Origin of the sequence: Frigoribacterium sp. 9N (assembly GCF_902506305.1) — a bacterium.
GTDB lineage: Bacteria > Actinomycetota > Actinomycetes > Actinomycetales > Microbacteriaceae > Frigoribacterium.
Genome location: NZ_LR733392.1, coordinates 322684 through 365533 on the forward strand (window position 1 = coordinate 322684; position 42850 = coordinate 365533).

The 42850-nt window shown below is 72.8% G+C and carries 41 protein-coding genes, 1 tRNA gene and 1 pseudogene; 26 read left to right on the forward strand and 17 right to left on the reverse strand.

Going from position 1 to position 42850, the window contains the following annotated elements; genetic code table 11:
- The first annotated feature begins 341 nt into the window (after window positions 1–341).
- Together ARTHRO9V_RS04555 and ARTHRO9V_RS04560 are read left to right on the forward strand one after the other, a co-directional pair.
- The gene (locus ARTHRO9V_RS04555; protein ID WP_159825844.1) at window positions 342–1091 is read left to right on the forward strand and encodes a 1-acyl-sn-glycerol-3-phosphate acyltransferase; all 750 of its coding nucleotides are present in this window, start codon (window positions 342–344) and stop codon (window positions 1089–1091) included.
- 6 nt (window positions 1092–1097) lie between these two features.
- Window positions 1098–2006 carry an NAD(P)-dependent oxidoreductase gene (locus tag ARTHRO9V_RS04560; protein ID WP_255477648.1) on the forward strand — a complete coding sequence of 303 codons (909 nt, stop codon included), beginning with the start codon at window positions 1098–1100 and terminating at the stop codon, window positions 2004–2006.
- A gap of 33 nt (window positions 2007–2039) precedes the next feature.
- Here ARTHRO9V_RS04560 and ARTHRO9V_RS04565 read toward each other — a convergent pair whose 3' ends face one another.
- Window positions 2040–2630 carry a TetR/AcrR family transcriptional regulator gene (locus ARTHRO9V_RS04565; RefSeq protein WP_159825848.1) on the reverse strand — a complete coding sequence of 197 codons (591 nt, stop codon included), beginning with the start codon at window positions 2628–2630 and terminating at the stop codon, window positions 2040–2042.
- 22 nt (window positions 2631–2652) lie between these two features.
- Between ARTHRO9V_RS04565 and ARTHRO9V_RS15735 the strand changes: the two are divergent.
- The 5 genes and pseudogenes from ARTHRO9V_RS15735 to ARTHRO9V_RS04585 all read left to right on the forward strand — a co-directional run.
- A pseudogene (locus ARTHRO9V_RS15735) lies at window positions 2653–3657 on the forward strand (MFS transporter); the annotation flags it as partial.
- Between the two features lie 234 nt (window positions 3658–3891).
- On the forward strand, window positions 3892–4977 hold the full coding sequence (locus tag ARTHRO9V_RS15740; protein WP_255477658.1) for an alkene reductase: 1086 nt from the start codon (window positions 3892–3894) through the stop codon (window positions 4975–4977).
- Window positions 4978–5179: 202 nt separating this feature from the next.
- Entirely contained in the window at window positions 5180–5614 is a 435-nt protein-coding gene (locus ARTHRO9V_RS04575) for a DNA methylase (RefSeq protein WP_159825852.1), read from the forward strand.
- 187 nt (window positions 5615–5801) lie between these two features.
- Window positions 5802–6428 carry a CDP-alcohol phosphatidyltransferase family protein gene (locus ARTHRO9V_RS04580; RefSeq protein WP_159825854.1) on the forward strand — a complete coding sequence of 209 codons (627 nt, stop codon included), beginning with the start codon at window positions 5802–5804 and terminating at the stop codon, window positions 6426–6428.
- Window positions 6429–6497: 69 nt separating this feature from the next.
- Window positions 6498–7460 (forward strand): SDR family NAD(P)-dependent oxidoreductase, encoded by a 963-nt coding sequence (locus tag ARTHRO9V_RS04585; RefSeq protein WP_123572107.1) that lies wholly within the window; start codon window positions 6498–6500, stop codon window positions 7458–7460.
- Window positions 7461–7539: 79 nt separating this feature from the next.
- On the opposite strand, the gene ARTHRO9V_RS04590 is transcribed toward ARTHRO9V_RS04585, so the two are convergent.
- From ARTHRO9V_RS04590 to ARTHRO9V_RS04605, 4 genes are all read right to left on the reverse strand, one after another.
- Window positions 7540–10254: a phosphoenolpyruvate carboxylase gene (locus ARTHRO9V_RS04590; RefSeq protein WP_159825856.1), complete on the reverse strand. Its 2715-nt coding sequence runs from the start codon at window positions 10252–10254 to the stop codon at window positions 7540–7542.
- 120 nt (window positions 10255–10374) lie between these two features.
- The gene (locus tag ARTHRO9V_RS04595; RefSeq protein ID WP_159825858.1) at window positions 10375–11115 is read right to left on the reverse strand and encodes an aminoglycoside 3'-phosphotransferase; all 741 of its coding nucleotides are present in this window, start codon (window positions 11113–11115) and stop codon (window positions 10375–10377) included.
- A gap of 105 nt (window positions 11116–11220) precedes the next feature.
- On the reverse strand, window positions 11221–11490 hold the full coding sequence (locus ARTHRO9V_RS04600; protein WP_043595797.1) for a GlsB/YeaQ/YmgE family stress response membrane protein: 270 nt from the start codon (window positions 11488–11490) through the stop codon (window positions 11221–11223).
- A gap of 147 nt (window positions 11491–11637) precedes the next feature.
- A complete protein-coding gene (locus ARTHRO9V_RS04605; RefSeq protein ID WP_056049364.1) occupies window positions 11638–11850 on the reverse strand; it encodes a hypothetical protein in 213 nt (70 codons plus the stop codon).
- Between the two features lie 196 nt (window positions 11851–12046).
- Between ARTHRO9V_RS04605 and ARTHRO9V_RS04610 the strand changes: the two genes are divergently transcribed.
- From ARTHRO9V_RS04610 to ARTHRO9V_RS04620, 3 genes are read left to right on the forward strand one after another with little or no spacing between them, the layout of a single operon-like run.
- Window positions 12047–13801, forward strand: a complete 1755-nt coding sequence (locus ARTHRO9V_RS04610) for a circularly permuted type 2 ATP-grasp protein (protein ID WP_159825860.1) — start codon at window positions 12047–12049, stop codon at window positions 13799–13801.
- Window positions 13795–14721 carry an alpha-E domain-containing protein gene (locus tag ARTHRO9V_RS04615; RefSeq protein ID WP_056049358.1) on the forward strand — a complete coding sequence of 309 codons (927 nt, stop codon included), beginning with the start codon at window positions 13795–13797 and terminating at the stop codon, window positions 14719–14721. The genes ARTHRO9V_RS04610 and ARTHRO9V_RS04615 overlap by 7 nt, the downstream gene beginning before the upstream one ends.
- The gene (locus tag ARTHRO9V_RS04620) at window positions 14718–15563 is read left to right on the forward strand and encodes a transglutaminase family protein (protein WP_056049355.1); all 846 of its coding nucleotides are present in this window, start codon (window positions 14718–14720) and stop codon (window positions 15561–15563) included. The genes ARTHRO9V_RS04615 and ARTHRO9V_RS04620 overlap by 4 nt, the downstream gene beginning before the upstream one ends.
- 16 nt (window positions 15564–15579) lie before the next feature.
- Here ARTHRO9V_RS04620 and ARTHRO9V_RS04625 read toward each other — a convergent pair whose 3' ends face one another.
- Both ARTHRO9V_RS04625 and ARTHRO9V_RS04630 read right to left on the reverse strand, forming a co-directional pair.
- Window positions 15580–16452: an endo alpha-1,4 polygalactosaminidase gene (locus ARTHRO9V_RS04625; RefSeq protein ID WP_159825862.1), complete on the reverse strand. Its 873-nt coding sequence runs from the start codon at window positions 16450–16452 to the stop codon at window positions 15580–15582.
- A gap of 38 nt (window positions 16453–16490) precedes the next feature.
- Window positions 16491–17546 (reverse strand): hypothetical protein, encoded by a 1056-nt coding sequence (locus ARTHRO9V_RS04630; protein WP_159825863.1) that lies wholly within the window; start codon window positions 17544–17546, stop codon window positions 16491–16493.
- 174 nt (window positions 17547–17720) lie between these two features.
- Between ARTHRO9V_RS04630 and ARTHRO9V_RS04635 the strand changes: the two genes are divergently transcribed.
- Window positions 17721–18572 (forward strand): cation-transporting ATPase, encoded by an 852-nt coding sequence (locus ARTHRO9V_RS04635; protein WP_123572114.1) that lies wholly within the window; start codon window positions 17721–17723, stop codon window positions 18570–18572.
- Between the two features lie 129 nt (window positions 18573–18701).
- Complete coding sequence (locus ARTHRO9V_RS04640; RefSeq protein ID WP_159825864.1) at window positions 18702–19736, forward strand: YdcF family protein; 1035 nt, start codon at window positions 18702–18704, stop codon at window positions 19734–19736.
- Window positions 19737–19759: 23 nt separating this feature from the next.
- On the opposite strand, the gene ARTHRO9V_RS04645 is transcribed toward ARTHRO9V_RS04640, so the two are convergent.
- Both ARTHRO9V_RS04645 and ARTHRO9V_RS04650 read right to left on the reverse strand, forming a co-directional pair.
- Window positions 19760–21142: an MFS transporter gene (locus tag ARTHRO9V_RS04645; RefSeq protein WP_159825865.1), complete on the reverse strand. Its 1383-nt coding sequence runs from the start codon at window positions 21140–21142 to the stop codon at window positions 19760–19762.
- Window positions 21139–21600 (reverse strand): MarR family winged helix-turn-helix transcriptional regulator, encoded by a 462-nt coding sequence (locus ARTHRO9V_RS04650; RefSeq protein WP_055978010.1) that lies wholly within the window; start codon window positions 21598–21600, stop codon window positions 21139–21141. Before ARTHRO9V_RS04650 ends, ARTHRO9V_RS04645 begins: the two co-directional genes overlap by 4 nt.
- Before the next feature lie 101 nt (window positions 21601–21701).
- On the opposite strand from ARTHRO9V_RS04650, the gene ARTHRO9V_RS04655 reads away from it, so the two are divergent.
- A complete protein-coding gene (locus ARTHRO9V_RS04655) occupies window positions 21702–22928 on the forward strand; it encodes a multidrug effflux MFS transporter (protein WP_159825866.1) in 1227 nt (408 codons plus the stop codon).
- Window positions 22929–23075: 147 nt separating this feature from the next.
- The gene (locus ARTHRO9V_RS04660) at window positions 23076–23495 is read left to right on the forward strand and encodes a VOC family protein (RefSeq protein ID WP_123571964.1); all 420 of its coding nucleotides are present in this window, start codon (window positions 23076–23078) and stop codon (window positions 23493–23495) included.
- 121 nt (window positions 23496–23616) lie between these two features.
- Here ARTHRO9V_RS04660 and ARTHRO9V_RS04665 read toward each other — a convergent pair whose 3' ends face one another.
- Complete coding sequence (locus ARTHRO9V_RS04665) at window positions 23617–24321, reverse strand: HAD family hydrolase (protein WP_159825867.1); 705 nt, start codon at window positions 24319–24321, stop codon at window positions 23617–23619.
- A 171-nt stretch (window positions 24322–24492) separates the two neighbouring features.
- On the opposite strand from ARTHRO9V_RS04665, the gene ARTHRO9V_RS04670 reads away from it, so the two are divergent.
- The 6 genes from ARTHRO9V_RS04670 to ARTHRO9V_RS04695 all read left to right on the forward strand — a co-directional run bounded on the left by ARTHRO9V_RS04670 (window position 24493) and on the right by ARTHRO9V_RS04695 (window position 30571).
- Window positions 24493–25245, forward strand: coding sequence for an SDR family NAD(P)-dependent oxidoreductase (locus tag ARTHRO9V_RS04670; protein ID WP_056047333.1), 753 nt, complete (start codon window positions 24493–24495; stop codon window positions 25243–25245).
- A 133-nt stretch (window positions 25246–25378) separates the two neighbouring features.
- Entirely contained in the window at window positions 25379–26056 is a 678-nt protein-coding gene (locus ARTHRO9V_RS04675) for a response regulator transcription factor (RefSeq protein ID WP_056047329.1), read from the forward strand.
- Window positions 26049–27656, forward strand: coding sequence for a HAMP domain-containing sensor histidine kinase (locus ARTHRO9V_RS15745; RefSeq protein ID WP_236556911.1), 1608 nt, complete (start codon window positions 26049–26051; stop codon window positions 27654–27656). The genes ARTHRO9V_RS04675 and ARTHRO9V_RS15745 overlap by 8 nt, the downstream gene beginning before the upstream one ends.
- Before the next feature lie 230 nt (window positions 27657–27886).
- A complete protein-coding gene (locus tag ARTHRO9V_RS04685; RefSeq protein ID WP_159825868.1) occupies window positions 27887–28564 on the forward strand; it encodes a PepSY domain-containing protein in 678 nt (225 codons plus the stop codon).
- Between the two features lie 72 nt (window positions 28565–28636).
- Window positions 28637–29512 (forward strand): alpha/beta fold hydrolase, encoded by an 876-nt coding sequence (locus tag ARTHRO9V_RS04690; protein WP_056047320.1) that lies wholly within the window; start codon window positions 28637–28639, stop codon window positions 29510–29512.
- A gap of 9 nt (window positions 29513–29521) precedes the next feature.
- The gene (locus ARTHRO9V_RS04695; protein ID WP_056047318.1) at window positions 29522–30571 is read left to right on the forward strand and encodes a biotin/lipoate A/B protein ligase family protein; all 1050 of its coding nucleotides are present in this window, start codon (window positions 29522–29524) and stop codon (window positions 30569–30571) included.
- Between the two features lie 93 nt (window positions 30572–30664).
- Here the strand turns inward: ARTHRO9V_RS04695 and ARTHRO9V_RS04700 are convergent, their stop codons facing one another.
- Window positions 30665–30949, reverse strand: coding sequence for a GNAT family N-acetyltransferase (locus ARTHRO9V_RS04700; protein ID WP_123571960.1), 285 nt, complete (start codon window positions 30947–30949; stop codon window positions 30665–30667).
- A gap of 71 nt (window positions 30950–31020) precedes the next feature.
- Here ARTHRO9V_RS04700 and ARTHRO9V_RS04705 point away from each other — a divergent pair, with 71 nt between their 5' ends.
- Window positions 31021–31881 (forward strand): site-specific DNA-methyltransferase, encoded by an 861-nt coding sequence (locus tag ARTHRO9V_RS04705; protein WP_159825869.1) that lies wholly within the window; start codon window positions 31021–31023, stop codon window positions 31879–31881.
- Window positions 31882–31995: 114 nt separating this feature from the next.
- Here ARTHRO9V_RS04705 and ARTHRO9V_RS04710 read toward each other — a convergent pair whose 3' ends face one another.
- The 3 genes from ARTHRO9V_RS04710 to ARTHRO9V_RS04720 form a co-directional block, all read right to left on the reverse strand.
- Complete coding sequence (locus ARTHRO9V_RS04710) at window positions 31996–32169, reverse strand: hypothetical protein (protein WP_156155460.1); 174 nt, start codon at window positions 32167–32169, stop codon at window positions 31996–31998.
- Between the two features lie 150 nt (window positions 32170–32319).
- Window positions 32320–32928 (reverse strand): MarR family winged helix-turn-helix transcriptional regulator, encoded by a 609-nt coding sequence (locus ARTHRO9V_RS04715; protein ID WP_159825870.1) that lies wholly within the window; start codon window positions 32926–32928, stop codon window positions 32320–32322.
- Window positions 32929–33327: 399 nt separating this feature from the next.
- Window positions 33328–35157 carry an MDR family MFS transporter gene (locus ARTHRO9V_RS04720; RefSeq protein ID WP_236556912.1) on the reverse strand — a complete coding sequence of 610 codons (1830 nt, stop codon included), beginning with the start codon at window positions 35155–35157 and terminating at the stop codon, window positions 33328–33330.
- A gap of 137 nt (window positions 35158–35294) precedes the next feature.
- Here ARTHRO9V_RS04720 and ARTHRO9V_RS04725 point away from each other — a divergent pair, with 137 nt between their 5' ends.
- Window positions 35295–36104 (forward strand): M15 family metallopeptidase, encoded by an 810-nt coding sequence (locus ARTHRO9V_RS04725; protein WP_159825871.1) that lies wholly within the window; start codon window positions 35295–35297, stop codon window positions 36102–36104.
- A 121-nt stretch (window positions 36105–36225) separates the two neighbouring features.
- Here ARTHRO9V_RS04725 and pgm read toward each other — a convergent pair whose 3' ends face one another.
- The gene (pgm, locus tag ARTHRO9V_RS04730) at window positions 36226–37845 is read right to left on the reverse strand and encodes a phosphoglucomutase (alpha-D-glucose-1,6-bisphosphate-dependent) (RefSeq protein ID WP_159825872.1); all 1620 of its coding nucleotides are present in this window, start codon (window positions 37843–37845) and stop codon (window positions 36226–36228) included.
- Window positions 37846–37914: 69 nt separating this feature from the next.
- On the opposite strand from pgm, the gene pheA reads away from it, so the two are divergent.
- Complete coding sequence (gene pheA / locus ARTHRO9V_RS04735) at window positions 37915–38868, forward strand: prephenate dehydratase (protein WP_159825873.1); 954 nt, start codon at window positions 37915–37917, stop codon at window positions 38866–38868.
- Window positions 38869–38919: 51 nt separating this feature from the next.
- Here pheA and ARTHRO9V_RS04740 read toward each other — a convergent pair whose 3' ends face one another.
- A complete protein-coding gene (locus tag ARTHRO9V_RS04740; RefSeq protein WP_159825874.1) occupies window positions 38920–39945 on the reverse strand; it encodes a diacylglycerol kinase family protein in 1026 nt (341 codons plus the stop codon).
- Window positions 39946–40042: 97 nt separating this feature from the next.
- Between ARTHRO9V_RS04740 and serS the strand changes: the two genes are divergently transcribed.
- The 3 genes from serS to ARTHRO9V_RS04755 all read left to right on the forward strand — a co-directional run bounded on the left by serS (window position 40043) and on the right by ARTHRO9V_RS04755 (window position 42365).
- Window positions 40043–41308: a serine--tRNA ligase gene (serS, locus tag ARTHRO9V_RS04745; RefSeq protein ID WP_159825875.1), complete on the forward strand. Its 1266-nt coding sequence runs from the start codon at window positions 40043–40045 to the stop codon at window positions 41306–41308.
- Window positions 41305–42159 (forward strand): HAD family hydrolase, encoded by an 855-nt coding sequence (locus tag ARTHRO9V_RS04750; protein ID WP_236556913.1) that lies wholly within the window; start codon window positions 41305–41307, stop codon window positions 42157–42159. The genes serS and ARTHRO9V_RS04750 overlap by 4 nt, the downstream gene beginning before the upstream one ends.
- Before the next feature lie 118 nt (window positions 42160–42277).
- Window positions 42278–42365: transfer RNA gene (locus ARTHRO9V_RS04755), tRNA-Ser, on the forward strand.
- A gap of 40 nt (window positions 42366–42405) precedes the next feature.
- On the opposite strand, the gene ARTHRO9V_RS04760 is transcribed toward ARTHRO9V_RS04755, so the two are convergent.
- Window positions 42406–42705: a hypothetical protein gene (locus ARTHRO9V_RS04760; protein WP_056047292.1), complete on the reverse strand. Its 300-nt coding sequence runs from the start codon at window positions 42703–42705 to the stop codon at window positions 42406–42408.
- Between the last annotated feature and the right edge of the window lie 145 nt (window positions 42706–42850).

Here is a 42850-nt window from a genome sequence, read left to right on the forward strand (position 1 = left end):
GCGCTCGGGGGACTCGGGGCGCCTCGGGCCGTCCGGGGTCGTCCCCGGCTGTCGGAGCCGGAGCGCGGGGGGCCGTCCGCCCGGCCGGACCACCGCCACGGGGACGGGCGGTGCGTCGCGGCGCTCGCCCCGGGTCTCGGGTCGATCCCCCGACGAGGACTCGTCGGAGGGCCGTGAACCGGACGAGCGTCCCGTTTCGGTCGGTCTCCGACGATAGGCCGCGGCTCCGGCGGCGGCAATCCTCCCTGAGGGGGACACCCGTTGTTCCCCGAATCGGGTGGTGCGGGTGGGTGCCGAGGGCCCCCGGGTGAGGCGCACAGGCGAGCCATGCGCCTCGGGGAATGTGGCGTCGGGCACAGTGGAGCGTGCTCACAACCCTCAGCCGTTCGGTCCTGTCACCCCTGGTGCGCGCGGTCTGGCGCCCCCGGGTGATCGGGCGCCGCAACGTCCCGCGGCGCGGCGCCGTCATCCTGGCCAGCAACCATCTCTCGTTCATGGACAGCGTCGTGATCACCCTCATGGCACCCCGTCAGGTCTCGTTCCTCGCGAAGAACGCCTACTTCACCGGCTCGGGTCTCAAAGGTCGGGCGTCGCGGGCCTTCTTCACCGGCATCGGTGCGATCGGCGTCGAGCGAGGGGCCGGGTCCGCCGCGCAGCACGCCCTCGACCTGGGCCTCGGCAAGCTGACGGACGGTGACGCGTTCGCGATCTACCCCGAAGGGACGCGCTCCCTCGACGGGCGGCTCTACCGCGGCCGGACGGGCGTCGCCTGGCTCGCGCTCACGAGCGGGGCCCCGGTCGTGCCGGTCGCCCTGACGGGGACGCAGGAACTGCAGCCGGTGGGCACGCGCTTCCCGCGCCTCCGGAAGGTCACCGTCGAGTTCGGCGAGCCCCTCGACCTCTCGCACCACGGGGAGGCGAAGTCGGGTCGGGCTCGTCGGCACGCCACCGACGAGGTGATGGCGGCCGTCCAGCGCCTCAGCGGCCAGGTCGAGGCGGGCGTCTACAACGATCCGCCCGCTCCCTCGGTCGTCGCCCGGGTGCGTCGCGCGATGCGGCCCGACCCCGTCGGGCCCGATCCGCTCGACTGAGCCGCGCTGCTCGCGCGTCCCGGGCGTAGCGTCGGGGCCATGAAGGTCGCAGTGCTCGGGACGGGCATCATGGGTCAGGGCGTGGCGGGGACACTGCTGCGCGAGGGGTTCGACGTCACGGTCTGGAACCGCACGAGGTCGAAGGCCGAGCCGCTCGCCGCCGACGGTGCCGCGGTCGCCGACACGGCGCGGCAGGCGGTCGAGGGCGCCGACGTGGTCGTCACCGTGCTGTTCGACGGCGACGCCGTGCTCGAGGTCCTCGACGAGGCCGCCGACGCGAGCGGTGCCGACACCGTGTGGGTGCAGGCCAGCACCATCGGCGAGGCCGACACGGCCCGCGTCGTCCGGACGGCCGACGGGCACGGACTCCGGCTCGTCGAGGCGATGATGCTCGGCACGAAGAAGCCGGCCGCGACGGGGAAGCTCGTCATGCTGGCCGCCGGCGACGACGCCCTGCTCGACGCCGTGCGTCCGGTCCTCGACGCCATGGGCTCCAAGACGATCGTCGCGGGCGACACGGTCGGGCAGGGCACGGCGCTGAAGCTCGCCGCCAACGCGTGGATCGCCACGATCACCGCCGCCACGGCCCAGTCGCTCGCGCTGACGGAGGCCCTGGGCCTCGACCCGCAGCTCTTCCTCGACGCCATCGACGGGGGCCAGTCGGACACCCCGTACGCGCACCTCAAGGGCGCGACGATGATCGCCGGCGACTACCCGGCCCAGTTCGCGCTCGACGGCATCCGCAAGGACCTCGACCTCATGCAGGAGGCCGCCCAGGGCACGGGCTTCGACACCGGTCTGCTCGAGGCGCTGTCCGGCGTCTACGCGACGGCGGCCGACCGGGGGCACGGCGGCGACGACATCGCCGCGGTCCGCACCGGCTTCGACCGGGACGGTTCCGCCGAGACCCGCTAGGACCGCCGAGACCCTCGTGCGCGCAGGAGGGTCTCAGCGGCCGGGGCTCGTGGGGCCGGTGGCGCCGGCGGCGGCGATCAGTGACGCCGCGACGGCCCGGCCCGTCGTCGTGTCGCGGTCGGGCTCGCGGAGTCGCATGGCGAGGTCGCCGGTGACCACCAGCAGCAGGCGTTCGGCGAGGCCCTCGGCCTCGGGGCCGACGAGCGGGCGTGCCAGGTCGGTGAGTCGCGTGCGCAGCGTCTCGGTGTCCAGCCGCACGGCCTCGGCGACGTCGGCGGGAGGATCGACGTACTCGGCCGCCGAGGCGAGGAACGCACACCAGCGCGCCCCCGTCGGGCGGGACCGGAAGTCGTCCAACGCGTCGAAGATCGCGAGGAGGCGCGGGCCGGCCTCGTCGCACCGGGCGACGGCGGCGTCCCAGGTGGCGAGCCAGTCGTGGTGGCGACGGGTCAGCGCTGCGGCGACCAGCGCCTCCTTGCTGCGGTAGCCGCGGTACATCGTCGCGGCCGACACGCCGGCGCGGGCGAGGACGGCGTCGACGGGCGTCGCGGCGATGCCGTTCGTGAAGAACAGGTCGTCGGCGGCGTCGAGGATCTTCTTCTCGCTGGCCGGGCGCAGGGGCATGCGGACAGCTTAGGCTGTGAAAATGAAACGCACGTTTTCGATTGGCTCCGGGCTCGTCGCGGCCGGCACGGCCCTGATCGCCGTGACCTACGGCCTGGTCCGCCTCGCCTACGGGCTGTACCTGCCCGAGACGCAGGCCGACCTCGGGTTCGACGCCGGCATCGCCGGGCTGATCTCGTCGGGCGGATCGCTCGCCTACGTCGCCGGCGCGGTGGCGGGGTTCGCGGCTTCCGCCCGGCACCCACGAGGCCTCGTCGTCACGGCGGGTGCGGCGGCCTCGATCGGTGCCGCGGGCATGGCCCTCGCGCCCGACGTGGTGCCGTTCGCGCTCGCGGCCGTGCTCAGCTCGGCCGGGGCCGGCCTCGCGTCGCCGGCCCTGGTGCGCCTCCTGCAGCGCGGTCTCGAGCGCGGACGGCAGGCGCGCGGCCAGACGGTCGTCAACGCCGGGACGGGCCCGGGCCTCGTGGCGGCGGGACTCCTGGCGTCCGCCGTGCTGCCCGACTGGCGACTCGCGTGGTGGGCGGCCGTCGGGGGAGCGATCGTCGCGGCCGGGGCCGTCCTCGTGCTCGACCACCGCGGCTCCGTGGCTCGACCGAGCGACGCGACGGGTGCCACGACCTCGGTCGGGCGCGACCTCCTGCCCCCGCGGTCGTGGTTCGTCGACCACCGGTGGGTGCTGGTCGCGGCGCTGCTCGCCGGTGCCGCCTCGGCCGGGGTCTGGAACTTCGGGCGCACGTTGCTGGTCGACGCCGGGGTGGCGGCCGAGCTGTCGGTCGGGGCCTGGGTCTGCCTCGGCGTGGGCGGCACCGCCGTCATCGCCACCGCCCGACCGCTGGCGCGCCTGGCCCCCGGGGCGGTCTGGGCGCTCACGCTGGTCGCGATGGCGGCGGGCACGGCCGGGCTGGCGACCCTGCCGGGCGTCGTGCCGGTGGCGTTCGTGGCCTGCGCGGCCTTCGGCTGGGCCTACACGGCGGCGACGGGTGCGCTGATCGCCTGGACGGCCGAGATCGACGCCGAGCGGGCCGCGAGCGGGACGGCCCTGCTCTTCGTGCTGTTGGTGCTGGGCCAGGCCGTGGGGGCCGTCGTCCTGGGCGCGCTCGTCGGGACCGGCGGCTACGGCGTGGCCCTCGCCGTGGCAGCCCTCGGCGCCCTCCTCGCGGCGCTCCCGGGCCTCGTGGGCCGGGGAATGCATCGTGCAACGGGGGCGTTGTCTCACGAGCGCCCCCGCCCGAGGGCGCGTCACCGTTCGGAAGGACCACCCTTGGACCTCTTCTCTCCCGCCACCTTCGGCCAGCTCGAGCTGCGCAACCGCCTCGTCATGGCGCCCCTCACCCGTCTCCGCTCCGGCGACGACGGCGTTCCGGGCGACGTCGTGGTGGAGCACTACCGTCAGCGCGCCTCCTTCGGTCTGATCACGACCGAGGGCACCTGGCCCTCGCAGGAGTCCAAGGCCTACGACGGTCAGCCCGGCATCGTCACCGACGAGCAGGTCGCCGGCTGGAAGCGCGTCGCCGAGGCCGTCCACGCCGAGGGCGGCCAGATCGTCATGCAGGTCATGCACGGTGGTCGCGTCTCGCACACCGACATCACGCGCACCGACCGCATCGTCGCCCCCAGCGCGATCGCCATCGACGGCCAGGTGCACACCGCCACCGGCAAGGTCGACTTCCCCGTGCCGCACGCCCTCACGACCGACGAGGTCCACCAGGTCACGGCCGACATCGTCGCCGCGTCGAAGCGCGCCGTGCTCGAGGCCGGGCTCGACGGCGTCGAGATCCACAGCGCCAACGGCTACCTGCTGCACGAGTTCCTCTCGCCCGTCTCGAACGTCCGCACCGACGAGTACGGCGGAACCCCCGAGAACCGCGCCCGCCTCGCGATCGAGACCGCGACCGCCGTGGCCGAGGCGATCGGTGCCGGCCGCGTCGGCATCCGCCTGTCGCCCATGCACAACATCCAGGACGTCGTCGAGACCGACGTCGCCGACGTGACGGCCGTCTACCGTGCGCTCGTCGAGGGCCTCGCGCCGCTCGGCCTCGCCTACCTCAGCGTGCTGCAGGCCGACCTGCGCGGCGAGCTCGTCCAGGACCTCCGCACGCGCTTCGGCGGCGCCTTCATCGCCAACAGCGGCTTCGGTCAGATCACCACGCGCGACGAGGCCATCGCCGAGGTCGCCGACGGCCAGGCCGACGCCGTGGCCGTGGGCCGTTTCGCCATCGCCAACCCCGACCTGGTCGAGCGGTGGCAGGGTGACCACGAGGTCAACGAGCCGAACCCCGCCACGTTCTACGCCGAGGGTGCCGAGGGCTACACGGACTACCCGACGCTGGAGCACGCCGCGCGCTAGTCCGGCGCCTGCACCGCGGACCCCGTCCCGGGCGACCCACCACGTCCTCCCGTGGTCGGTCGCCCGGGGCGGGGTCCGTCGTCGTTCGGCCGGTCCGCGCGGCCGACCCGTGCGGCCGGTCCGTGCGGCCGCCGGCGCACGGCGAGCCGAGGAGGCGCGGGTCGCGTCACCCGCGCCGCGCACCCGGCGTAGACAGGACGGCATGACCGACGTGAAGCACCCGTCCGACCTCGGGATCGACGTGAGCGAGGGCTCGCCGCAGGAGCTGTACCGCTGGCTGCTCGCGAGCGTGTTGTTCGGCCGGCCCGTGCAGCAGAGCGTGGCCGCCGAGACCTACCAGGTGCTCGTCGACCACGGGCTGACGAGCCCCGCACGCTTCGCCGAGCACGACCACGAGGGGCTGCGCCGGCTGCTCGACGAGGCCGGCTACGCCCGCATCGACCACGTGATGAGCGACGAGCTGCACGAGGTCATGGGGCGCATCGACTCCGACTGGGGGTCGGTGAACCACCTCGTGCGGTCGTCGGCCGACCGTGCCGAGCTGACCCGCCGCCTCACCGACCTGAAGGGCGTCGGCCCGAAGACGGCCGAGATCTTCACGCGGGAGCTGCCCGTCGCCCTCTACGGCACCGCCTGACGGCACCGTCTGGCGGCGCCGCCTGACGGCACCGCGTGACGGCACCGCCGGACGGCGAAGGCGTCCTCGGGTCGGGAGCGGGGCACCCGTAGACTCGAGGCGATCTCGGGGGCGCGACCCGCGCCTCCTCGGGTGTGATCGGTGCGACCGGCACCGACGGTCCGCGCGATCGTGCAGAGGGGGCCCCGTGACGCTCGTCGACAAGCTGTTCCGACAGGACGACTGGCGCACCGTGCCCAACGCCATCTCGGCGGCCCGGCTGCTGCTGCTGCCGGTGTTCCTCGTGTTGATCGTGGGGCAGCACTACTGGTCGGCGATGGTCGTCATCGCGGTCGTCTTCGTGACCGACTTCCTCGACGGGTTCATCGCCCGCCGGACGAACACCACCTCCGAGCTCGGCCGGTGGCTCGACCCGGTGGCGGACCGCATCACCGTGATCGTCGTCGTCATCGCGTTCGTCGCGGGCGGTCTCGTGCCGTGGCCGGTCCTGCCGCTGCTGCTCGTGCCCGATCTGCTGCTGGGCGCCTACGCCCTGTTCGTGCTGGCCGGGGCCTCGTTCCCGGTGACGTGGGTCGGCAAGATCCGCACCGCGCTCATCTTCGTCGGGCTGCTGCTCGTGCTGGTCGCGGCCGCGGTCGTGGACCAGTTCGGCGGATCGGGAGGCGCGTCGTCGGCCCCGCTCGCCGACGCCGGTGCCGTCGCCCGCACGATCGGCCTCGTGGTGCTCTGGGCCGGACTCGTCGGCCACTGGGTCGCCGCCGTCCTCTACGCCGCGGCACTCGTCCGCACCCGTCGCGCCCGCCGTACCGCCTGACGGTCCGGGGCCCGACCGCCCGTCCGGGGACTGACCGCCCGCCCGGGGCCCGGGCGTAGCGTCGACCCCATGACTCGCATCACCACCCCCTTCAGCGCCGCCACCACCGCGGACGAGGTCGTCGACGGCCTCGACCTGACCGGCAGGCGCATCGTCGTGACCGGCGCCGCGTCCGGCATCGGCATCGAGACCGCCCGCTCCCTCGTCGCCGCCGGCGCCGACGTGACCCTCGCCGTGCGCCGCCCCGAACAGGGAGAGCAGGCCGTCGCCGACATCCGCGAGAGCACCGGCGACGGCGGCGGCACCGTCCGTGCCGCGATCCTCGACCTCGAGAAGCGCGACACCCTGCAGGCCTTCGCCGACGCGTGGCAGGGCCCGCTCGACGTGCTCATCGACAACGCCGGCATCATGGCCACGCCCGAGACCCGCACCCCCGAGGGGTGGGAACTCCAGTTCAGCAACAACCACCTCGGTCACTTCGCCCTCGCGAACGCGCTCCGAGGAGCCCTGGTCGAGGGCGCCCAGGCCTCGGGCACCCCGTCGCGACTCGTGTCGCTCAGCTCGACCGGCCACCACTTCTCGCCCGTCGTGTTCGACGACGTGATGTTCGAGCGTCGCGAGTACGACCCGTGGTCGGCCTACGGCCAGTCGAAGACCGCGAACTCGCTCTTCGCGGTCGGCGTCACGCAGCGCTGGGCCGACGACGGCGTGCTGGCCAACGCCGTGCACCCGGGCGGCATCATGACGCCGCTGCAGCGCCACCTGCCCAAGCAGGAGATGCTCGACCGCGGCTGGATCGACGAGGACGGCACCCCCAACCCGGCGTTCAAGTCGACGCAGCAGGGGGCCGCGACGTCGGTCTTCGTGGCCGTCCACCCCCTCGCCGAGGGCGTCGGGGCCCGCTACTTCGAGGACGTCGCCGAGGCCGAGCCGTTCCGCGAGGACGCCCGCGGTCGCGGCGTCAAGGACTACGCCCTCGACCCCGAGCAGTCCGACCGCCTCTGGGCGCTCAGCGAGCAGCTGCTCGCCTGACCGGCGCAGGCGCAGGACGCAGGAGGCGCGGGCCGGGTCGACGACCCCGCCCGCGCCTCCTGCGTCCTGCGCCTGGGCGTCAGCCCGTGTTCTGCAGCCCGGCGGCGATCCCGTTGACGCTCAGCAGCAGGAGGCGGTGGTCGGCATCGGCCGGGTCGCCTCCGCCCGCGACGCGGATCGCCCGCAGGGCGCGCAGCTGCAGCAGGGAGAGCGCGTCGACGTAGGGCGACCGCAGCCGCACCGCGCGGCTGAGCACCGGGCGGCCGTCGAGCACCTCGCCGTGGCCGCTGACCGCGAGCACCCACTTGCGCGTGCGGGCCATCTCGTCGAGGACGCGTCCGGCGAGGTCGTCGCGGTCGGCCAGCGCCAGGTACTCGCGGGCGATGTGCTCGTCGGTCTTGGCGAGCGACATCTCGACGTTCTTGATCATCGCCGAGAAGAGCGGCCAGGTCGCGTAGGCCTCACGGAGCAGGTCGAGGTCGCCCACGGCCTCGAGGGCCGACCCCAGGCCGTACCAGCCGGCGAGGTTGATGCGGGCCTGCGTCCAGGCGAAGACCCAGGGGATCGCCCGGAGGTCCTCGAGGGACTCGACCGAGAGGCCCCGACGGGCGGGACGGGAACCCAGCGCGAGCAGGCCGACCTCCTCCATCGGCGTGACGGCCGCGAACCACGAGGCGAAGCCGTCGGCCTTGACGAGGCCGAAGAACGCCTCGCGTGAGGCGACGTCCATCGTCGAGGCGACCTCGGCGAACCGGGTGGCGGCCGTCGCGTTGGCCTGTTCGTTCGACGGGCTCGAGGCCAGCAACGTGGCCGCGGCCATCTGCTCGACGTGCCGGGCGGCGATGGTCTTGTTGCCGTACTGGGCGAAGATGACCTCGCCCTGCTCGGTGATCTTGAAGCGACCGTCGACCGATGCCGGCGGCTGAGCCAGCACGGCCTCGTTCGCCGGTCCGCCGCCGCGGCCGAGGGCGCCGCCGCGACCGTGGAACAGCGTCAGCTCGATGTCGTTCTCGGCGGCCCAGTCGGCGATGCGGGCCTGGGCGGAGTAGAGCGCGAAGGTCGCCGAGACGGGCCCGACGTCCTTCGACGAGTCCGAGTAGCCCAGCATGACCTCGAGGCGGCGACCGGTCGCCGCGAGGCGCTTCTGCACCGCCTCGGTCTGCAGGGCCTCGTCGAGGATGCGCGTGCTGGCCTCGAGGTCGGCGAACGTCTCGAACAGCGGGATCACGTCGAGCACGGGTGCGGGCTCGTCGCCCATCGCGCGCTCGGCGAGCTCGTAGACGGTGGCCAGGTCGGCCGACGACTGCGTGAACGACACGATGTAGCGCGACGCGGCCCGCACGCCGTAGCGCTTCTGCAGGTCGGCGATCGTGCGGAACACCGCGAGGACCTCGTCGGTCGTCTCGCTGCGGGCAGGAGGCGCGGCGTCGGACCCGGCGTCGCCGCCGGCCGCCTGCGCCCCGCCGGCCACGGGATCGGCCGCCCGCAGCTCGGCGAGGGCCGTCCGGTGCACCTGCGAGTGCTGGCGCACCTCGAGCTCGGCGAGGTGGAACCCGAAGGTCTCGACCTGCCAGACGAGGCCCTGCAGGTCGCCGTTGGCGCTGCGGTGGGCGCCGGCCGCGCGCAGCGACTGCTGCACGACCCGCAGGTCGGCGAGCAGCTCGTCGGGGTGGCCGTAGGCGAGCGGGGCCCCTTCGCGACGGGTGGCGTCGATGCGGGCCGCGACGAACATGAGCACCCGGCGGTGCAGCTCGTGGGGCGAGCGCACGCCGATGCGGGACGCGACGTCCGCGTCCATCCGGCGCTGCGCCTCCGCGAGGGACACCAGCTCGGCGGAGGCCGGGGTCTCGGCCTCGTCGAGGGTCAGGGTGCCGCCGATGCGGGTGGTCGCGCGGTGCAGCCCCAGCAGCACGTGCTCGGCGGCGATGTCTGCGGCGGCCCGGGTGACCTCGGCGGTCACGTGCGGGTTGCCGTCGCGGTCTCCGCCGATCCAGGTGCCGAGGCGCATGAAGGCGGGGGCGACGGCGGGTTCGCGGCCGGCGGCGTCCCCGAGCAGGCGGTCGTCGAGCAGGCGGTAGACCTGCGGCACGATCTCGAAGAGCGTCTGGTCGAAGATGCTCATGGCCGTGCGGACCTCGTCGAGCGGGGTCGGCCGCGTGGTACGGATCGGCGAGGTGCGCCAGAGCGTGTCGACCTCCTCGAGGAGGCGGCGTTCGGCCTCGGCCACGGCCACGTCGTTCTCGAGCCGGTCGCGGTCGGTCATCAGGTCGCTGATCCGACGGATGCTCGACGCGACCGCACGGCGGCGGGCCTCGGTCGGGTGCGCGGTGAGCACGGGGTGGAAGCGCAGCGCGTCGAGCCGTTTGGAGGCCTCCTCGGCCCCGACCTCCTCGGTGAGCTGGCGCAGCGTGGCCGAGACCGAGTCGCCCGCGGCGCTCGCCTCGCTGCCGCGGCGGCGCAGCACGCGGACGCGGTGGTGTTCTTCCGCGAGGTTGCTGAGGTGGAAGTAGCAGGTGAAGGCGCGGGCGACCTGCTCGGCCAGCCCCTGGTCGAGGGCGTCGACGAGGCGCTGGGCGTCGTCGAGGCTCGCGCCGTCGGCTCCCTCGTAGGCGGCGATGACGGCGGCCCGGACGTCCTCGACGGCCTGGAAGAGTTCGTCGCCGCCGGATTCGCGCAGCACCCGGCCGAGCAGGCTGCCGAGGTAGCTGACGTCCTGACGGAGGCTGCCGTCGACGGCGCCGCTGATGTCGTCACGGCTGCCGTCGTGTCGTCGTGTGGTCTCGATGTCGGTCACCGCACCATCTTGGACGACCCGGGCGCTCCATGACGCCACGATGTGGTCACGCCGCCATGTTTAATCGTGGCGCGGTGCCCACATCGTGGCGTCGTGGCCCGCGACACGGCGCGATCCGGCTCACGTCGCGGCCCAGAGCGCCCGGTAGTACGCCGTGCGGACGGGGTCGTCGGCGACGCCGTACGCGTCGAGGAAGGTCTGCTCGAAGCCGGGGCCGTGGTTCCAGCCGAGGCTCATCGTCGCGACGGCGAGGTCGGCCCAGCGGTCGGCGACGCCGAGGGCGTCGAAGTCGACGTGCCCCGACCAGAGGCCGTCGTCGCCGATCAGCGTGTTGGGCACGCACGGGTCGCCGTGGCAGACGACGAGGAGGTCGACGGGCGGCGGGTCGCCGAGGTCAGGAGGCACGGCGCGCGCCTTCTCGCTGGTCGCGATCCGGTCGTCCACCGACCAGCTGAACGGGCACTCGTCGACCGGCAACGCGTCGTGCAGTCGCCTCAGCCCCCGTCCCGCCTCGCGCACGGCGGTCGCCGGGTCCGCGGCCCGGAGCAGGTCGACGGCGCTGTGCCCGGGCACGCCCGCCGTGACGAGGTACTCGCCCTCGTCGTCACCGCCGATCTCGAGCACGCGGGGGGCGGGGGTGAAGTCGACGACCCACCGCAGCCGCATCTCCTCGGCGTGCAGGTCGAGGCCGCTGCCGTGCGGGGCCCACTTCACGAAGCGCCGGGTCGGGCCGTCGCCCAGGCGGTAGGTGGTGCCGCCGGCCTCGTTGCGCCACACCGCGGTGATGGCGTCGCCGCGCGCGGCCGTGACCACCGCCTCCGGCACCTCGGCGTCGGGGTCGGGCCGGTTCTGCGTCCACATGCCCCGAGTCTCGCACCCGCCACGGCACCCGCACCCGCCCCGGGCACGACGGAGCGGGCCGCCCCCGGAGGGACGGCCCGCTCTGTCGTGGTGCGGGGGAGCTGCTTACGCGCGGCTGCCCTTGCGGCCGGTGATGAAGCCCCAGATGACGAGGACGACGAGCGCACCGAGGATCGCGATGATCCAGCTCTGGATGCTGAAGAAGCCGTCGTAGCCGACGTTGAAGACGGCTCCGCCGATCCAGCCACCGATGAGGGCGCCGATGACACCGAGGATCAGGGTGGCGATCCAGCCGCCGCCCTGACGGCCGGGGAGGATGAGCTTGGCGATGGCGCCGGCGATGAGGCCGAGGAGGATGAAGGCGAGGAAGCCCATGATGTGGTCCTTTTCGTTGGTGCGCGGAGTGCGCGGGTGCTGCTGAGACGGTCGGGGTCGGGTGCGTGTCAGCGGGGTCTGGGTGACGACCGCATGCGAAGAGGCCCGTGAGAAGGTCGTCCTCTCGGGCCCCAGCGGTCGAGAGGACTAGTGCGCGGCCTTGCGGGCCTTCTTCACCGCGGCCTTGCGGGCCTTGGTGACGTCCTTCTTGGCCTGGGCACGCGCCTTCTTCACCTTGGGGTCGTTCCAGAACGAGCCGAAGAAGTTGCTGATCTCCTTGTAGCGGCCCTTCCCGGCCTTGGCGCCGTAGGTGTACGCGAGGAACGCGATGAGGGCGATGACGAGGTACTTGAAGCGCATGTGGTGGTCCTCCCGGTGGGACGTTCTTGTCGTTCGGGGGTGACGCTATTCCTCCTGGGAGTTCTCTGTTACAAATCGGATTGGTGGGAAGTTCCCGGTGTTCGCTTTTGTCCCCTCCCTCGCCGGGCTCCACCCCGACACACCCCCGCCGCACGACCGAAACACCCCGGCAACACCTCCTGGCTAGCGTCGAGCCATGGGTGAGCTCTTCGAGGGATACGCGACCACCACGGGTGCCGCGGCCCGGGCGACCGGCGCCCGCCCGCCGGCCGCCGCGTGGGACGAGATGTTCGAGCGCGACGGCACGCCCCGTCGGGCGTACCACGAGATCCACGCGACCCTCGAGGGCATGACGCAGGACGACCTGCGCGGCCGCACCGCGGCGCTGGCCGACTCGTACCTGGCGCAGGGCGTCACCTTCGACTTCGCCGGCGAGGAGCGGCCGTTCCCGCTCGACGCCGTGCCCCGGGTCGTCGAGCACGCCGAGTGGACCACCGTCGAGCGCGGCATCAAGCAGCGGGTCAAGGCCCTCGAGGCGTTCCTCGCCGACGTCTACGGCCCGCAGACCGCCATCGCCGACGGGGTCATCCCCGCGAGCCTCATCACGAGCTCGAGCCACTTCCACCGGCAGGCGAGCGGCATCGACCCGGCCAACGGCGTGCGCATCCAGGTCAGCGGCATCGACCTGGTCCGGGACGAGGCCGGAGCCTGGCGCGTGCTCGAGGACAACGTGCGCGTGCCGAGCGGCGTCAGCTACGTCATCTCGAACCGTCGCGTCATGGCGCAGACGTTGCCCGAGCTGTTCGTCTCGATGCGCGTGCGGCCGGTGGGCGACTATCCCAACCGGCTGCTCGCCGCCCTCAAGAAGAGTGCCCCGTCGGGAGTCGACGAACCGACCGTCGTCGTGCTGACCCCCGGGGTGTTCAACTCGGCCTACTACGAGCACACGCTGCTGGCCCGCCTGATGGGCGTCGAACTGGTCGAGGGTCGCGACCTCTACTGCTCCGGCGGCCGGGTCTTCATGCGGACCACCGGCGGGCCCGAACGCGTGGACGTGATCTACCGCCGCGTCGACGACGAGTTCCTCGACCCGCTGCAGTTCCGGGCCGACTCGGTGCTCGGCTCGCCGGGCCTCCTGATGGCCGCCCGTCTCGGCACGGTGACGATCGCGAACGCGGTGGGCAACGGCGTCGCCGACGACAAGCTCGTCTACACCTACCTGCCCGAGCTGATCCGTTACTACCTGGGCGAGGACGCCCTGCTGCCGAACGTGCACACCTGGCGGCTCGAGGACCCCGGGGCCCTCGACGAGGTGCTCGACCGGCTCGACGAGCTCGTCGTGAAGCCCGTGGACGGTTCGGGCGGCAAGGGCCTCGTCGTCGGCCCGGCGGCCAGCCGCCGCGAGCTCGACGACCTGCGCACCCAGCTGCGACGCGATCCCCGCGGCTGGATCGCGCAGCCCGTGGTGCAGCTCAGCACGATCCCGACCCTGGTCGACGACGGACTCCGCCCCCGGCACGCCGACCTGCGGCCCTTCGCCGTGCACGACGGCGACGACGTCTGGGTGCTGCCCGGCGGCCTGACCCGGGTCGCGCTGCCCGAGGGCCAGCTCGTCGTCAACAGCAGCCAGGGCGGCGGCTCGAAGGACACCTGGATCGTCGGCGGCGACGTCAACGCCTGGGCCGGTCACGACGTCAGCGCCCTGATCGCCGAGCAGACGACCCCGACGCAGTCGCTCCCGATCATCACCCCCGAGCAGGTCGCCGCGGCCGCGGCCTCGGCGGCCGACCACAGTCCCGACCACGCGCCCCAGGACGACCCCCGCAACGACCAGCAGGCGCAACAGCAACAGACGAAGGAGGGGCGGGTCGGGTCACGAAGCCGACCCGCGCCTCCTGCGTCCCGCGTTCCCGACCACGGGACGACCCCGACCGAAGGGCCATCATGCTGAGCCGCATCGCCGAGAGCCTGTTCTGGATCGGCCGCTACATCGAGCGGTCGGACGGCACGGCCCGCATCCTCGACGTGCACCTGCAGCTGCTGCTCGAGGACCCCTGGATCGAGGAGGACGTCGCCTGCCGCAGCCTGCTCGCCGTGATGGGCAGCGACGCCCCCGAGGGCGACCTCGCCCGCAGCGACGTCCTGTCGATGCTCGCGGTCGACCGGCACAACCCGGCGTCGATCGCCTACTCGCTCGGCGCCGCCCGCGAGAACGCCCGCCGGGCCCGCGAGATCGTCTCCACCGAGCTGTGGGAGTGCCTCAACACGACGCGCGCCCGCATGCCGCGCAAGGTCGCCGACGACAAGGTGCACGAGTTCTTCGCCTGGGTGCGCGAACGGAGCGCGCTCGCCGTCGGGATCATCGAGAGCGCGACGAGCCGCGACGAGGTGTGGCAGTTCTTCACCCTCGGCCGGTCGATCGAGCGGGCCGACATGACCGCGCGCCTGCTCGCGACCCGCACGCTCACCGAGGCGTCGGGCCCGTCGTGGACGACGATCCTGCGGTCGTGCGGCGCGTACGAGGCCTACCTGCGCACCTACCGGGGCGTGCCGAGCGCCCGCAACGCGGCCGAGTTCCTCCTGCTCGACCGGCTGTTCCCGCGCAGCGTGCTCTTCGCGATCAGCCGGGCCGAGGCCTGTCTGCGCGAGGTCGAGCCGACGACCCACCGGGTCGCGGCCTCCGACAGCGGGGTGCGCATCCTCGGGCAGATGCGCAGCGAGCTCGAGTTCCGGCCGATCGGCGACATCCTCGACGACCTGCCCGGGCAGATGGACACCGTGCAGGCCGCGACGAGCGCCGCCTCCGAGGCGATCAGGCAGCGGTACTTCCCGACGAGCGCCGCGCCCACCTGGGTGGGGGAGCGCTCGTGAGCCGCCTGCGCATCCGGCACGTCACGGGCTTCTCGTACCAGGGCGAGGCCGTCGCGAGCTACAACGAGGCACGCATGCTGCCGGCGCACACCGAGGGCCAGTTCGTGCTCTCGTCGCACCTGCGCATCGAGCCGGTCGCCGCCTCCCACGAGTACGTCGACTACTGGGGCACGCGGGTGTCGTCGTTCGAGGTGCTGCTGCCGCACCGGCAGCTATCGCTGACCGCGACGTCGCTCGTCGAGGTGCGGCCGCAGGCGCATCCGTCCGAGACGATCTCGTGGGACGACCTGGCGGCGGTCGCGGGGGCCAGCACGTCGTTCGTCGAACACCTCGAGCAGACGCCCCTCACCGCGCCTCCGGCCGACCTGGCCGCGGTCGGAACCGAGGCACGGGCGACCCACGCCGATCCGTGCGCCGCCGCGATGGCGATCTGCGAGACGGTCGGAGGCGCGGTCCGGTACCTGCCCGGCGTCACGAACGTGAAGACCACGGCCGCCGAGTCGTGGGCCGCCCGGGCCGGTGTCTGCCAGGACATCGCCCACGTCACGGTCGGTGCGCTGCGGGCGGCGGGCATCCCGGCGCGCTACGTCAGCGGCTACCTGCACCCGAAGCCCTCGGCCGAGCTGCGCGAGACCGTCACGGGGGAGTCGCACGCCTGGGTGGAGTTCTTCTGCGGCACGTGGCACGGCTACGACCCCACCAACCTGATCGACATCGGCGAACGGCACGTGGTCGTGGGCCAGGGCCGCGACTACCGCGACGTGCCGCCGCTGCGCGGTGTCTACGCGGGGTCGTCGAACAGCGAACTCTTCGTCACGGTCGAGATCACCCGCGAGGCCTAGGCCCGCCCGGCGCGGGTCAGCAGGCCGTGTAGACGTGCGCGCGGTCGTCGGCCGGCACCAGGTCGTGGTCGCGCACGATGGTCGAGGGGGCCGGATCGAGCCCGGTGACGCGGGCGCACACGTCGACGACCGAGCCGCGCAGGTCGTCGGTGTACTCGACGTCGAACACGAGCCCGCCGTAGACGTCCGTGAAGGCGTCGCACTCGTCGTAGCGGTCGCACTCCTCGGTGACGGCGAAGTCGTAGCCGACCTCGTCGCGGCCCCGGGCACCGAGGTCGGCGGTGTTCTTCTGCGCCGTGGCCAGCCCGGCCGCGTGGGCCCGTGCGACGAGCAGCGTCGCGAAGGCGACCGCGTCGTCCTCACCGAAGGCGTCGTCCGACCGCGTCCACGAGTCGAGGTTGTCGAACTCGACCGCCTGGTAGCCCGAGGCGGCGCAGCCGTCGATCGTCGACGCCTGGCGCTCCGCCACGGCCTGCCGGTTCGCCTCCGAGGACAGGTCGAACAGGTGCTCGTCCGGCCAGCCGGGGTCGACCAGCGGTTCGCCGTCGGACGTCCGCACGAGCAGCTCGTCCGGCCACTCGGCGCCCGGTTGGGTCTGGAACCCGTTGACGTAGCAGATGCCGTAGACGTCGTCGGCGGGGTCGTCGGTGCTGTCGCGGGCGACGACCGTGGCTCCGTCGGGGATCGGCGACGCGCCTCCCAGTTGGTAGTCGAAGCGGGCGCCCTCGGGCGGCAGCACGACGCCGTCGGCCGTCGCGGCCCCCGAGGCCCCCACCGCGGACGTGGAGGCGCGCTCGGGTCGTTCACCGGCCCCGGCGTCGACGCCCGTGCAGCCCGTCACGACCAGCGCGATGCCGACGAGTCCGACGAGTCCGAGGCGTGTGCGCATGCGGCGAGCCTAGGTGAGTCGAGCGACCGGGCCGACCGTCAGGCGGTGTGCGACAGCGGCGCGGACTCGCGCTCGCCGACCGCGGCCTCGGCGGGGGTGGCCCCCGCGGTGACCACCGCGGCGGTGGGCGACGTGGCTGGCGCGGCGGGGGTGCGGCGCGAGGTCAGGAAGTCGAGGCGCGCCGCTTCGCGGGCCAGTTCGCGGTCGTGCTCCGCCTGTCGGGCGGCGGCGCGGGCGTCCGCCAGGCTGCGCGCGTTCTCACGGGCCCTGGCTGCGGCGGCGGAGGAGGCGCGTCGTGCGGTCGCCCCCGTGGCCCGGGCGGCGACGACGGCACCGGCCGCGGTGGCCCGGCTGCCGTGACGCACGCCGTCCCAGGTCGAGCGGGCGGCCGGTCGGGTGCGCGTCGCGACGGTGGTGCCGGTCGTGCGGAACCAGGTGACGACGACCGGGGTGGTGCGTCGGACCCATGCGACCACGGCCCGGGAGGCGCGACGGACGGCCCGTGCCGTGGCCCGACCGGCCCGGGCCAGGGCGTCACCCGTGGCGCGCACGGCGGCCGCGACCCGGGTGGCGGCGGACGACAGCACGGGACGCAGGCGTTCGGCGAGGGTCGGCCCGGCGGGAGCCTGCTCGGGCACGGCGGAGCGGGTGGACGCGGTCTCGACGGGCGTGCCCGTGGCGGAGGCGATCGCCGGCGTCGGCGTGGCGGCGAGGACGGGGGCGGACGCGACCACGGGGGCGGCCGTCGGCCGTCCTGCGGACAGGACCCGCGCCTCCTGGGTGGTCGGTCGGACCGGGGCCGGCGTCGTCTCGCGGACGGCCTCGTGCTCGAGAGGGTGCTCCGGCTCGTCGCGCGGCAGGGCACCGAGCACCCGGTCGGTCAGCCCGACGAGGGCGAGGGCCACGCCGCCGACGACGAGGGCGGCACCGAGCAGCCAGATCGCGATGGTGACGAAGTCGAGGTCGCCGATGGGCAGGAAACCGCCGGCGAAGAGCCCGACCGTGGCCAGGCGGAAGGTGGCGGCGAGGACGAGCGCCGCGCCCGAGACCAGCATCGCGAGGGCGACCCAGCCCGTGACTGCTGCCTTGCCCATGCGACACCTCCTGAGGATGGAGCGCGCGTCGCGGTCGGGCCCGCGCGGACGTCCCCTGCGAATGTAACCCGGAGGAGGGCTCGGGCGTAACCCGCAGCGGTGGACGCGCCGTTCCCGGGCGATGCTCGGCTCCTGCGGGGGCTTCTCGGATGCGGGCCCGGGATGATCGCTCGCATGGCCAACTTCGACCGTCTCCTGGGTGCCGCCGCGCGTGCGCTCGGCAACTCCTCTTCTTCTTCGTCCGGCCGCGGTGGCGCGTCCGGCGGTTCCACCGACTGGCGTGACGTGGTGCGCAAGGTCTCCGACAAGGTGACCGGCGACGACCGCCAGGGCGGGCAGCCGCAGCAGGGCGGCCGCCAGCCCCAGCGCGACGGGTACGGGGCGCCGCAGCGGGGTGTCGGGCGCCCGGCCACCGGGGGCCACGCCCCCCAGGGGTCCGCCGCGGACCGCGCGGCCCTCGCCAAGTACGACTACCTGCTGCAGACCGCCCCGCCGCAGCAGCTCGAGCAGGTCCACCGCGACGCCTTCGAGCGCCTCACCCCCGAGCAGCGTCAGCAGGTGCTCGCCCGCCTGAGCGCCGAGGTGCCCGCGGGCGAGCGTCCCGCGTCGAGCGCCCCGGCCGACCTCGCCCGGGCGGCGACCCGTGGCGAGACCGCACACCCCGGCCTGATGAAGCGCGTGCTCGGCAGCACGGGGGGCAAGGTCGCGGCAGGTGCCGCGGTCGGCGCCGGAGTGGCGGGGGTCGCGGGCCTCGCGGTCGCCGTGGCCGGGGCGGCCGCCGTCAGCAGCGTCGCCCTGCCCCTGCTGTCCGACGCCGTGACGTCGGGCATCGACTTCGACCAGCTGACCAACGGCTTCGGCTTCGAGGGGCTGGACGGCCTGACCGCGGGCGGCGAGGAGTACCTCGGCGGACTCGGCGAGCAGGTCGGCGGACTCGGCGAGCAGGTGGGTGGGCTGGGCGACCAGCTCGGCAACCTCGGCGAGGGCTTCCAGATCCCCGGCCTCGGCAACCTCTTCGACCGCTGACCGCGCGGCTCGCGCCGGCGCGGCTCGCGCCCGTGCGGCTCCCGTCCTGAGACCCCAGGAACTCGCCGAGACCTCCCGCGCGCGGGGTCCGAGCGCCTCCCCGGGGTCTCGTGTGGGTAGCCTCTGCTCATGACCGCGATCTCGGCCGGCATCGCCGTCGTCTTCCTGCTGCTCTTCGCCGCGTCGCGTCGGCGGGACGCCCGCCGGTTCCGCAACGGGGTGTTCCTCTTGATGGCCGGGGGCTTCGGAGTCGTCGCCGCCGCGAACGTCCTCGTCGCGGCGTTCCCGCCGCTCGTCTTCGTGTTCCTCGTCGCCGTGGCGCTCGTGCCCCTGCTCGTCCTCGCGCTCGCCGTCTTCGCGATGGCGAACGGCGTCACCATGCTCCGGTCCGAAGGGCGCAGCCTCGGCAACCTGCTGTCGTTGCTGGTCGGCATCGCGCTGATCGGCGTGCCGTTGCTCGTCGTCGTGATCGTCGAGGCCGGTCGCCGGTCGGACGTCGCGGCCCTCCAGGACGCAGCCGTGGGGCTCGGCATCGTCGTGGTCTTCGTCACCGGTTACGCCGCGCTCACGTTCGCCGCGTTCACCCTGTGGTCGCTCGTCTACGCCCGACCCCGGGTGCGCGAGCAGCCCGACGCCCTGATCGTGCTCGGCTCCGGACTGATCCGCGGCGAGGTGCCGCCGCTGCTGCGCAGCCGCCTCGACCGGGCGCTGGCGATCTACCGCGCGACCCCCGAGGGCGTGAGGCGGCCGGTGCTCGTGCCGTCGGGCGGGCAGGGTTCGGACGAGCCCCGGCCCGAGGGTGAGGCGATGGCGGAGTACCTGATCGCCCAGGGGGCCGACCCGGCCGACGTGCTGCCCGAGACCGAGTCGCGCTCGACCCGCGAGAACCTCGTGCTGTCGGGGAAGGTGCTCGCCGACGCCGGTCGGACCGGGTCGACCCTGGTCGTGACGAACAACTACCACGTGCTGCGCGCCGCGCTGCTGGCGCGGGACGCCGGCAGCAGCGCCGACGTGGTCGGGGCGCCCACCGCCGCGTACTACGTGCCGAGCGCCTTCCTGCGCGAGTGGGTCGCCGTGATGGTCGAGCACAAGCTGCTCAACGTGCTGCTGATCGCGCCGTTCGTCGTGCTGCTCGCGTCCCTGCTGGTCTACGCGCGCCTCTGACCCGCCGGCGCCGCGCCTCCCGGTCAGGACGGTCGCGTCGCCGTGCCCTCGTCGACGGCGAGCTCGGCCGCGGTCTCGTCGCGCGCCCGGACGGCGGCCGCGTCGCCGTCGTGCTGCAGGCGGTAGTGGAACCGGCCCGCCCCGAGCACGGGCAGCGCTCCGGTCACGGGCTCGGGCTCGCCCCCACGGACGCGGCGCACCCGCAGGTGTTGCCCGCGGACGAGCCAGACGATCGCGACGCCGGCCGCCACGAAGCCCGACGCCGCCGCGACGCCGATGGCCCAGCGCGGTCCGGCGACGTTCGCGACCCAGCCGACCATCGGTGCGCCGAGGGGCGTGCCGCCGGTGAAGACGGCCATGTAGAGCGCCATGACGCGCCCGCGCATGCGGGGTGCCGTGGTCAGCTGCACGGTGGCGTTCGCCGTCGTCATCAGGGTGATCGAGGCGAGTCCGACGGTGACGAGCACGGCCGCGAAGCTCCAGTAGGTCGGCATGACGGCGGCGACCAGGCAGGTCACGCCGAAGGCCAGGGCCGCCGTGACGAGCACCCGCCAGCGCGGCTTCTCGCGTCGGGCCGAGAGCAGGGCGCCGACCAGCGACCCCACCGCGATCGCCGACGACAGCAGGCCGAACCCGCTCGCGTCGACGCCGAACTCGACGCTGGCCATGGTCGAGGTGAAGATGGCGAAGTTCAGGCCGAAGGTGCCGATGACGAAGACCATGACGAAGACGACGACGAGGTCGGGCCTCTCGCGCACGTACCGGAACCCCTCGCGGATCTGGCCCTTGGCCCGCGACACGGCCGGCTTCAGCTCGAGCTGGGCGACCCGGATGAACCGCAACGACAGCAGCACGGCCGCGAACGAGCCGGCGTTGATCAGGAACACCCACCCCGTGCCGATCGTCGCGATCAGCACGCCGGCGACCGCGGGGCCGACCAGGCGTGCGCCGTTGAACGACGCCGAGTTCAGGCTGACCGCGTTCGTCAGGTGGCCGGGGGGCACGAGTTCGGACACGAAGCTCTGCCGCACCGGGGCGTCGATCGCGGCCGCGACGCCGAGCAGCAGGGCGAAGAGGTAGACCATCCAGAGCTGCACGCTGTCGGTGAGGACGAGCACGCCCAGGCCGAGCCCGAGCAGGCCCATGCTCAGCTGCGTGACCATCAGCAGCCGCCGCCGGTCGAACCGGTCGGCGATCAGCCCCGTGATCGGCACCATCAGGATCGGCGGGGCGAACTGCAGCGCCATGGTGATGCCGAGGGCCGTGGCGTCGTTGTCGGTCAGGTCGGTGAGCACGAGCCAGTCCTGTGCCGTGCGCTGCATCCAGGTGCCGATGTTGGACACGAGCGCCCCCGCGAACCAGAGGCGGTAGTTGAACAGCGACAGGCTGCGGAACATGGCGCTCACGAGCGGGTCAGCTTCCGCAGGATCTCGGTGGCGTCGGCCAGGGTGCGGCGCTCGTCGGCGGTGAGGGCCGAGAGGCGGGGCACGAGCCACTCGTCCCGACGTCGACGCGTCTCGAAGACGAAGGCGGCGCCGGCCTCGGTGGTCTCGAGCAGCACGCGGCGCTTGTCGTCGTCGTCGACCGTGCGACGCAGCAGCCCGGCGTCGACGAGCTTGCCGACGGTGCGGTTCATCGACGGGGGAGTGACGCCCTCGTGGGCGGTCAGCGCCCCGATCGTCAGCGGTTGGTTCTGCACGACGTAGCCGAGGGCGGCCATCTGGGCGTCGGTGACGTCGGCGTCGGCCTTCTGCTGGCGCAGGCGGCGGGCGAGCCGCAACACGGCGCCGCGCACGTCGGTCGCGAGGTGGGCGTGCGGCACGGCCCGGGTGGCGGAGGGGGCAGGAGGCGCGGAGTCGGTCATCGCCGGGCCACGATACTCGTTTAGTTCGGCTAAGTAAACGTCTGGTCGCGGTCCGGGTGCGACGCGTCCCCTCGGGGCGCCCCGCGCCTAGGCTCGAGCCGATGAGAGACGACGACGTCCCGGCCGAGCCGAGCCGCCCCTCCTGGTTGTCCGCGAGGGGAGCCGTGCTGACGGTGGCGATCGTCGTGGGCATCTCGCCCTTCGCGACCGACATGTACATCCCCGCGCTGCCGGCCATCGCGCGCGACCTCGGGGCGTCGACGGCCGAGGTGCAGCTCAGCCTGACGGCGTTCCTCGTCGCGTTCGCGGTCGGGCAGATCGTGATCGGGCCGATCAGCGACGGTCGGGGCAGGAGGCGCATCCTGCTGGGCGGGACCGTCCTGTTCGCCCTCGCCTCCCTCGCCTGCGCCGTGGCTCCCGACGCGGCCACCCTCGTCGTCGCACGTGTCGCGCAGGGTCTCGGCGGCGCGGCGGGCTCGGTGGCGGCACGGGCCATGGTGGGGGACTCGACGACGGGCCTCGTGCGCAGCAGGCTCTTCGCGACGCTCGCCGCGATCAACGCCGTCGGTCCGGTCGTCGCGCCGCTCGTGGGCGGCGTCGTGCTCTCGGTGTCGAGCTGGCGGGCGACGTTCGTCGTGCTGGCGGTGCTCGGCGCCGCGTTGACCTGGGCGGCCGGGCGGCGCCTGCCCGAGACGCTCGTCGATCCCGAGCCGGGTGCGGGTTCGCTGCTCGCGTCCCTGCGACGGATGGGCACGCTGCTCGCGATGCCGCGCTTCCGCTGGTACCTCGTGACGGGCTGCGCCGCGACGATCGGCTTCTTCTCGTACATCGCCACGTCGTCGTTCGTCTTCCAGGAGCAGTACGGCTTCGGCGAGGGCCTCTACACGCTCGTCTTCGCCTCGAACGCGTCGTGCATGATCGCCTCGACCCTGGTGTTCCGCCGACTCGTCGGGCGCTTCGCCGAGGACCACCTCTTCACCGCCGGCCTCGTCACCTGCACCGTGGGCTCGGCCCTCGTGCTCGTCGGTGCGCTGACCGGCGTCGGCCCGGCACTGATCTGGCCCGCGCTCGCCCTCGTGACGGCGGGCTGGGGCTGGGTCATCCCCGGGTCGATCACGCTGACGCAGGCGCTCGGGCACCGCGCGCCCGGCACGGCCGCCGCGCTCGCGGGTGGGCTGCAGTTCGGGCTCGGCGGTGCCGCTACCCCGCTCGCCGGGGCACTCGGCGGCACGGCCGTGGTCATGGGCGCGCTGATGCTCGGGTTCATCGCCGCCGGTCTGGCCGTGCAGGTGTGGGCGTCGTCGCGAGGCGGCACCCCGGCGACCTGACCCCCGGGGCGGGGGGCGCACCCACGCGACCCGACCCCGGGGGGCGCGACCCGCGCCTCCTGCCGTCCATCCGGGGCTGGTGCGCCGGACCGGGCGGTGCCACCCTGGGCTCGACGCCGACCGGCGCCGTGACCCGAGGAGGACCCCGTGACCGTGCAGCTCACCCCGTACCTGGCGTTCCGCTCCGAGACGAGGGAGGCGTTCGACTTCTACGCCTCCGTCTTCGGCGGCAGCCCCACCTTCAGCACCTTCGGCGAGTTCGGCGTGGGCACCCCCGGCGAGGCCGAGAAGGTCATGCACGCCCAGCTGGCCACGCCGTCGGGCCTGCTGCTGATGGGGGCGGACCGCCCCGACTCGTACCCGCTCGAGGAGGCGAGCAGCGTGTCGCTCTCGCTCTTCGGCGGACCCGACGACGCCGAGACGCTGACTGGATGGTTCGACGCGCTCGCCGAGGGCGGCACCGTGCACGAGGCCCTGTCGCAGGCGCCGTGGGGCGACTCGTTCGGCATGCTCGACGACCGCTTCGGCCAGCACTGGATGGTCAACGTCGGCGGCACCGCGGCCTGAGTCGGCACCGCGGCCTGAGCCGGCATCGCGGCCTGAGCCGGGGCACGCCCGACGGGCGAGGAGGCGCGGTGGCGGTCGCCGAGGTCGCCCCGCCCGCCCTGCCTGCCAGGCCCGCCCCGCCTCAGTCGCGTCCGAGCCGACCGATCACGCTCTCGTCGAGTCGGGCGAGCAGATCGGCCACGTCGTCGTAGACCTCCTCGGCTCCCGCCTCGACCAGCTCGGCCCGGGAGAAGCCGCCGCTCAGCACGCCGATGCAGGTCACGCCCGCCCGGTGCGCGGCCTCGACGTCCCACACGGCGTCGCCGACCATGACGGCGCGTTCGGCCGGCACGTCCGCCTTGTCGAGGGCGACCTCGACGATGCCCGGGTCGGGTTTCGCGGTCTCGACGTCCTCGCTCGAGGTGACGGCCCAGAGGGCGTCCTCGACGTCGAGCAGGTCGCGCAGCGCCGTCAGCTCCTCCTCGGGCGCGCTCGTGGCGAGCACGACGCCGTTCCCCCGGCGAGCGAGCTCGGCGAGCAGGTCGGTCGCCCGCTCGAAGACGTGCAGGTCGCCCCGCTCGCCGAGGTGCTCGGCGTAGTGGCGTGAGTGCGCGTCCTTGACGTCGTCGAGGAGGCGCGTGGCGGCGTCCTTCCCGACCAGCCCCTCGACCAGCAGGGACGAGTCCTTGCCGATCGACCGGTGGATGCGCCAGCTGTCGACGGGGTGGCCGACGTCGGTGAAGGCCCGCGACCAGGCGGCGACGTGCGCGAAGTTCGAGTCCACCAGGGTGCCGTCGATGTCGAAGAGGACGGCGGTGGACGGAGCAGAGGACGTGGGGGAGGTCATCCCGCCACCCTGCCCCCGAACGAGCGAAGGTGCACGGACTGCACGAGATCGGCCCGGATCAAGACGACACCTGTTGCTCATGGGTCCCTGCGGGCGTACGTTCGCAGACGGGCTCGTCGACGAGCCCGACCGGCCCCGACGGTCGGCCCACGAACGAGGAAGGCACGCACCATGGCACGGTTCAGCGACAAGACGGCACTCGTCACCGGCGGAGGCAGCGGCATCGGCGCCGCGATCTCGCGCTCCCTGGCGGCCGAGGGGGCATCGGTGGTCGTCACCGACATCAAGCTCGACGCGGCCCAGGGCGTCGTCGACCAGATCGTCGCCGCGGGCGGCACGGCCGTGGCGTTCGAGCAGAACACCGCGAAGCCCGAGCAGTCCGAGGCGGCCGTCGAGTTCGCGAAGACGACCTACGGTGCCCTCCACCTCGCGGTCAACAACGCGGGCATCGGCGCCCCCGCCGCCGACATCGGCGAGTACGACATCGCCGCCTGGGACCGCGTCCGCTCGGTCGACCTCGACGGCGTCTTCTACGGCCTGCGTTACCAGCTGCCCGCGATGGTCGAGGCGGGCGGCGGGTCGATCGTCAACATGAGCTCGGTGCTCGGCTCGGTCGGCATCGCCCAGAACGCCGCCTACGTCGCGAGCAAGCACGCCCTGGTCGGCCTGACCAAGGTCGCCGCGCTCGAGTACTCGAAGCGCGGCGTCCGCACCAACGCGGTCGGCCCCGGCTTCATCGACACGCCCCTCGTCCGCGCCTCGCTCGAGGGCGACGCGCTCTCGTACCTCGAGTCGCAGCACGCGACCGGTCGCCTCGGGACCGACGCCGAGGTCTCGGCGCTCGTCCTCTTCCTGCTGAGCGACGAGGCGTCGTTCGTCACGGGCAGCTACCACCTCGTCGACGGCGGCTACTCGGCGCACTGACGACGGTCCCTCAGGAGGCGCGGTGCGGGGAGTCCTGCGCCGCGCCTCCGCGGCCGGTCCGCTTCAGCCCGGCTTCAGCGCGCTCCCGCCATGATGGGCACGACGCGCACCCGGCGCGACCGAGGGAGGCCCCGTGCGCGTGCTCGTCGTCGAGGACCAGGCGACCCTGGCCGAGGGTCTGCGGCTCGGGCTCGAGGCCGAGGGGATCGCGGTCGACGTCGCGGCGACCGGCACCGATGGGCTCTGGCGGACCCGTGAGGGCAGCTACGACGTGGTCGTCCTCGACATCATGCTGCCCGGCATGAGCGGCTACGCCGTGTGCCGGGCGATGCGCGAGGGAGGCGACTGGACCCCCGTCATCGTGTTGACCGCCAAGGACGGCGAGTGGGACCAGGTCGAGGCCCTCGACACCGGCGCCGACGACTACCTCACCAAGCCGTTCTCGTTCGCCGTGTTGCTCGCCCGGCTGCGCGCCCTGGTCCGCCGTGGCGCCCGCGAACGACCGGTCGTGCTCGAGGCCGGCGACCTCCGCGTCGACCCCGCCTCGCGCAGCGTCCACCGCGGCGACGTCGAGGTCGAGCTCACGAGCCGTGAGTTCGCGGTGCTCGAGTTCCTCATGCGTCACGCCGGCAGCGTCGTGACCAAGCGCGAGGTGCTCGACGGCGTCTGGAACGACGACTTCGAGGGCGACCCCAACATCGTCGAGGTGTACGTGCGTCACCTGCGCAACAAGGTCGACCGGCCGTTCGGCCGAGAAGCCATCGTCACGCTCCGGGGGGCGGGCTACCGTCTGGAGGCGCGGGGTGGCTGAGCGGGCCCCTCGCGTCCCGGCTCCCGGGCCCGGGCCGTCCGCCGTCATCGGGCCGCGACGGGTGAGACGGGCGTCGCTGCGGTCGCGCATCACCGTGGCCGCCGTGCTCGCCGTGGCTCTGACCCTCGGGGTGTTCGCCCTCGTCTTCGCGCTCGTGCAACAGGCCGTGCTCGCCGACGCCCCGCGCCAGGCCGCCTCGGCCGACGTGGACCGCGCCGTGTCGGCCCTCGCGATCGGTTCGACGCCGAGCGTGGCCGTCGCGGGCGAGACGGACGGGTCCCTGGTCGTCGTGACCGACGCGTCCGGGCGCGTGCTCGCCGTGGGAGGCGACGACGACCTCGCCGACGTCGCCTCGTCGATCGCCTCGTCCGGTTCGGGGGACCGGGTCTCGCTCGACGGCGACGAGTTCGTCGTCGAACGCGAGGACGTCGGGGTCGAGAGCACCGCGACGCCGACGCCGGCCGCGTCGACCCCGACCCCGACCCCGACGCCGACCCCCACGGATGACGACGACGACGCCGACGACGACTCCGGGTCGGGCGGCTCGCGCTCCGACGACGGCGAGGCGGACGACGACGCCACGTCCTCCGCCGACGACGCCACCCCCGTCCCCGCCCGGGTCGTCACGACCGGGTACGGCGTCGTGGCCGCGCGCTCCCTCGAGGAGGCGAGCACCGCCTCCTCGGCCAGTCTCGTCACGCTCGGCGTGGCGATCCCGGTGGCCCTGCTCGTGCTCGGCGTCACCACCTGGCTCGTCGTGGGCCGTGCCCTGCGCCCGGTCGAGTCGATGCGCCGCGAGGTCGACACGGTCACGGCCCAGAGCCTGTCGCACCGGTTGCCCGACCCGGGCGGCGGCGACGAGATCGCCCGCCTCGCCCGCACGCTGAACGGGATGCTCGACCGGCTCGACTCGTCGGCGACGGCCCAGCGACGCTTCGTCGGCGACGCCTCGCACGAGCTGAAGACGCCGCTCGCCACCATCCGGCAGCACGCCGAGGTCGCGCTGCTGCACCCCGGCAGCATCGACGGCGCGGCCCTGGCCGGCACCGTGCTCGGCGAGGAGGCGCGGTTGACGGCGCTCGTGCAGGGCCTGTTGGTCCTCGCCAGGGCGGACGAGGGCGCCCTGGGCGTGACCCGCCGCCCGGTCGACCTCGACGACCTCGTGGTGTCGGAGACCGCTCGCCTGCGCGGCGTCGCCCGTCCCGACGGTCGGGGGCCGCTCGCCGTCGACGCCACGGCCGTCGGCCCGGCTCGCGTCGACGGCGACGAGGGGCTGCTCGGCCAGGTCGTGCACAACCTCGTAGCGAACGCGGCCCGGCACGCCGACGCCCGCGTCGCCGTGGCCCTCGCCGAGCGCGACGGAGGCGTGGTCCTCACCGTGGACGACGACGGCGCCGGGGTGGCCGAGGCGGACCGCGAGCGGGTGTTCGACCGGTTCGTGCGCCTGGACGAGGCCCGCGCCCGCGACGCGGGCGGCAGCGGACTGGGGCTCGCCATCGTGCGCGAGATCGTCCGGGTCCACGGAGGCGCGGTGTCGGCCACGGCCTCGCCTCTCGGAGGTGCCCGGTTCGTGGTCCACCTCCCCGCCGGTCCCGCCTGACCCGAGCGCCCCACCGGGTGGTCGGCGGGTTCCCGCCCTGCGGGGCGGGTGCGCGCCGACCCGCCGAGGGGCACGTGGACCCGCCCGCTCCGGTGACGCGACCCGCGCCTCCTGAACGGATCTTCAGGTCGCTTCAGGACCGCTTCAGTGCCCTCTCGCGAGAGTGGGGTCCATCGGCTCGAGAGAGCGACAGACCCGGCCGCCCGGCGGCCCCACGAACGGAGCGAACCATGCTGAAGAACACCCTCACCAAGAAGAAGTCCCTGCTGATCGCCGGCGGAATCGCGGGCGTCCTCGTGCTGGGCGGCGGCGGCGTGGCCCTCGCCTCGGGCCTCGACGACGGCGTGTCCGTGCAGACCCGCGACCGGGCCCAGGAGGCGGCGCTCGCCGAGACCGGCGGCGGCACCGTGACCGAGGTCGACACCCTCGACGACGGACTCGTCGGCTACGAGGTCGAGGTCGTCCTGCCCGACGGTCGCGAGGCGACGGTGCTGCTCGACGGCGACTACTCCGTCACCTCGAGCAGCGTCGACGACGACGACTCGCGCGGGTCCGGTGCCACCCCGACGCCCGTCGCCGGCGACGACCGCGACGACGACGACGACTCGCTCGGGTCGGACGCCACCCCGACGCCCGTCGCCGGTCCGGGGCGCGACGACTCGGCCAACGACGACTCGACCCGCGACGACTCGGCCCGTGACGACGACCTGACCGGCGCGGACTACGACCGGGCCGCGGCCGCCGCCCTCGCCGCCGCCGGTGGGGGCACGGTGACCGACGCCGACCGCAGCGACGACACCGGCGTGGCCTACGAGGTCGACGTGCGCCTCGACGACGGCACCGAGGTCGACGTCGACCTCGACCAGGCGTTCGGCGTGGTGCGCACGGACGTCGACGCCCGCCGCTGACGGGACGGGGCCCGGCCGTGCCAGGCCCGGCCCGGCCAGGCCTGCCGGGCCCCGTGATGGGAGACTGGTTCCGTGCCCACCTTCTCCGCCGCCCGAGGCGACTACGAGTTCACCGATGCCCACGGCGTGACCGTGCACTACTACGTCTGGAAGGCGGCGTCGCCCAAGGCCGTGGTGCAGCTCGCCCACGGCCTCGGCGAGTACGCCCTGCGCTACGAGGACCTCGCGCAGGACCTCGTGCGCGCCGGCTACACGGTCTACGCGAACGACCACCTCGGTCACGGCGAGACCGGCCTCGGCCAGTGGGGCGGTGACCACACGAAGCTCGGCCGCCTCGGCCCGTCGGGGCTGCGCGGGGCGATGGAGGCGGTGGTCCGGTTGACGGGCATCGCGCGCTCCGAGAACCCCGGCTCGCCGCTCGTGCTGCTCGGGCACTCGTGGGGCTCGTTGATGGCGCAGAAGCTCGTCGACGAGGGCTCCGACCGGTTCGACGCCGTCGTCCTGAGCGGCACGGCCTACCGCATGCCCGGCAGCATGAACGCGGGCGACCTGAACGCCCGGCACGCCCACCTCGGCGACACCGGCTACGAGTGGCTCAGCCGGGACCAGGCCGTGGTCGACGCCATGGCGGCCGACCCCCTGTCGGTGCAGGCGACGGCCCGACAGCTCTTCGGCACGGCCGACACGCTGCGGCTGATGGGTCGCCCCTCGACCCGGCTCGCGAGCGACCTCCCCGTGCTCGTCCTCGTCGGCGACGACGACCCGCTCGGCGGCGAGGCCAGCGCCCGCAAGCTCGCCGACGCGTACGTCAACCGCAGTCGGCTCAGCGACGTCGAGCTCGTGGTCTACCAGGGCGCCCGGCACGAGGTGTTCCGCGAGACCAACCGCGACGAGGTCGTCGCCGACCTGGTGCGGTGGCTCGACGACCGCGTGGGGCACCAGGCATAGGCTGCGACCATGCACGGTGAGTACAAGGTCCCAGGCGGAAAGCTCGTGGTCGTCGACCTCGACGTCAGAGAGGGGCGCATCGCCGGGTTCCGTCTCGCCGGTGACTTCTTCCTCGAGCCCGACACGGCGCTCGACGCCGTCGACCGGGCGGTGAACGGCCTGCCGGTCGAGTCCGACGCGGCGACGATCGCGGCGACGATCAAGCAGGGGCTGCCGGCCGACGCGGTGTTGCTCGGCTTCTCGCCCGAGGCGATCGCCGTGGCGATCCGCCGCAGCCTCTCGAAGGCGACCGACTGGCGCGACTACGACTGGCAGATCATCCACGACGCCCCGGTGTCGCCCAACGTGCACCTCGCCCTCGACCAGGTGCTCACCGAAGAGGTCGGAGCGGGCCGCCGCGGGCCCACGCTCCGCTTCTGGGAGTGGGACCAGCCCGCCGTGGTCATCGGCAGCTTCCAGTCGTTGAAGAACGAGGTCGACCTCGACGCCGCCTCGACCCACGGCTTCGAGGTCGTGCGCCGCATCAGCGGCGGCGGTGCGATGTTCATGGACGCCCAGTCGATCGTGACGTACTCGCTCTACGCCCCGGGGGAGCTCGTGCAGGGCATGAGCTTCGCCGACTCGTACGCGTACCTCGACGAGTGGGTCATCACGGCGCTCAAGTCGCTCGGCATCGACGCCTTCTACCAGCCGCTCAACGACATCACCAGCGCCAAGGGCAAGATCGGCGGGGCTGCGCAGAAGCGCCTGGGCAACGGGGCCCTGCTGCACCACGCCACCATGTCGTACGACATGGACGGCGACAAGATGGTCAAGGTCCTGCGCATCGGCCGCGAGAAGATGAGCGACAAGGGCACCACCAGCGCCGCCAAGCGCGTCGACCCCCTCCGGAGCCAGACGGGATTGTCCCGCGCCGAGATCATCGAGCGGCTCAAGCAGACCTTCACCGGCCTCTACGGGGCGACCGAAGGCCACGTCACCGAGGCCGAACTCGAGAAGGCCGAGCAGCTCGTCACCTCGAAGTTCGCGACGCCCGAGTGGCTGGCGCGCGTGCCCTGAGCACGTGAGGGGCGCCGTCGAGGCGACCCGCGCCTCCTGCCGGGGGTACGGCTCAGAGGTCTCGCCGTGGTCGCCTCGGCGGCCGCACCGCGGTCAGCGGTCGAGCAGCTCGCGGTAGTCGACGTGGTCCTCGACGAAGTCGACCACGAACGGGCAGAGCGGCACGACGCGCAGGTCGGTGTTCGCGCGCACGTCGTCGAGGGCGCCCTGGACGAGCCGGGCCCCGAGGCCGGCGGATCGTCGGCTGGGGTCGATCTCGGTGTGGGTGAAGCGGATCTCGTGGCCGGCGACGTCGTAGGCCGCGAAGCCGATCGTCTCGCCGTCCTCGACGAGGGCGTACTGGTTCTGGGTGGGGCGGTTCTCTACCTCGGTGGTCATCCCGACACGCTACGCGCCCCGGGCCGGGAGTCGGGCGCGTGTCGGTGCCCGCCAGGCAGCAGAATGGTCGGATGCCCCTCGACTGGACCACCGCCTCCCCGAGCCTCGTGGTCCACGGCGACGCCCTCGACGTCACGGCGCAGCTGCCCGACGGCGGGTTCACGATCGTCTACCTCGACCCCCCGTTCAACACCGGACGGCAGCAGCGTCGCCGGTCGACGACGTCCGTGCGCAGCGCCGAGGACTCGACCACCTCGGTGGCGGGCTTCAAGGGCGTGCGGTACGAGCGCATCCGGGGCGACCTGATGGGCTACGACGACCGCTTCGAGGACTACTGGTCGTTCCTCGAACCGCGCCTGGCCGAGGCCTGGCGGCTGCTGGCCCCCGACGGCACCCTCTACCTGCACCTGGACTACCGCGAGGCGCACTACGCGAAGGTGCTGCTCGACGCCCTGTTCGGGCGGGACTGCTTCCTGAACGAGATCATCTGGGCCTACGACTACGGCGCCAAGAGTCGCACCCGGTGGCCGACCAAGCACGACACGATCCTGGTCTACGTGAAAGACCCCACGAAGTACCACTTCGACTCGACGAGCGTCGACCGCGAGCCGTACATGGCCCCGGGGCTCGTCACGCCCGAGAAGGTCGCCCGGGGCAAGCTGCCGACCGACGTGTGGTGGCACACCATCGTGTCGCCGACCGGTCGCGAGAAGACCGGCTACCCGACGCAGAAGCCCGAGGGCGTGTTGCGTCGCATCGTGCAGGCCTCCAGCCGCGAAGGCGACTGGGTGCTCGACTTCTTCGCCGGCAGCGGCACCACCGGGGCGGTGGCGGATGCCCTCGGTCGTCGTTACCTGCTCGTCGACAGCAACGAGGAGGCGGTGGCCGTCATGCGCAGACGGCTCCCGTCGGCGCAGGTCGAGTCGGTCTGACGGCGTGCAGGTCGGCGGCCGAGACGGCCGTCGTCACCGACCCGCGGACGAACGACACCAGTTGCTCGTGGGTGAGACCCTGCATCTGCTGGGCGGAGAAGCCCGACGGGCTCGTCATCGCATGACGCCGAGCGCGAGGAGCAGGGCGGCCACGAGACTGACGCTCGCGCCGGTGGCAGCCGTCGCGATGACGGCCAGCGTTCGTCGGCGGGCGGTGTCGCGCACCTCGGAGAAGGCGCTGCGGGTGGAGGTGGTGCGGTCGCTGCGAGCGACGTCGATCGTGGTCATGTTCGGCTCGTCTCCGGCACCCCTGCGATGCCTGGCGGAACGGTGGGACTTCGGACGGTCACGACACCGCCGTGAATCGGCGTCGTGCGGTCAGACTGTCACGTCGATGGTTAGTCGATCTAGTCAGTTCACCAGTTGTTCGCTCAACGGCTAGGACGGATGGTGGCCCGTGCCCGTGCCCGTGCCCGTGCCCGTGCCCGTGCCCGTGCCTGTGCCCGTGCCCGCTCGGTCGGCCGGATCGCCGTCGACGTGGTGGTCGTCGATCTCGATCGCTGCCGTCATGCGCTGCAGGAAGCCCACGACCACGGCCGCCTCGTCGGCGTCGAGCGACTCGGCCGTCGAGATCATGCGCGCGTGCATCGCCGCCATGGTGTCGCGCACCTCGGTGTTCGAGTCGCCCGTGGCGGTCAGCAGGACCCCGCGCTTGTCGGACGGGTGAGGGTGGCGCAGCATGTGCCCGCTCGCGACGAGGCGGTTGATCAGCACCGAGGTCGATGCCGAGGTGATCTTCAGCTGGGCGGCCAGTTCTTTCGCGCTGACGGGGTCGCCGAGCCGCTGGGCCCGGAGCAGGAACCGCAGGGCGGCGAGGTCGGTGTCGTTCATCTTCATCGACTTGCGGGTGCGGGCCCGCATCGCGACCTCGGCGGCACGGTAGGCGCGGAGGGTGTTCAACACCGTGACGCCGCGCTCTTCGGTGCTGCTGCTGTACCAATAGCCGGACGCGTCGAAGGGCGCGGCGGCGGCGTGCTGATCGGGCATGAGGGGGAGTCTAGCCCACGTCGCTAGTCCGTCTAGCAAAAAATCATTGCTGACCAGGTTTTTTCTCGTTGTCAACCCCTGTGCTGCGGCTCGTGGCCGTCCTAGGCTCGACACGTCCGCCTCGAGTGGGCAGAGGCGTCCCGCCGTGTCGACCAGAGCTTCACGCAGGGAATCGATTCGGTGGGGCGTCCCATGACGGAGAAAGGCCGCACACCCCGTGGGTGTGCGGCCTTCGGTCGTCTCGCCTCCCGCGTGAGCTTCACGGGCAGGGAACGCCGGACGCGGGACGAACCGTTCGGCACCGAAGCGCCGTCGAGGGAACGCTACCCGACACTTGCCGTGTCGCGACACCAGCTCGAGCGGATCGGGTGCCGGGCGGACGTCGCGCCGGGCACCCGATCAGCGCCGAGGCGAGGTGTCGCCCCGCCCTTCTTCCGCGGGCACGACGTCGATCGAACCCGTGTCGGGGGCGACCAGCGAACCGGTCTGCGCGGCGGCGGCCTGCGCCGCGAGCTCGGCGTCGGCGGCCACGGCGGCCCGCGCGTCGTCGGCTGCCTCGTCGATGGCCGACTTCTGGCGCAGCGGCGTGGCCTTGAGGAAGAAGCTCAGCACGAAGGCCACGAGCACCACCACCAGGGCGACCCAGAAGACCGTCACGGCTGCGTTCGCGAAGCCGTCGAGGAACGGCGCGGCGAGACGGCGGTCGGCCGTGTTGAGGAACGACGTGTTGCCGTCGAGTGCGCCGCCGACCTGCGACGTGTCGCCGCCTCCGGCCGCCTGGTAGAGCTTGAGGATCGCGGCGTTCGCCGGGTCGCTCAGCACCGACTGGTCGGCGAGGGCGGCCTGGGCACGGCCCTGCAGGCTCGAGTCGGCGAAGGCGTCCGCGATCGTCTGGGGGATGCGGCTGAAGAGCACGGAGAACAGCACGGCCGTGCCGAGCGTCCCGCCGATCTGTCGGAAGAACGTCGACGCCGACGTGGCCACGCCGATGTCGCGGGCCCCGACCGAGTTCTGCGAGGCGATGGTCAGGGTCTGCATCAGCTGTCCGAGTCCCAGGCCGACCAACAGCATGCCGACCATCATGAACCAGTACGGCTTGTCGAACGAGAGGTTCGTGAACCAGAAGAACCCGGCCGCCATGAACGCCGTGCCCGTGATCGGGAAGATCTTGTACTTGCCCGTCCGTGAGATGAGCTGGCCGGCGACGATCGACGAGATCATCAGGCCGGCGATCATCGGCAGCATCTGGAAGCCGCTCTCGGTCGGGGTCGCCCCGTTCACGAGCTGCAGGTACAGCGGAACCGTCAGCAGGGCGCCGAACATGCCGAACCCGACGAGCACGCCGAGCACGGTCGCCATCGAGAAGGTGGGGTTGCGGAACAGCTTGAGCGGGATGAGTGCGTCGTCGCCCATCGATCGCTCGATCACGACGAACGCGACGATGCCGATGGCCCCGATCACGTAGCAGGCGAAGGCCCCGGGCGAGCTCCAGCCCCAGGTGCGGCCCTGCTCGGCCACCAGCAGCAGCGGCACGGCGGCCACGATGACGGCGGCGGCGCCGAACCAGTCGATGCGCACGTTCTCGCGACGCTTCTGGCCCGGGATGTGCAGGAACCGCACGACGATGAACAGCGCCACGATGCCGATCGGCACGTTGATCAGGAACACCCAGCGCCAGCCGGTGACGAAGAGGATCTGGTCGGCCCCGGCGAACAGCCCGCCGACGAGCGGGCCGATGACGCTCGAGATGCCGAACACGGCGAGGAAGTAGCCCTGGTACTTCGCGCGTTCACGCGGGGCCAGGATGTCGCCCATGATCGTCAGCGGCAGGGCCATGAGGCCGCCGGCGCCCATGCCCTGGATCGCCCGGAAGATGGCGAGCTGGTACATGCTCTCGGAGAAGCCGGCCGCGACGGACCCCAGCAAGAAGATCGTGATGGCGATCAGGAAGAGCGGTCGCCTCCCGAAGATGTCGCTGAGCTTGCCGTAGATGGGCGTCGAGATGGTCGACACGATCAGGTAGGCGGTGGTCACCCAGGCCTGCAGGCTGAGCCCGTCGAGGTCGTCCGCGATCGTCCGCATCGAGGTGCCGACGATCGTCTGGTCGAGGGCCGAGAGGAACATGCCGGCCATCAGGCCGAAGATGACGTACAGGATCTGGCGGTGGGTCATCAGGCCCTGGCGCTCGGCGGGGGCCGTGGTCGTGGGTGCGGAGGCGGCGCTCGACATGGTGTCTCTTCTGTCTGGAAGGGGGAGGCGCGACGAGGAATTGCGCAGTACGCAAAGTTACTTCACGGGCAAGCATCCGACAACAAGAGGAATCGTCCGTCCGTGTCGGTCCGCTCCTCGTGACTAGGCTCGACGCGATGTCACGCCGCCCCTCCCTGCCGCACCCCGCGGCCACCGTCCTGGCCGTCGTCCTCTCGGCCGGCCTGCTGGCCGCGTGCTCGGGGGGCGCGCCCGAGCCGAGCACGAGCACCTCGGCCGCGACCGTCTCGCCGACGCTCACCCCCACCCCGACCCCGACCGAGGAGGCGCCTCCCACGTCCCCCACGACACCCGCGTTCGACAAGGCGGCCCGGTCGGTCGACGACCCCGCCAGCCTCTGGGTCGTCAGCGACAAGCTGCGCGCGCTCGACCCGGTCGACTACGTCCCCGGCGATCTCGTCACGCCCGACGTGGCGCACCAGAACCCGCCGACCCTCCGCGCCGAGGCGGCTGCCGCGGTCGTCGAGATGTTCCGGGCGGGCGAGGCCGAGGGGGCCGGGGCGTTCCAGGTGCAGAGCGCCTACCGCTCGTACGACACCCAGGTGAGCGTCTACGCCGGCTGGGTCCAACGTCTCGGGCAGGCACAGGCCGATGCACAGAGCGCCCGTCCGGGATTCAGCGAGCACCAGACCGGGCTCGCCCTCGACATCAGCCCCGTGCCGCTCAGTTGCGCGCTGCAGGCCTGCTTCGGCGACACGCCCCAGGGGACGTGGCTGGCGGCCAACGCGTGGCGCTTCGGGTTCTTGCTGCGCTACCCGGCCGACAAGGTCGCCGTGACCGGCTTCACCTTCGAGCCGTGGCATTTCCGGTACGTGGGCGTGCCCCTCGCCACCGAGATGCACGACACGGGCGTCACCACGCTCGAGGAGTTCTTCGGCCTGCCGGCCGCCCCCGACTACGCGGGCTGACCCTGCCGCCTGCCCGCCGCTCGCCCCGCGAACCGCACGACGGGCGTGTTCGTCGGACGAGGGCGACCGAAGTCGCCCGTCCGTCACGAACACGCCCGTCGGGCGGTGCGGGAGGCGCGGGTCAGGCGCCGAGCGCCGCGTCGACGATGGTCTTCGCCTCGGCCTGGACGCGGGCGAGGTGCTCGGGGCCCTCGAACGACTCGGCGTAGATCTTGTAGACGTCCTCGGTGCCGCTGGGGCGGGCCGCGAACCAGGCCTTGTCGGTGACGACCTTGACGCCGCCGACGGCCGCGTCGTTGCCCGGAGCCTTGCTGAGCTTGGCCGTGATGCGGTCGCCCGCGAGCTCGGTCGCCTCGATGGCGTCGCCGTCGAGCTTGCCCAGACGGGTCTTCTGCTCTTTCGTCGCCGCCGCGTCGACCCGCTGGTAGACCGGGTCGCCGTACTTCTCGACCAGTTCGGCGTAGAGCTGCGAGGGGGTCTTGCCGGTGACGGCGATGATCTCGCTCGCGAGCAGGGCGAGCAGGATGCCGTCCTTGTCGGTCGTCCAGACGGTGCCGTCCTTGCGCAGGAAGGACGCGCCGGCGCTCTCTTCGCCACCGAAGGCGACCGAGCCGTCCACCAGGCCGGGGACGAACCACTTGAACCCGACCGGGACCTCCCACAGGCGACGCCCGTGCGACTCGGCGACCTTGTCGATGATGCTCGACGAGACGAGGGTCTTGCCGATGGCCGCGTCGTCGCGCCACTCGGGGCGGTGCGTGTAGAGGTAGTCGATGGCGACCGCGAGGTAGTGGTTCGGGTTCATCAGGCCGCCGTCGGGCGTGACGATGCCGTGCCGGTCGGCGTCGGCGTCGTTGCCGGTCAGGACGTCGAACTCGTCCTTGCGGCGCACGACGCTGGCCATCGCCGAGGGGCTCGACGGGTCCATGCGGATCTTGCCGTCCCAGTCGAGCGTCATGAAGCGCCAGGTGGGGTCGACGCCCGGGTTCGTGACGGTGAGGTCGAGGCCGTAGACGTCGCGGATCGCGCCCCAGTACTCGACGCTCGCGCCACCGAGCGGGTCGGCACCGATCTTCACGCCGGCCTTCTTGATGGCGTCGATGTCGATGATGTTGACGAGGTCGCCCACGTAGCCGCGGAGGAAGTCGTGCCGGCCGGGCGTGCCGACGCCGCGCTTCACGTCGACGTTGCCGGCGGCGATGATCTCGTTGGCGCGGTTCGCGATCCAGTTCGTGGCGTCGCTGTCGGCCGGCCCGCCGTGGGGCGGGTTGTACTTGAAGCCGCCGTCGCGGGGCGGGTTGTGGCTGGGGGTGACGACGATGCCGTCGGCCTTGTCGGTGTTCGCGGGGTCGTTGTTGTAGACCAGGATCGCGTGGCTGAGCGCGGGCGTCGGCACGTAGCCGCCCTCGGCGTCGGCCAGCACCTTCACGTCGTTGCCGGTGAGCACCTCGACCGCGGTGCGCTCGGCGGGGCCGCTCAGGATGTGCGTGTCGCGCCCGATGAACAGCGGGCCGGTGATGCCCTGGCCCGCGCGGTACTCGACGATCGCCTGCGTGATGGCGGCGATGTGGGTCTCGTTGAAGGCAGCGTCGAGCGACGACCCGCGGTGGCCCGAGGTGCCGAAGACGACCTTCTGCTCGACCTCGCCGACGTCGGGGACGAGTTCGTAGTACGCGGACGTGACCTCTTCGGGGTCGATCAGGTCGCTGGCTTCTGCGGGGGTTCCGGCACGGTCGGTCATGGGGACATCCTGGCACCCGCCGCCGACCTTCGTCGCGGTGCCCGGGCGGCTCTCAGTAGGCTCCTCGTCATGCCGACCCGCGCCTCCTCGACGACCTACAGCTACCTCGGGCCTGCGGGCACGTTCACCGAGGCGGCGCTCAAGCAGGTGCCCGAGGCCGTCGGGGCCACCTGGAAGAGCGTCAACAACGTCGGCGAGGCCCTGGCCGACGTCGTCTCGGGCGTCAGCACGGCCGCGATGATCGCGATCGAGAACAGCGTCGAGGGCGGGGTCAGTGCGACGCAGGACGCCCTCGCCACGGTGCCGGGCCTCCGCATCGTCGGCGAGTACCTGGTGCGCGTCAACTTCGTGCTCGTCGCCCGGCCGGGCACCCGCATCGAGGAGGTGCGGGTCGTCAACGCGCACCCGGTCGCCTACGCGCAGACCCACCGCTGGCTCGAACGCAACCTGCCCGGCCACGGTCACCTGCCGGCCTCGTCGAACGTGGCCGCCGCCGCCTCGCTGCTCGAGCCGGGCGGCGCCGGGGGCTCCGCGGACGCCGCGGTCGCGCCTCCCGGCATCACCGACCACCACGACCTCGAGGTGCTCGCCCGCGAGATCGGCGACAACGACCAGGCCGTCACGCGCTTCGTGCTGGTCAGCCGGACGGTGCCCGTGCCGCCCGCGACCGGTGCCGACAAGACCAGCCTGATCGTCGAGCTGCCGGCCGACGGCTCGGGGGCCCTGGTCGACATGCTCGAGCAGTTCGCGACCCGCGGCATCAACCTCAGCCTCATCCAGTCGCGACCGATCGGCGACGCCCTCGGGCGCTATCGGTTCGTCATCGACCTCGAGGGGCACGTGCTCGACGAACGCGTGGCCGACGCCCTGCTCGGGCTGAAGCGCTTCAGCCCGAGCGTGATGTTCCTCGGGTCGTACCCTCGTGCCGACGGCGCCCCGGCCGAGGTCTCGCCGCGGTACGACGACGAGGCCTTCGTCGACGCCCGCGAGTGGTTGCGCGGGTTGATCAGCGGCCTGCGCTGATCAGCGGCCTGCGCTGACGACCGGCCTCGCTCGGCCGGCCGCCCGTGCCGATCAGGCGTCGGCCGGCACGCGGACGGTCAGGCCGCCCGGGTCGACGACCGCACGCAGGGCGACGACCTTGCCGACGGAGTCGCCGTCGATCTCGAAGTCCTGGGGGGAGTCGAGGCGGACCACGAGCTTCTTGCCCTTGTTGTAGCGCAGGGTGCGCACCTCGCGGCTGTTGGCGGCGAGGATGCGGCGGCCGACCTGGGTGCGGCGCATGACGCCGTTCTCCCACACGATCTTGACCCAGATCTGCACCCAGCCGAAGAAGCCCTCGGGGCGCAGGGCGACGATGTCGAAGATGCCGTCGTCGATCGCCGCGTCGGGCAGCAGCATGATGTTGGCGGGCAGCAGGCCGCAGTTGCCGACGATGATCGTGTGGGCGCGCATCGACTTGCGGCCCTGGTCGTCGAGCTCGTACCGGACGTCGATCTTGTTGTCGTCGCGGAGCGCGCGGGCGATGGCGTCGACGTAGGCGAGCCACCCGACGCGCTTCTTCAGCTCGTCGTTGGTGTTCGCGAGCATCTTCGCGTCGAGGCCGACGCCCGCCATGACGACGAACGCCTTGGTCTCGCGCGAGCCGTCCTCACGCTCGACGTCGACGACGCCGAGGTCGATGTCACGGTCGCGACCGCTGAACGCCGTCGCGATCGAGTCGTCGAGGTTGTCGAGCGAGAGCTCGAGGTTGCGGGCCAACAGGTTGCCCGTGCCCGAGGGCAGCAGGGCGAGGGACGCGTCGGTGCCCTGCAGGGCCTCGGCCACGGCACGCACCGTGCCGTCGCCCCCCGCGGCGATCACCATGTCGACGCCCTCGGCGAGGGCCTGCTTCGTCACCTCGCCGCCCGGGTCTTCCTTGCTGGTCTCGTAGAACGTCGTGGGGGCCCAGCCGTTCGAGAACTCGTGGCGCCCGACGGCCGTCTTGATGGCGTCGAGGTCGACCTTGATCGGGTTGTAGACGACCGCGGCGGTCTGGCGAGCCGTCTCGGGCTCGGATGCCGAGGCGTGCTCGGCGGGGGAGGGGGAGGTGGCGGTCATGGGGCGAGCGTATTGGACGCACCCCCGTCAGGTAACGGGAAGGCGAAGGCTCTGTGCAGAACGTCGGCCGCGCGGTGCCGTTGCTTAGGATGGGCGGGTGATCGATCCCCAGTTGCTTCGTGAATCCCCCGACCTCGTCAAGCAGAGCCAGCGGGCCCGGGGCGACTCCGAGTCGCTGGTCGACGACGCGGTGGCGGCCGACCAGGCCCGCCGCGCGGCGATCGCCGCCTTCGAAGACCTGCGCGCCGAGCAGAACGCCTTCGGCAAGACCGTCGCCAAGGCGCCGAAAGACGAGAAGAAGGCCCTGGTCGCGCAGGCGCAGCAGCTCGCCGCCCGCGTGAAGGAGGCGCAGGCCGCCTCGAACGAGGCCGATGCGGTCTTCGACGCGGCCGCGCGCGGCATCGGCAACCTGATCATCGACGGCGTGCCCTCGGGCGGCGAAGAGAACTTCGTGACGCTCCGTGAGCACGGCACCCGCCCCTCCTTCGACTTCGAGGCCCTCGACCACGCCGACCTCGGCGAGAAGCTCGGCGCGATCGACATCAAGCGCGGCACCAAGGTCTCGGGCTCGCGCTTCTACTTCCTGCGCGGCATCGGTGCCCGCCTCGAGCTCGGCCTGATGAACATGGCCCTCGACCTCGCCCTGGAGAACGACTTCACGCCGCTGATCACCCCGACGCTGGTGCGACCCGAGGTCATGGCCGGCACCGGGTTCCTGGGCTCCCACGCCGACGAGGTCTACCACCTGCCCGCCGACGACCTCTACCTGACCGGCACGAGCGAGGTCGCGCTCGCCGGCTACCACTCCGACGAGATCCTCGACGTCGAGGCGGGCCCGATCCGCTACGCCGGTTGGTCGACCTGCTACCGCCGTGAGGCCGGGGCGGCCGGCAAGGACAACCGGGGCATCCTGCGCGTGCACCAGTTCAACAAGCTCGAGATGTTCAGCTACGTGCACCCCGACCAGGCAGAGGCCGAGCACGACGCCCTCGTCGGGTTCCAGGAGAGCATGCTGCAGGCCCTCGGCCTCACCTATCGCGTCATCGACGTCGCCGCCGGCGACCTCGGTTCGAGCGCCGCACGCAAGTTCGACATCGAGGCCTGGGTGCCGACGCAGGGCACCTACCGCGAGTTGAGCAGCACGTCGAACTGCACCACCTTCCAGGCCCGCCGCCTCGACACCCGCTACCGCACCGAGAGCGGCAAGACGGCCCCCGTCGCGACGCTCAACGGCACCCTCGCGACCACGCGGTGGCTCGTCGCGATCCTCGAGACGCACCAGCAGGCCGACGGCTCGGTGGTCGTGCCCGAGGCGCTGCGCGGCTACCTCGGTGGCCTCGAGGTCATCGAGCCGGCCGCGTGAGCCAGGCCGCCGCCGCACCCCGGCCCGGCGACGAGCCCGTGGCCGCCGCCGACCGCTGGCTGGTCGCGCTCGACGTCGACGGCACGATCATGCCCGAGGACGGCACCATCTCCGAGGCCGTCCTCGGCGAGATCACGCGCCTCCACGACCAGGGTCACCAGGTCATGATCGCGACCGGACGCTCGGTGTCGATGACGCTGCCCGTCATGGAGCGTCTCGGTCTCGTCTCGGACTACGTCGTCTGCGCGAACGGTGCGATCACCCTGGGCCGTGACGAGTCGGCCCCGACGGGGTACCGCCGCGTGCACGTCGAGGAGTTCGACCCGACCCAGGTGCTGTCGACGATCCGCGAGGCCCTGGCCGATGCGGGGGCCGGGTACGCCGTCGAAGACCAAGAGGGGCTGCTGCGGTACTGCGGGTCGTTCCCCGCCGCGGCGGCGGCACTGAACGCCGAGAAGGTCGAGTTCGACGACCTCGTCGGCCGGCCGGCGACCCGCGTGGTCGTCGTCTCGCCCGACCACGACACCGAGGACTTCCTCACGGCCGTCGAGCGCATGGGCCTCCAGCACGTGAACTACAACGTCGGCTGGACGGCCTGGCTCGACATCGCCCCGGACGGCGTCACGAAGGCGACCGCCCTCGAGCGCGTGCGGCAGTGGCTCGACGTGCCGCGGTCGCAGGTCCTGGCCGCCGGCGACGGGCGCAACGACATCGACATGCTGCGCTGGGCCGCGGCCGAGGGCCGCGGGGTGGCCATGGGCCAGGCGCCCGACGACGTCGCCGCGGTGGCCAGCGAGCAGACGTCGAGCGACCTGGACGACGGGCTCGCCGAGGTGCTCGCGACGCTCTGAGCCGGTAGACTCGGCCCCGGTTGCCCGATGCGTGCATCCCGCCACGACTTGAACACGACACCACGTTTAGACGTGGCGCAGTGATCACATCGTGGCGGCGTAGCTCGTCCGGCCACCGGGAGGGCTGTCCGAGCGGCCGATGGAGCTTGTCTTGAAAACAAGTGGGCAGAGATGTCTCGTGGGTTCGAATCCCACGCCCTCCGCCAGACGGGTCGCGCGTTCCGCGACTGACGCGACCCGTGCCTCCTAGGCCTTGGCGGCGGCGTAGGTTGCGAAGGCCTCGCCGATCAGGGTGCTGAGGTCGCGCCAGGTGGTGTCGTCGACCGAGACGGCGGCGTCGCCGTCGACGAAGCCCGCGTGCTTGTGCAGCACGTCCGAACCGACGGCCGGCAGCACGAAGAAGTCGCGGGTCCAGTCGTCGGTGTCGGCCATCACCGGCGCGCGGTACCAGTCGAGGTAGCCGTCGAAGACGTCGTTGCGCTCGTCGCCCTTGAGCCAGGTCTCGACGGAGTCCCGCCACGCGTCTCGGTTGGTCTCGCCGTTCATGTGGTCCTCCCGGGCCTGGTGCGCACGCGGGAGCGTCCGCGACCGCCCGTCCAGTCTCCCAGGTCGGCCGCCGCGAGGGCCGCCGTGACGACCGCCTCTGGTGCCGTGCCCGGAACCCCGCCAGAGGCCCTCTCCGCCCCCCGCC

Excerpts from the sequence above, each read along its gene's own strand:
- ARTHRO9V_RS04625 (WP_159825862.1), bottom strand. The coding sequence starts at position 16,452 with ATGCGCACACGCCTCGGACTCGTCGGACTCGTCGGCATCGCGCTGGTC.
- ARTHRO9V_RS04615 (WP_056049358.1), top strand. The coding sequence starts at position 13,795 with ATGCTGAGCCGCATCGCCGAGAGCCTGTTCTGGATCGGCCGCTACATC.
- ARTHRO9V_RS04705 (WP_159825869.1), top strand. The coding sequence starts at position 31,021 with ATGCCCCTCGACTGGACCACCGCCTCCCCGAGCCTCGTGGTCCACGGC.
- ARTHRO9V_RS04610 (WP_159825860.1), top strand. The coding sequence starts at position 12,047 with ATGGGTGAGCTCTTCGAGGGATACGCGACCACCACGGGTGCCGCGGCC.
- ARTHRO9V_RS04630 (WP_159825863.1), bottom strand. The coding sequence starts at position 17,546 with ATGGGCAAGGCAGCAGTCACGGGCTGGGTCGCCCTCGCGATGCTGGTC.
- ARTHRO9V_RS04665 (WP_159825867.1), bottom strand. The coding sequence starts at position 24,321 with ATGACCTCCCCCACGTCCTCTGCTCCGTCCACCGCCGTCCTCTTCGAC.
- ARTHRO9V_RS04575 (WP_159825852.1), top strand. The coding sequence starts at position 5,180 with ATGACCGACGTGAAGCACCCGTCCGACCTCGGGATCGACGTGAGCGAG.
- ARTHRO9V_RS04670 (WP_056047333.1), top strand. The coding sequence starts at position 24,493 with ATGGCACGGTTCAGCGACAAGACGGCACTCGTCACCGGCGGAGGCAGC.
- ARTHRO9V_RS04700 (WP_123571960.1), bottom strand. The coding sequence starts at position 30,949 with ATGACCACCGAGGTAGAGAACCGCCCCACCCAGAACCAGTACGCCCTC.
- ARTHRO9V_RS04740 (WP_159825874.1), bottom strand. The coding sequence starts at position 39,945 with ATGACCGCCACCTCCCCCTCCCCCGCCGAGCACGCCTCGGCATCCGAG.
- ARTHRO9V_RS04605 (WP_056049364.1), bottom strand. The coding sequence starts at position 11,850 with ATGCGCTTCAAGTACCTCGTCATCGCCCTCATCGCGTTCCTCGCGTAC.
- ARTHRO9V_RS04595 (WP_159825858.1), bottom strand. The coding sequence starts at position 11,115 with ATGTGGACGCAGAACCGGCCCGACCCCGACGCCGAGGTGCCGGAGGCG.
- ARTHRO9V_RS04710 (WP_156155460.1), bottom strand. The coding sequence starts at position 32,169 with ATGACCACGATCGACGTCGCTCGCAGCGACCGCACCACCTCCACCCGC.
- ARTHRO9V_RS04565 (WP_159825848.1), bottom strand. The coding sequence starts at position 2,630 with ATGCCCCTGCGCCCGGCCAGCGAGAAGAAGATCCTCGACGCCGCCGAC.
- ARTHRO9V_RS04655 (WP_159825866.1), top strand. The coding sequence starts at position 21,702 with ATGAGAGACGACGACGTCCCGGCCGAGCCGAGCCGCCCCTCCTGGTTG.
- ARTHRO9V_RS04555 (WP_159825844.1), top strand. The coding sequence starts at position 342 with ATGTGGCGTCGGGCACAGTGGAGCGTGCTCACAACCCTCAGCCGTTCG.
- ARTHRO9V_RS04640 (WP_159825864.1), top strand. The coding sequence starts at position 18,702 with ATGACCGCGATCTCGGCCGGCATCGCCGTCGTCTTCCTGCTGCTCTTC.
- ARTHRO9V_RS04585 (WP_123572107.1), top strand. The coding sequence starts at position 6,498 with ATGACTCGCATCACCACCCCCTTCAGCGCCGCCACCACCGCGGACGAG.
- ARTHRO9V_RS04715 (WP_159825870.1), bottom strand. The coding sequence starts at position 32,928 with ATGCCCGATCAGCACGCCGCCGCCGCGCCCTTCGACGCGTCCGGCTAT.
- ARTHRO9V_RS04650 (WP_055978010.1), bottom strand. The coding sequence starts at position 21,600 with ATGACCGACTCCGCGCCTCCTGCCCCCTCCGCCACCCGGGCCGTGCCG.
- ARTHRO9V_RS04600 (WP_043595797.1), bottom strand. The coding sequence starts at position 11,490 with ATGGGCTTCCTCGCCTTCATCCTCCTCGGCCTCATCGCCGGCGCCATC.
- ARTHRO9V_RS04725 (WP_159825871.1), top strand. The coding sequence starts at position 35,295 with ATGTCACGCCGCCCCTCCCTGCCGCACCCCGCGGCCACCGTCCTGGCC.
- ARTHRO9V_RS04760 (WP_056047292.1), bottom strand. The coding sequence starts at position 42,705 with ATGAACGGCGAGACCAACCGAGACGCGTGGCGGGACTCCGTCGAGACC.
- ARTHRO9V_RS04695 (WP_056047318.1), top strand. The coding sequence starts at position 29,522 with ATGCACGGTGAGTACAAGGTCCCAGGCGGAAAGCTCGTGGTCGTCGAC.
- ARTHRO9V_RS04685 (WP_159825868.1), top strand. The coding sequence starts at position 27,887 with ATGCTGAAGAACACCCTCACCAAGAAGAAGTCCCTGCTGATCGCCGGC.
- ARTHRO9V_RS04720 (WP_236556912.1), bottom strand. The coding sequence starts at position 35,157 with ATGTCGAGCGCCGCCTCCGCACCCACGACCACGGCCCCCGCCGAGCGC.
- pgm (WP_159825872.1), bottom strand. The coding sequence starts at position 37,845 with ATGACCGACCGTGCCGGAACCCCCGCAGAAGCCAGCGACCTGATCGAC.
- pheA (WP_159825873.1), top strand. The coding sequence starts at position 37,915 with ATGCCGACCCGCGCCTCCTCGACGACCTACAGCTACCTCGGGCCTGCG.
- ARTHRO9V_RS04635 (WP_123572114.1), top strand. The coding sequence starts at position 17,721 with ATGGCCAACTTCGACCGTCTCCTGGGTGCCGCCGCGCGTGCGCTCGGC.